Consider the following 57,671-nt stretch of genomic DNA (forward strand, 5'->3'; position numbering starts at 1 on the left):
TGAGTCAGCGAGCCGTTTTCGGCCCGTAAGTTTCCCCGCCTGTTGGCGGTCCATGACGTCTTTCTGACTGGTGCGGCGCCCTGCATTTCGCTGCAATCGGTTCCGCGCCACCCCGTTTGAGGTGCCCGATCAAACTGCGCCCGGAACCCTTAACGCTGCGCTAACGCTCGCACGCGGTTTCCTTCGGATTTTCCTAAACACTGCGTCATGCCCTCCGTTCGACCTTTGGCCGCGACGGGGCGGAAAGCGATGTGCGCTGGCCCGACCGGTCATAGGTTTCAAGCCCTTGGCGCACGCGCCGCATTTCCGCCATGCGGTCGGCCACGGCGCGAATCCCGTCAAGCGCGCCCCCCAGCAGCGCCTGGTTGCGTTGCACCTTGCTCTGCACCGGGGCGAGTTGTTCGGCGTTCAGATCGTCTAGGGAATTCAGGCGATCGATGATTGCCGATTTCTGCTCCATGTACTCCTGCAGATTTTCCAGATCCCCTGTCACCAGGGCCTGGCGCTCGTCCTCGAGCAGGGCGTCGAGCGCCGCGATCAGGTCCGCCGCCGTATCCATTTCATCAATGGCCATTTTCCGCCTCCATCATGGATTGAAAGAATGTCTCGGCCAGACCGATGCCGCCGGCCCGGGCAATGGCGCGGGCCTGTTCGCGGACAAGCAGCGACGAGAACTGGTCTTCACCGACGCCGCCACCGAACGTTTCCGACGTTTCGTGCAGGCCGGCCGATTTCAACATTTCCGCAAGGAATGTCGCTTCCAGTTCGATGGCCGCGTCGCGCATCGCCTGGGTGCCGGCGGTTTCATCCGACATTGCCCTGGGTTTCGCGCCCGCGACGGGCTGCATCTGAATCGGGTCCATCGAAGCTCCTCCAATTCAACCTAATTCAGGGCATATTGCCGTGGTCCGGTTAAAATATTCGAAACCCCTGCATGCGAATGTCATCGGGATCCAGGCAGAATGCGGGGCAAAATGCAGAGCTTTTCTCAGCCAGTCGCGGCGTCGGGCGGCGCGCTTGCGGGCGCAATCGGCGGATCGGGCAAGCCGTCCGCAGACGGGCGGGCCCAGACAAAGATGTCGGCCAGCACCAATGCGCAAACCGGCAGCGCAGCGCAGGCGGCGCCCGTCACCGTCGCAAATGGCGAACCCGCGGAGGGAGCGCCGCTTTTGACCGCCGGCGACAAGACCCGGACGGCAAGTTTCGCCCAGCTTTACTCTGGTGCGGAGGGTAAACCGTTGCCCGGAATGCTCGCCGGAGAATCAGAAACCCCTGAAAGCGATCCGGATGCCGCGACCGCCGAGGGAGAAGATCCTGCCACGTCGCCGGTCGAGAACGAAAGCCAGGTTGCTGACGGTGACTCCGATGCCGCGCGTCCGGATGCGCATCTTGCCAAGGCAAGGGCCGCGCTGGCACGGCAGAGTGAAACAGCGCCGGTTCCGACAGAATCAATCGCGATGCATGTGCCGGGCCATCACGAATCGCAGAAGAACAAAGTGGTCTCGACGCCGACCGAACTCCCCAGGGCGGTTGAAAAGACCGCGCCAGCCCTGGCTGCTCCGGCGCAAGCCGATCCACGCGCCACCGTTGCAGTGTCTGCATCGGGCGCCGTTCCGGAACAGGCCCGTCCGACCGCCGTGGCGGAGACGAAATCGGTGTCGTTCGACGGTGCGACCCTGCCAACTGCTTCAGGCAAGGCCATCACGATGCCATCCGCCGATGTTCCGCTCGCGCAGGCGGCGCCCGAACTTACGGGGGCCTTCAGGTCGATCCGGACTGGCCACGCGACGGCAGAGGCGATGACACGCCCGCAGGGTGAAGACGCAACAACGAACGCAGCAGCGAATGTTTCCGCCAACAAGGTGGCTGTCGACGGCATTCAGAAGGCTGGGGCGGAGCAATTTCAGGCCGGTATGACGGCTGGGGCGATCGTTGCAGGGAAACCGGCAACCGGCACAAGGCAGGCACCGGGGGGCGCGATGGCTGCATTACCTGCGGCGATTGCTGCGAACGCTTCCGAGCTTCAGGCGACAACCGGAAATGTCCCGATGGTGGCGCAGGCGCAGGTCGATACTGTTCCGGGATCGAAAAGATCAGCGGACAAATCTGGACCCGACCGGCCGGCGCCGCTTCGCTCGTCTCTCACTTCTACAGGTGGCGCTCAGGCGATTGCCGCGGCTTCGGTGGCCGTGCCCGCTCTGGCAAGTGTCTCGCTGGCGCAACCTGGCGCCGAGCTCGCGGCGCTTTCCGTCGATGCTCCGGTGGCGGCAGAGGACGCGGTCGCGGGGCTTGTGGGTCAAAGCGGTGGTCCGTCCGTCACGGGTGATGCCGCTGCCATGGCCCAACAGCAGCCGGCTGGTGGAACCTCGGCAGTGCGGCAAATTCTGCCGCATATCGCCGAACTGATGAGCCGGCCCGGTGAACGATCGGTCGAGATCGCCCTGGAACCGGTCGAACTGGGGCGGGTCCGAATGATGGTGTCGATGGCCGAAGGCGGTGTGACGTTGCAGATCACCGCCGAACGTCCCGAAACGCTGGACCTGATGCGCCGCCATATCGAGACCCTGGCCGAGGAATTGCGCCGGATGGGCTACGCCGAGGTCGGGCTGAGCTTCACCACCGGAGACAGCCCGTCTGAAGACAGCCGCCGCGCGATGCCGGAAGGCCATGCCGGGGACACCGGCGATGTTGCGGCCTCCGACTTGCCGGGCGCGGCAGAAACCGCGCGGCCACGGTCACGCACGATACCGGCATCAGGAATGGATATCAGGGTCTAGAACATGGAAACCACACCGATCGGCCCCCAGCCCCACACACGCGCGGTGATCGACACCGGCGACGGCGCGCCCAAGTCAACCGCGCTTGGCGCCGGGACGGCGCTGGCTTCGGATTTCGAGACTTTCCTGAAGATGCTGACCGCGCAGGCCAAGTACCAGGATCCGCTCGAGCCCATCGATTCGACAGAATACGCCTCCCAGTTGGCGCAGTTCTCGATGGTCGAACAACAGGTGAAAACCAATGATGCGCTGTCGGGCCTGATCTCGGCCACGGGGACAGGCAACCTTGCAGCACTGGCCTCGTGGGTCGGGATGGAGGTCCGCGCGGATGTGCCTGTCAGCTTCAATGGCACGCCGGTCACCGTCGTACCTGCTATCGAGGCCGGGGCAGACCGTGCCGAACTGGTCGTGCACGATTCCTTCGGTGTCGAGGTGCAGCGCTCGGCCATCGGCCTGACGGGCGAGCCGGTGGACTGGGCTGGTGCGTCGGGGGACGGCACGCCATTCCCGGCCGGGACCTATACATTCACCGTGGAAAGTTTCGCACAGGACAGCCTGCTGGGCACGAAACCGGCTGAAAGCTATGCGTTGGTTGAAGAAGCGCAGATCGAGGGCGGCACTGTCATGCTGGTTCTGGATGGCGGTGAAAGCGTCGCGGCCAGCGATGTCTCGTCAGTGCGCCGCGCGGGGTAAGGGCCCACGGGCCTGGCCGGAACCTGGGGCTTGGATGGCCGGTCAGGCCGTGATGGAGTTCGAAAATGTTTCGGTGTAGGACCGGCGGGCCACGCCGACATGCGGCCTGGCGACGTGCAACCGGGGCCGGGCAATGACGCTGACACGACCGATCTTTCCCGATCCGACCTTCGGTGCCCCACCGTCGAACGTGATGGAAGACCTGCGCCGGCACGGGATCCGCGCCGCGCCGCGCTCGGTGGAGCCGCTGCACGGGGGGCGCACAAACAGGCTCTGGCGGTTGTCCACGGACTCTGACGTATTGGTTCTGAAACTCTATTCGGCCCCGGACGACAATCCGCTTTTCGAGAACGATCCCGAACGGGAAGGCGCGGCGCTTGTGGCGTTGGCAGGCTCCTTGCTGGCGCCGAGGTTTCATCTGTCGGGCGCCACTGCCGCCGGGAGCTGGCTATTGTACCATCATGTTCCGGGAGGAACATGGGAGTCAGGTGCCCAACCCGTGGCCGAGGCGCTGGGGCGTATCCATGCGTTCGCCGGGATGCAAGGCACCCTGCCGGTGCGCCCGGGCGGGAGCCGGGCTTTGCGGGCGCAGGGTCTTCAGGCGCTGGCTGGAACATGGGGGCAGGACCGGGCCGAACTGGACGCCCTGCAGGAACAGCTTTCGGATGTGGATATCCCGCCTGTCGCCAGCCCCGCGCCGATCCATGGCGATCCGGTGCCGGGGAACGCGATTCCGGGACCGTCGGGCGTTGTTTTCATCGACTGGCAATGCCCCGCGCTGGGCGATCCGGCCGAGGATCTGGCGCTGTTCCTGTCGCCGGCGATGCAGATGCTGTATCGCGGCGCGCCGTTGGATGCAGGGGCAGAACGGGACTTCCTTGAGGCCTATCCGGACAAGGCGGTTGTCGAACGCCATGCGCGTCTCAAGCCGTGGTTCCACTGGCGCATGGCGGCCTATTGCCTGTGGCAGGTCGCGCGCGGGAACCATGACTATGCCGATGGTTTCGTGCTGGAGCGGGATGCGCTCAAGCGTCAGAGGTCGCTCAGCGCGTAGGTTGCGTAGGCGAACGGCATGACCACGCGCCGCGACCCCCCGAAGGGAAAGCGGGCCAGCGGGCGGCGCAGGGGGGCGGGGGTGTCGTTCGCGTGCCCCAGAACCTGGCGGGCCATCAGGTGGCCGGACCAGCTTCCCATTGCCACCCCGTTGCCGTGATAGGCCATCGCCGCGAACATGCCGGGATTGCCGGGGACGGGACCCACGAAGGGCATCAGCCGCCGCGCGAGGCAGACGAACCCCGACCAGCTGTGATCCGACGGCACATGCGCCCATGCCGGGAACATCTTTTCGAAATCGGCGCGGGTCGCGGCGCGGGCGCGGGCCTCGGCCCCCGGGCTGGAGAAGATGCCGCCGCGCATCCCGAACAGGAACCGTCCGTCGGGCATAAGGCGGAAATAATGCAGCAGGCGGCGGGTGTCATAGCTCATCTGCAGGCTGGTCCAGCCCTGTGCCGCGCGTTCTTCTTCGGTCAGCGGGCGGGTCACAAGAACGGTCGATTGCGCCGGCATGTAGCGGTTGGCGAGCCATTTCGGCAGGTCTTCCGAGGAATAGCCGTTGGTGGCAAGAAGCACGGTATCGGCCTCGACCGTCCCGCCCGGTGTGGTTGCGTGCCGGCCCGAGCCCTTTCGTTCCAGACGTTCGACAGGGCTGTGGGCGTATATCGCGGCCCCGGTATCGGCGGCCGCCGCGGCGAGGCCCAGCACGTATTTGCGCGGGTTCAGCGCAAAGCCGGTTCGGACCGTCAGCGCGCCGTGGAAGGGACCACCCATCCCGATGCGGGGCAGGTCTTCGGGGCGGGTCAGCTCGGTATCCCCCCAGCCTTCGGCGGCGATCTGGTCGGCCTCGCGCTTCAGCTTGTCGAAGCCGCGCTTGCGGTGGGCCAGAAGGGTTTCCCCGTCGGAATGGCGGTCGGCGTCGATGCGGTGACGGTCCAGCAGCGCGCCGACATGGTCGATCGCGTCGCGTTCGGTGCGGAAATAGGCGTCGGCCGCGTCTGCACCGAATTCGGCCGACAGCGAGGCATGAGAGCGTCGGGCGCCGCCCAGGCAGCAGAACCCGCCGTTCCGGCCCGAGGCACCCCAGCCGGGATAGCGGGCGTCGACAACGGTGACCGAAACGCCCTGTTCGGCCAAGTGCAGCGCCGCGTTCAGCCCGGTGAAGCCCGCGCCGATCACCAGAACGTCGGTTTTCACATGGCCTTGCAGTGCCGGCCAGTCGGGCAGGGGGATGGTTTCGTCCCACCAGCAGGTGGCGCGCGGTCCGTCGGTATAGGCGTAATCGCCGAAGATTCTTTTCACGTAAGTTCGGCCCTGTCGGCGGCGGCCTCGTCCGCCAGTCGCCGTGCCATGCTGCGCTTTGTCATCAGCGAGGCGATGATCACGCCGATCGCCACGATGCCGATCATGATGGTCGACAGCGCGTTGATCTCGGGGCTGACGCCCAGGCGGACGGAGGAGAAGATCTTGATGGGCAAGGTCGTGGACGAGGGGCCGGAGGTGAAGGAGGCGATCACGAGGTCGTCGAGCGACAGGGTGAAAGCAAGGAGCCATCCCGATACGACGGCCGGCGCGATGATGGGGAGGGTGACGAGACGGAAGGATTCCGCCGCCGTGCACCCAAGATCGCGCGCGGCTTCTTCCAGCGACTGGTCGAACGTGATGAGGCGCGAGGACACGACGACCGACACGTAGCACATGCAGAAGGTGGTATGCGCCAGCACAAGCGTCAGGATCCCGCGGTCCAGCCCGATGGCGATGAACAGAAGCAAGAGCGACAGGCCGGTGATCACTTCCGGCATCACCAGCGGCGCGTAGATCATGCCGGAAAATGCCGTGCGTCCCCAGAACCGCCCCGACCGGATCAGCGCATAGGCGGCCATCGTGCCCAGCACCGTCGCGATGGTGGAGGAGAAGAACGCCACCCGCAGGGTGACCCAGGCGGCATCGAGGAACTGCTGGTTTCCGGCCAGCTCTCCGTACCACTTGGTCGAAAACCCGGCCCAGACGGTGACCAGCTTCGATTCGTTGAAGCTGTAGATCACGAGGATCAGCATCGGGACATAGAGGAAGGCAAAGCCCAAAGTCAGCGACACGACGTTGAAGGCGGACAGGCGTCTCATGCGTCGGCCTCCGCCTGGCGTTGCTGGTTCTTCTGGAAGAAGATGATTGGCACGATCAGGATCAAGAGCAGCACCACCGCCACGGCCGAGGCGACGGGCCAGTCGCGGTTGGAGAAGAACTCCTCCCACAACACCTTGCCGATCATCAGCGTTTTCGATCCGCCCAGAAGCGACGGGATGACGAATTCACCGATGGTGGGGATGAAGACAAGGAAACAGCCTGCCGTCACACCGGGACGGGACAGTGGGAACGTCACCAGCCAGAAGGCCGACGTGCGCGAGCAGCCGAGGTCTTCGGCCGCTTCGATCAGAGAGATGTCGAGCCGTTCGAGCGCGGCGTAGATCGGCAGGATCATGAACGGCAGGTAGGTGTAGACGACGCCGATATAGACGGCCGTGTTCGTGTTGAGGATCGAAAGCGGCTCGGAAATCAGCCCTGTCCACAGCAGCACCTGGTTCAGGTAGCCTTCCTGCCCCAGGATCCCCATCCACGCGTAGACGCGGATCAGGAAACTGGTCCAGAAGGGCAGGATCACCAGCATCAGCAGGGTCGGGCGCCAGTGGTGCGGGGCGCGGGCCATGCCGTAGGCTATTGGATAGCCCACCAGCAGCGTCAGGAACGTGGCGATCAGGGCGATCCGCAGGGACGACAGGTAGGCCTTCCAGTAGAGCGAATCCGTCGTCAGGAAGACGAAGTTCTCGAAATCGAGTTCGGACAGGAAGGCGCGGATGCCCGCCAGCCCCTCCGACAGGTCCAGCTGCGGCATGTAGGGCGGCCGGGCCAGCGCGATGTCGGACAGCGATATCTTGAAGACGATCAGGAATGGCACGAAGAACAGTGCCAGAAGCCAGAGGAAGGGGATCAGGTAGACCAGAGATTTCCTCATGTCAGCCTGCCAACAGGATGCCGCAGCGGTCGGTCCAGTTGACCCAGACCTCATCCTCCCATGTGAAGGCCTGACGTGTCGACCGTTCGGTGTTGAAGCTTTGCGCGCGGATGATCTGACCGTTGGCCAGTTCCACGTGGTAGGTCGAAATGTTGCCGAGGTAGCCGATGTCGATCACCTTGCCATGCAGGACATTGTCGTCGTCGGGGCGGTCCTTGTGGATCTCGACCTTTTCGGGGCGGATGGCGTAGTGGCAGGTCTCGCCCGGCCCGATCTCGACACCCGAATGGGTGACAAGCGGCGGCTGGCCTTCGGCCCAGTCCACCAGGTAGCGCTCGCCGTCCTTGCGGGCGCGGCCCTGCAGGATGGTCACGTCGCCAATAAAGCCGGCCACGTAGACGGAATTGGGGTTCTCGTAGATCTGCGACGGCGTCGCGACCTGTTTCAGGACACCGGCATCCATCACCGCCACGCGGGAGGCGACGGTCATCGCTTCCTCCTGATCGTGGGTCACGATCACGAAGGTGGTGCCGGTCTTTTCCTGGATGTCCATCAGTTCGAACTGCGTTTCCTCGCGCAGTTTCTTGTCGAGCGCGCCCAGCGGCTCGTCCAGCAGCAGAAGCTTCGGCGCCTTCGCAAGGCTGCGCGCCAAGGCGACCCGCTGCCGCTGTCCGCCGGAAATCTGGTGCGGCTTGCGGCGTCCGAACTGTTCCAGCCGCGTCAGGCGGAGCATTTCCGTCACCCTGTCGCCGATCTTGTCCTTGGCCATGCCTTCGCGTTTCAGGCCGAAGGCGATGTTTTCCCAGACGGAAAGGTGCGGGAACAGCGCGTAGGACTGGAACATCATGTTCACCGCGCGCTGGTTCGGCGGGACGGGTGCGATGTCGTGGCCATCAAGCTCGATCTGGCCCTCGGTAGGGGTTTCGAACCCGGCCAGCAGGCGCATAAGCGTGGTCTTGCCGCAGCCCGACGGGCCCAGAAGGGCGAAGAATTCCTTGCGGTAGATGTCCAGCGACACGTCATGGATGGCGGTGAAGGTTCCGAACTTCTTGGTCACGCCGCGAAAGCGGATCAGGGGGGCTTCGTTCGGGTCTTCCCAGGGCGCGAAAACCGCCTGGTGGTCTTTGGTCTCGGCCAAGTCGGTACCTTTCAAAAAGGTCAGGCGGGTCGAAAAGGTAAAGCGGGCCGGGTGCATGTGCGCCCGGCCCCGAAGCGGGTCAGGTGCCCGATTTCACCTTGGTCCACAGGCGGGTGACAACCCGCTGCACTTTCGGATCGTAGGGCGAGGTGGTGTAGAGGTTTTCCAGCGTCGCTTCGTCCGGATAGATCGCCGGATCGCCGATCACGTCTTCGACCAGGAACTCCTGCGAGGCCTTGTTGCCGTTGGCGTAGTAGACGTAGTTCGACGCCGCCGCCATGTTCTCGGGGTCCATGATGAAGTTCAGGAACGCATGGGCGGCATCGGGGTTCGGCGCGTCGACGGGGATGGCCATCTGATCGAACCACATCAGCGCCCCTTCGGAGGGGGCGTTGTAGACGATCTCCACGCCGTTGTCGGCTTCGGCCGCGCGGTCGCGGGCTTGCAGGATGTCACCCGACCAGCCGAACGCCACGCAGATCTCGCCGTTGGCAAGCGCGTTGATGTATTCCGAGTTGTCGAACTTCTTCACGTAGGGGCGCACCGCGGTCAGGACCGGCTCGGTCTTGGCGATCACGTCGGGATCCTGGCTGTCGGGGTCTTCGCCCAGATATTTCAGCGCAGCGGGGATCATTTCCGTCGGCGCGTCCAGGAAGAAGACGCCGCAATCGGCCAGCTTTTCCATGTTCTCTGGGTTGAAGATCAGGTCGAGCGAGCCGATGGGCGCATCCGGCCCCAGCGCTTCTTCGACCTTGCCGACATTTGCGCCGATACCGGTCGTGCCCCACATGTAGTTGATCGAATATTCATTGCCCGGATCGTAGGAATCGGTGCGCTTTTCGACGACATCCCACATGTTGTCGTGGTTGGGCAGTTTCGACATGTCCAGCTTCTGGAAGGCCCCGGCGCTGATCTGGCGCTGCAGGAAGGTGCCCGACGGCACCACCACATCGTAGCCGGATCCGCCGGCCAGCATCTTGGTTTCCAGCACTTCGTTCGAATCGAACACGTCGTAGATCAGGTCGATCCCGGTGTCCTGTTCGAACTTCTCGAGCAGCGATTCGTCAATATAGTCCGACCAGTTGTAAACGCGGACTTCTTGGGCGAGCGCGGCCGACGTACCCAGGGCGAGGATTGCCGTGGCGGTCAGCAGATTGAATTTCATTGGTCGCTCCCATGTTGAATTTGGATTGGCCGTTCTGCCGGTCTTTTGCCGGCTGCCTATTGGATCTGATCAAGTTTTGCCTTCGGTGGCAACAGAACCTATGCTGCGTCTCCACGTTTTGGGCCAAGATGGCGGAGATCGCGGCAGGTGTCGTGGGGTCGACCGTGCGCGAAGTGCTCAAGGTCGAGGCAGTTCGGGAGAAAACGCGGATGGCAGCATTCGAAGCGCGGGTGATTTCGGCCGAAGAGGCAGACGGGACGAAGGTGCCGGCGCATGAACTGGTCTATCGCAGGTTGCGGGCGCAGGTGCTGTTCGGAGAGATCGCGCCCGGTCAGGCGGTAACGATCCAGGGGCTGACCGCGTCCCTTGGCGCCGGCATGACGCCGGTGCGCGAGGCGATCCGCCGGGTGATCGCGGAAGGCGGGCTGAACTTTCAGGGCAACCGCCGCGTCAGCGTACCGGTCCTGAACCGCGCCTGTATCGAGGAGCTTGTCTTCCTGAGGGCGACGATCGAACCGGAACTGACCCGCCGCGCGGCAACACGCCTGGAGGCCGGGGATATCGACTGGCTGGAAGCCGTGGATGCCGAGATGGACGTGGCGATCGAGGCCGGGGACATCGCGACCTACCTGAAGCGCAATCACGCCTTTCACAGTGCCATCTACGAAGCCGCCGATGCGCCGATCATGGCCTCGACCGCCGACCGGCTTTGGCTGCGTTTCGGCCCATCCCTGCGAGTTGTCTGCGGACAATACGATGCCGCGCGCGAGCCCGATCTTCACAAGGACATGCTGGCCGCCTTCCGGTCGGGCGATGCCGCGGCCGCGGCGGCGGCAATGGAACGCGACGTGCGTCAGGGCATGGGGCAGATCCAGTCGGCCCTGATCGAGAACCTGTTCAGCCCCTGAAATTCTGGGCTGCCGACCCGGGCGCGGATTGACTGTGGAAAATTTGATCATATTGTAGGACGGCGCCGAAACGCGGCCATTTGCGCGTTTGTACCGGCTTTCCTGACAGTCGATTGATACGGAGACGCGATATGTCCACGCTTGCGAACACCCATCCCACGGCCGAATTGCAGGCCCGCGATGCGGCCCATCACCTGCATCCCTTCACCGCCGGCGCCGCGCTGGCCAAGAAGGGCGCACGCGTGATCACAAGCGCCGAGGGCGTCTTCCTGACCGACAGCGACGGCGAGCGGATCCTGGACGGAATGGCGGGCTTGTGGTGCGTGAACATCGGCTATGGCCGCGGTGAGCTGGCCGACGTGGCCGCCCGCCAGATGCGCGAACTGCCTTACTACAACACCTTCTTCCAGACGACCCACGTGCCGGCCATCGAACTGGCCGAGAAACTGGCCGAACTGGCGCCGGGCGATCTGAACCACGTGATGTTTGCATCCGGCGGGTCGGAAGCGAACGACACCAACCTGCGGCTGGTCCGGACCTACTGGAAGTTCCTGGGCAAGCCCGAAAAGCAGATCGTGATCGCCCGCAAGAACGCCTACCACGGCTCGACCGTTGCAGCGACGGCGCTGGGCGGCATGGCCGGGATGCACGCGCAGGGCATTCCGTCCTTCGACGGGGTCCACCATATCGGCCAGCCCGACTGGTGGTCCGAAGGCGGTGACATGACGCCCGAGGAATTCGGCCTGATGCGCGCGCGCGAACTGGAACAGGCGATTGCCGAGCTCGGCGAAGACGAGGTCGCGGCCTTCATCGCCGAACCGATCCAGGGTGCGGGCGGCGTGATCGTGCCCCCGGACAGCTACTGGCCCGAAATCCAGCGGATCTGCGATGCCCATGACATCCTGCTGATCGCGGACGAGGTGATCTGCGGCTTTGGGCGCACCGGCAACTGGTTCGGCAGCGAGACCTTCCAGATCCGCCCCGACGTGATGACCATCGCCAAGGGCCTGAGCTCGGGCTACCAGCCCATCGGCGGCTCGATCGTCACCGACGCGGTGGCCGAGGTCATCGGCCGGGACGAGTTCAACCACGGCTACACTTATTCCGGCCACCCGGTCGCCGCGGCCGTCGCGCTGGAGAACCTGCGGATCCTTCAGGACGAAAACGTCGTGGGCCATGTCCAGAACACGGCCGCGCCGCACCTGGCCAAGGCCTGGGCCGGGCTGGCGGACCATCCGCTGGTGGGCGAGGCGAAGCTGGTGGGCCTGATGGGATCCATCGCGCTGACGCCCGACAAGGCCACGCGGGCCAAATTTGCGTCTGATTCCGGTACGGTGGGCCTGATGTGCCGCGAACGGTGTTTCGCCAACAACCTGATCATGCGCCACGTGGGTGACAGGATGGTGATCTCGCCGCCGCTGGTGATCTCACCGCTGGAAATCGACCTGCTGATCGCCCGGGCAAAGACCGCTCTGGACGAGACGCTGAGCGCGATCACGGCCGAAGGTCTGATGGTTCCCGCTACGTAACCTGCTCGAATCCTGACAAATTGTCGCCGCGCCACCCTGGCGCGGCGTTCGTGTTTTGCCCACCCATTGGGCACTAAACGCGGTCTATTGTGCGCCCTGACTGTATTTCCCCTGGTAAACCGGACAAAGGACCGCGTTCTCGGTCTAAGTTTCGGTGGCTGTTGAAACTTGGGTCAACACTGTGCTTGACTGTCTCCAAGCTGCATCCGGTCGAGATGCGGGGGAAACAACGGGGAGTGTGCTGTGCTAGACACTGCAACCGGCGATGCGTTCGTCGAGTTCGATCGCGTTCAGAAAAGCTATGACGGCGAAACACTTGTCGTCAAAGACCTGAACCTCGCCCTGCCGAAAGGCGAATTCCTGACGATGCTGGGGCCGTCGGGATCCGGAAAGACCACCTGCCTGATGATGCTGGCAGGGTTCGAAACGGCCACATACGGCGATATCCGGCTGGGTGGCGTTTCGATCAACAACATCCCCCCGCACAAGCGCGGCATCGGCATGGTCTTCCAGAACTACGCCCTGTTTCCGCACATGACCGTGGCTGAAAACCTCGCCTTCCCGCTGGAAGTCCGCAAGATGGGCAAGTCCGAGCGCGAGCAGAAGGTGAAGCGCGCGCTGGACATGGTGCAGATGGGCGATTTCGGCGGCCGCCGCCCGGCGCAGCTTTCGGGCGGGCAGCAGCAGCGGATCGCGCTGGCGCGCGCGCTGGTGTTCGAGGCCGAACTGGTGCTGATGGATGAACCGCTGGGCGCTCTCGACAAGCAACTGCGCGAACACATGCAGTTCGAAATCAAGCGAATCGCCGACAACCTGGGCATCACCGTGGTCTACGTGACCCATGACCAGACCGAGGCGCTGACGATGTCGGACCGTGTCGCCGTGTTCAACGATGGCAAGATCCAGCAGTTGGCGCCGCCCGATGTCCTGTACGAGGCGCCGGAAAACAGCTTCGTCGCGCAGTTCATCGGCGAGAACAACACGATGGAAGGCGTCGTGACCGAGATCAAGGGCGACAGCTGCCTTGTCCAACTGGACGGTGGCGCGCTGATCGACGCCAAGCCGGTGAACGTCACCAAGGCGGGGGAACGGACACAGGTTTCGATCCGGCCCGAACGGGTCGAATTCAATGCCGAGCGCCTGTCGCCCGATGCGCACCTGCTGGACGCCGAGGTCAAGGAATTCATCTACATGGGCGACATCTTCCGCACGCGGCTGAGCGTGGCGGGAAATGACGACTTCATCATCAAGAGCAGAAACGCCCCCGACCAGGAGCGTTTGAAGCCCGGCCAGAAGATCAAGATCGGCTGGCTGGCCGAGGATTGCCGCGCGCTCGATGCATGACATCGACGCCGGCCGGCGCCGGTAAGGAACGGCGCTGCAACGGGTCCCGCAAAGACGGCGGCCCTAACACCCGAAGAAAAATCAGAGGAGTGTAATATGACATTCAAGAAAATCGGCGCACTGGCTGCGTGTACGGCGCTTGTCGCGCCTGCGGCTTTCGCGCAGGACATGGCAGACGACATGACGCTCGTCAGCTGGGGCGGCGCGTACCAGGATTCGCAGAAGAAAGCCTATGCGGACCCTTACGCGGCCAACAACAGCGACGTGACCATCGTCTGGGACGAAAGCTCGGCAGAAGCGGTCGCAAAGCTGCGCGCGCAGAACGAAGCCGGCAACATCACCTGGGATCTCGTCGACGTCGTGGCGGCTGACGCCATCCGTCTGTGCGACGAAGGCCTGGCGATGGAAATCGACCCGGACGAAGACCTGGCGGAAGCGCCGGATGGGACCTCGGCCGAAGACGATTTCGGCGACCTGTTGGTCAGCGACTGCTTCATCCCGCAGATCGTCTATTCGACCACCTTCGGCTACCGCACCGACATGGTGCCGGAAGGCGTCGAGCCGCCGAGCGACATCTGCGACGTGTTCGACCTGGAAACCTATCCGGGCAAGCGCGCGCTGGAAAAGCGCCCCATCAACAACATGGAATGGGCGCTGCTGTGTGACGGCGTGGCCAAGGACGAAATCTACGACGTTCTGGAAACCCCGGAAGGTCAGGAGCAGGCTCTCGCCAAGCTCGACACGATCAAGGACGACGTGATCTGGTGGTCGGCCGGCGCCGACACGCCCCAGCTGCTGGCGGATGGCGAAGTCTTCCTGGGCTCGACCTACAACGGTCGTCTGTTCTCGGCGATCGAGGAGCAGGACCAGCCGATCGGCATGATGTGGGACGCGCAGGTCTTCGACCTTGACGGCTGGATCATCCCCGCCGGTCTGCCGGAAGATCGCCTGGCACGTGTGAAGGATTTCGTCATGTACGCGACCGACACGCAGCGTCTGGCGGACCAGGCCGCGTACATCTCGTACGGCCCGGCACGCAAGTCGTCGGCGCCGCTCGTCGGCAAGCATGCCGAACTGGGCATCGAGATGGGTCCGCACATGCCGACCGCTCCGGAGAATGCCGAAAACATCTTCGTCTACAACTATGATTTCTGGGCCGATTATCGCGACGATATCGACCAGAAGTTCCAGGCGTGGCTGGCGAAGTAATCCAACGGAGCGAGGCGGGCCACGGCCCGCCTCGCACACCATTCCGGGACAGGGCTTATGCCAAAGGGCTATATTATCGGGCACATCACGGTGAAAGACCCTGAGGCCTACAAGGAATATGTCGAAAAGGACACGCCGATCCTGAAAGGCTTCGGAGCCAGGTTCCTGGTTCGTGGAGGCCCGTCCGAGACGCCCGAAGGGGCGACCCAGGACCGGCACGTCGTCATAGAATTTGACAGCTACGAGGCCGCGACAACGGCCTACAACGACCCGGATTACCAGGCGGTTGCCGAGATCCGGCGCGCTTCGGCAGAGAGCACGATCATTCTCGTCGAAGGACATGAAGAATAACGGCCAAAGAGCCGACACAAGAAGACGGGGACACCATGGCAGACGCAACAGCCGATCAGGCCGAGACGCAATCGGGGCCCATGCTGGCCGCCGACGGCACGCCACTGAAGCGATCTCTGGCACGCTCGCTTCGCATGCAACGGATCAGGGCGCTGATGCTGGTGGCGCCACTGCTGATCTTCGTGCTGCTGACCTTCCTGTCGCCGATCTTCGACATGCTGTTTCGGGCCGTGGAAAACCGTATCGTGGGCGACACGCTGCCCCGCACCGTCGAAGTCCTGAAAGACTGGGATCCGGAGACAAGCGACGTGCCGCCCGAGGCGGCCTTCCAGGCGTTGTATTACGACCTGTTCCTGGCGGCCGAGGCAAAGAAGCACACGCGGCTTGGCACGCGTCTGAACTATGAAGACCCGGGGATTTCGTCGCTGTTCCGGTCGTCGGGCCGCAGCCTGGACGACCTGGGCGAAGATCATATCGAGGCGATCGAGGACACGGCCAAGCAGGACTGGCGCGAAGGCGCGTTCTGGTACGCGCTGCTGGGCGGCGATGCCGGCGAACCTGTTGTCGAAAGCGCCCGGTCGCAGTTCGTGGCGCTGGAAGGCGAAACGCCGCGGGGGCCCGTGGGTGTGGTCTGGTGCGGTCTGCGCAATGTCGTTGGCGCTCCGTGCCCACCGTCGCTGAGCCGCATGCCGCTGAATTTCGGTCTGTCGAACGATGCGATGGCGATGCTGCCGACCACGTCGCTGCAATACGCGGCCTTCGGTGTGTTCACCGTGCTGGAAGACGGTGAAGCGCTTCAGGAAGAAGATCCGTGGGAAGCCGTCTACGTTGCAATGGCGCAGGACCTGGCCGCGCCGGATGCTGCCGCCAAGGTGGCCGCCTATACTGGCCCCGGTGCCGCGGAACTGCAGGCCGCGCAGCAGGCCATCGCCGCGCTGCCGCCGATTTCCTTCCGCGACGGCTTTGCCGAGATCGACGAGGATTGGCTGGATCCGACGGTCTGGCGGTCGATCAAGGCCTATTCACCGAAATACACGCCGGGTTATTTCCTGAATGCCGTCGACCTTGAAATGGGTCCTGACGGTGTCCAGGCGCGGCCCGAAAGCCAGCAGATCTACGTGATGCTGTTCAAGCGGACGCTGATCATGTCGATGGCGATCACGATCTCCTGCATCATGCTGGGCTACCCGGTGGCGTGGCTTCTGTCGAACCTGCCTGACCGCAAGGCCAACATGCTGATGATCCTCGTGCTGCTGCCGTTCTGGACATCGCTTCTGGTGCGGACATCGGCCTGGAAGGTGATGCTGCAGCAGCAGGGGGTGATCAACGACACGCTTGTCTGGCTGGGCATCGTCAGCGACACGAACCGGCTGGTCATGATCAACAACCAGTTCGGGACGATCGTGGCGATGACGCATATCCTGCTGCCGTTCATGATCCTGCCGCTCTATTCCGTGATGAAGGGCATTCCGCCCAGCTACCTGCGGGCGGCGAAATCGCTGGGGGCGAACAACTGGACAGCCTTCTGGCGGGTCTACTTCCCGCAATCGGTGCCGGGCATCGGGGCGGGGTCAATCCTCGTCTTCATCCTCGCCATCGGCTACTACATCACGCCGGAACTGGTTGGTGGGACCACCGGGACATTCATTTCCAACCGGATCGCCTATCACATCTCGTCTTCGCTCAACTGGGGGCTCGCCGCCGCACTGGGGTCCATCCTGCTGGTCGCGGTGCTGGTGCTCTACTGGGCCTATGACCGGATCGTCGGCATCGACAACGTGAAGCTGGGGGGCTGAGGACATGGCTACGATCTACTCAGAGCAGTTCCGCCCGCCGTCCCGCTTCGTCATCATCGTGCTGGCCATCTTCGGCGCCGGCGCCGGCCTTCTGGTCGGCACCGCGCAAGGCAGCGGGATCCTTGGCATCATCGGTGGCGCGATCCTGATCGCCGCCCTTGGCTTCGTCGTCACCCAGCTGGTCGAAGGCACGGACAACTCCGGCGGCGAACGCGCAGTTCGCTGGGCCTTGCCCTTCGTGCTGGCCGTGGGCGGCTTCCTGTTCGGGGGCGCTGCGGGCGCCATCGTCGGTGCGCTGATGGGCTGGTTCTTCGGCTGGATCTCGTTCTGGATCGCGCGGGGGCGGTATCGCCGGGGGCTGGCGCCCTACCTGACGTCGAAACAGGTGCTGTGGTTCTACACCTTCCGGGTCATCTGCTGGTCGATCCTGATCTTCCTGATCACGCCGATCCTTGTGGTCATGCCGCTGTCGTTCAACGCGGAAGATTTCTTTACCTTCACGCCCGAAATGCTGGCGCTGAGCCCCGAGGGTTATTCGCTGAAGCACTACAAGGACTTCTTCTACAACCCGGACTGGCAGCAGGCCCTGCGTAATTCGCTTTCCATCGCGCCGGCGGCGACGATCCTGGCGGTGGGCTTCGGCACCTTGGCGGCCATCGGTCTCAGTCAGCCGCATGTGCCATTCCGCCGGACGATCATGGCGATCCTGATTTCGCCCATGATCGTGCCGCTGATCATCTCGGCCGCCGGGATGTATTTCTTCTATTCCCGGATCGGGTTGCAGGGGACCTATCTGGGCGTCGTGCTGGCCCATGCGGCGCTGGGTATTCCCTTTGTGATCATCACGGTGACCGCCACGCTGGTGGGCTTTGACACCTCCCTGACGCGGGCGGCCGCGAACATGGGAGCCAACCCGGTGACGACGTTCTTCCGGGTGCAGATGCCGCTGATCCTGCCGGGCGTGATCTCGGGTGGGCTTTTCGCCTTCATCACGTCGTTCGACGAGGTCGTGGTGGTGCTGTTCGTGGGCTCGGCCAGCCAGAAGACGCTGCCGTGGCAGATGTTCATCGGCCTGCGCGAACAGATCAGCCCGACGATCCTGGCCGTTGCCACGGTGCTTGTCGCGATCTCGATCTGCCTTCTGACCGTCGTCGAGCTTCTGCGCCGCCGGTCCGAACGGCTGCGCGGCATGTCGCCCAGCTGAGGCTGCGCCACTTCAAACAGACAAGGGCCCGGTGACAGCATCACCGGGCCCTTTTCCTGTCTGCGCGGCAACATGTCTGGGCATGCCTGAAAGCCCCTATGAGTCCTGCGATAACAAAACCGTGGGTTGCCCGTAGGGAAAGCATCATACCCATGATGACCTGCTTGACAGCACGCGGCTTTCCTCAATAGCCTGACGCGCGTCAGGGTTCATGACATATGTCAGGAATCCGGACCGCCGGGGAGGGCGACAGGGGGAGTTTTCGCAACTGATCCGATGCCTTTGCCGGTCGAACCGTAACGTGGACCAATTTATCTGCGTGAGCCGATCCGGAGGACAGCGTTGGCCAAGCCGCCACCGCCGGGGATCGTTCGCGCCCAGGGAGGACTTCATGACCCCATTCACCCGGCTTGCCGCCGGCTCGATCATCGCAGCCGCTGGCGCTTTCACTTCTGTCTCGACCGCCGCGGCGCAGGACTATGACTGGCCGCGCCTTCTGGTGATCGGCACGCCGGGAACGTCGTCCGGCAGCTTCGCCTCGACCAACGGCTGGGCGCCGGTGCTTCAGAAAGACACCGGTGTGACCGTGCGCGTGGTGCCCGAGGACAGCGAAACCCAGCGCTACCGCCGCCTGACCGAACGGGGCGACATCAACGTGTCGTCCGTGTCGTCGGCCGAGATGCGCTACCAGGTTGAAGGGATCGGCGGCTATGCCGGTTCGAACCCTGCACCGATGCGGATCCTGTGGCACCACAACGACACGCCGTGGTCCTTCGTGGTTGCCGGCGATTCCGACATCCAGACCATCGAGGACATCACCAAGGGCGGCGTGCGCGTGACCCAGGGCATCTTTTCGCCCGCGATGACGGCGACAGTGGCCGAATCGCTGCCGCGCTTTGTCGGCATGACGCCGGAAGAGGCGCAGGAAAAGATCACCTACGTGCCCGCGTCCAGCTATGTCGAGAACTGCCGCTCGGTCGTCGAAGGCAAGTCGGACATCGCCTATTGCTCGCCCATCAGCTCGGTCCTGTCCGAGATGGAAGGCGCGCCGGGCGGGATCCGCTGGCTGGACCTGCCCCTGGATAACGAGGAAGGCTGGGAAGCCTACCTGGGCGACCGCCCGATGCTTGTCCCGACCGAGATCACCTTCGGCGTGAAGACGGCGCAAGGTGTCGAAGGCGCGACGTCGAACTTCCTCTATGCCGTGCCGGCCGATGCGGACGAGGATTTCGCCTATAACATGGCGAAGTGGATGCATGAATCCTTCGACGGCTACAAAGGCACGCACCCGCTGGCCACGCGCATGTCGCTGGAGCAGTTCCGCGCCTATCTCGACCGCACGCCGCTGCCGGTCCACCCCGGTACGGTCAAGTACCTGAAAGAGATCGGCGAATGGTCGGAAGAAGACGATGCGAACAACCAGGAAGCCATCGAGAAGATGGATATCTGGGTCGCCGCCCGTCAGGCCGCGCTGGACGAAGCGCGCGAAAAGCGCGTGACGCCCGATTTCCAGAACGAAGAGTACCTGGAGATCTTCAACAAGCACACCGAAGGTCTCGACGGTCTTCGTTCGCGGCTCTGAGCTGAACCAACCTCCCCAAGGGGGCTGGCTGACAGGCTGGCCCCCATTCCGGGACCGGCGCCGCGTTTCCCGCGCGCGCCGGCCCGCCTTTCATACGCGGATGATCGAGTGATGACCCAGATAGACCAATCCGTGCCGGCGGGCGACGTTGCCGCCGCCAAGGCCGCCAAGGACGCCACGCCGTCGTCCGAGATCACCCGCCTGGGTGACCTGTTTTCGCTGTGGAGCATCGTCTTTGTCGTGCTTTGCACGTCGGGGCTGGCGCTGGGCCTTGCCTACGTGTTCGGCATTCCCATCGGCGGCCAGCGGATGCTGGAAGGCGAGTACTACTGGATCTTCATCGGCCTGTTCACCGCGGCCGCCTTCATCGCGTTGCCTGCCAGGCCGGGCCAGCGGAACGTGCCGATCTACGATGTTGCCGCTGCCGTGGTGGTGATGGGGATCTGCTACTATTTCTCGACCCATGCCTGGGACATCCTTCAATCGGGCTGGACGGATATCCGCATGGGTATCGTCATCTGGCTGCTGATGATGGAGATCGCGCGGCGGTCGGGCGGTATTCCCTTCCTGCTGGTGGTGCTGCTTCTGGGCCTCTACCCGCTTGTGGCGTCCTACTTCCCGGGCATCCTGATGGGGATTCCCTACGATTTCAACGTGATGATCGAATCCCACGTCTTCCGCGCGGAAGGCATGATGGGGATCACCACGAAGATCGTCGCGGAAATCGTTCTGGGCTTTCTTGTCTTCGCCGGCGTCCTGATCGCGACCGGCGCGGGCGAGTTCTTCATCGATCTCGCCAATGCGGGTTTCGGCAAGTATCGCGGCGGTCCGGCCAAGGTATCGATCGTGGCGTCGGGGTTCTTCGGGTCGCTGTCGGGGTCGATCTTTTCCAATATCGCGGGCACGGGTTCGATCACCATTCCCACCATGAAGAAGGTGGGCTACCCGCCGCACTACGCGGCGGCGATCGAGGCCTGTGCCTCGACCGGCGGGGTGGTCATGCCGCCGGTCATGGGCGCGATTGCCTTCGTGATGGCGATCACCATCGGCGTGGATTACGCCACTGTCATGCTGGCGGCGATCCTGCCGTCGCTCCTGTTCTATTTCGGCCTGATCCTGCAGGTCGATGCCTATGCGGCCCGCAAGGGTCTGCACGGAATGCCGGATGCCAACCTGCCGTCGGCGCGGAAGGTGTTGCTGAAGGGTTGGCCATTCCTGCTGGTGCTGGCCTTCCTCGTCTGGGGTCTGCTGTACATGCGATGGGAATATTACGCGCCGTGGTACGCCTGCGTGCTGCTGGTGCTGCTGTCCTTCCTGCGGCCCGAAACCCGGATGACGCCGAAACGGCTATTCGCAACCCTGCGGCAGATCGGGATCCTCGTGACGCAGACGGCGGCAATCATCCTGCCCATCGCCTTCGTCGTCAGCGCGCTGACGATCACGGGGGTGACCGGGTCTGTCACGTCGGGGCTGGTGAACCTGGGCGGTGGCAACATCTACATGATCATCTTCTTCGGTGTGCTGGCATGTTTCATCATGGGCATGGCCGGGCTGGCGCTGGTGGCCTACATCTTCCTGGCCGTGACGCTGGCGCCTGCGATCATCAATGTGGGCGGGCTGAACACCGTCGCCGTGCACTTCTTCATCGTCTATTACGCGATGCTTTCGGTCATCACCCCGCCTGTGGGTGCGGCTGCGTTCCTTGCGGCGACGATTGCCGGGGCCAAGCCGATGCAGACCTCGTTCACGGCGATGCGTCTGGGGGTGGTGATCTACTTCGTGCCGCTGTTCTTCCTGTTCCAGCCGGCGCTGGTGCTGCAAGGCGACCTGACACCGCTGATCTACGTGTTGCCGTCGATCATCATCGGGATCGTGCTCTTGTCCGGCGGGCTGGAAGGGTACCTTCTGGGCGTGGGACTCGTGCGACCTTGGCTGCGGGCGCCGCTGGCGGTAGCTGGCTTCGCCTTCAGCTTTCCGGGTCTGACGACGACGCTGGTCGGCGGGGCGGTGTCGGCGTTGCTGATGTTCCTGGTCTGGCGCGATAACAAGGCGGGCGCGGGGGGCGGCTCCGGCCGCATCCCGACGCGTCAAAACCCGTGATATCCGGTTGACGATATCGGCGGAAATACCTAAGCAGCACGTCACCGAAGGGGTATAGCTCAGCTGGTAGAGCGACGGTCTCCAAAACCGTAGGTCGCGGGTTCGAACCCTGCTGCCCCTGCCATCGGCCCCGCCCAGGGCGGCGGGTGTGCCGGGTTCCTTCATCGCGCAGTCAACACCGCAGAGCTTTCAGCCCAGCCATGGTCTGTTCCGGAGACCGTCTCCCGTCGCGTTCCTGACAAACGTAAGCCTTGCATTGCGCGGGCGCAGGCGGGAAAGTCCGCCGGCGAGGGAGGCACCACAATGGCGACGATCAAACCGGCAACACCTGAAAACCGGCCCACGGTGACCGTGGTCCAGCTGGTCCGCGAAGCGGCCCGGAAACACCCCGAGGCCGAGGCAGTGGTCTGCGGCGACACCCGGCTGAACTGGGCCGAGTTCGACGCCCGCGTGAACCGTGTGGCCAACATGCTGCTGGAGCGCGGCCTGAAGCGTGGCGACAACATCGCGATCCTGTCGCCGAACTCGATCCCCTTTGCGGAACTGTTCATGGGCATCCTGCGTGCGGGAGGCTGCGTGACGCCCCTGTCCACGATGGCCTCGCCCGATGCGCTGGAAAAGATGCTGACCGATTGCGGCGCGCCCATCCTGTTCCTGGCAGAGCAATATCGCGATCTGGTGGCGTCGTCCCTGGATGCGCACCCCGTCCGCCGCATCGCCATCGATTTCGCGGCCGAAGGCTTTGAAACCTACGACGACATCACCGCCGCCGCCCCCGACACGGACCCGATGATCCCGGTCGAGATGTCTGACGCGTTCAACATCATCTATTCCTCGGGCACCACCGGCACGCCGAAGGGGATCCTGCATTCCCACTGGATGCGCGCGGTTCAGATGGAACGGGTGTCGATCAACGGCTACGATCAGAACGCCCGGACGCTGCTGTCGACGCCGCTTTATTCCAACACGACGATCGTGGCGTTCCTGCCGACGCTGGTCGGCGGAGCGACCGTGCACCTGATGCCGAAATTCGACGCGCGCGGCCTGCTGCAGATCGTCGAACGCGAGAAGATCACCCACGCGATGCTGGTACCGGTCCAGTACAAGCGGATCATGGACGTGCCGGATTTCGACAGTTTCGACCTGTCGTCGATGCAGCTGAAACTGTCGACGTCCGCGCCGCTGCGGGCCGATGTGAAGGCCGACGTTCTTGCGCGCTTCCCCGGGAACCTCGTTGAATACTACGGCCTGACCGAAGGCGGCGCGACCACCGTGCTCGACACGGGCGCGCATCCCGACAAGCTCCACACCGTGGGCCAGCCCGGCCCAGGCGTCACGATCAAGCTGATCGACGGGGACGGGAACGAGGTGCCTCATGGCCAGATCGGAGAGATCTGCGGCCGCGGCACCGCGATGATGGACGGCTATTACGGGCGCGAGGATCTGACCCGCGATTACCTGTGGACCGATGCGACGGGCGAGATCTACTTTCGCTCCGGCGACATGGGCAGCTTCGACGACGACGGGTTCCTGGTGTTGTCGGACCGCAAGAAGGACATGATCATCTCGGGCGGGTTGAACATCTATGCCAATGACCTGGAGCTGGTGCTGCTGGCCGATCCGGACGTGGCCGACGCCGCGGTGATCGGCGTGCCGTCCGAGGCCTGGGGCGAAACCCCGCTGGGCCTGATCGTCCGGAAAGATAGTGCAACCGCCACGGCGGACGAGATCTGTGCGCGCGCCAACGCGAAGCTGGGCAAAAGCCACCGTCTGTCGGCCGTCGAGATCCGCGACGTCCTGCCCCGCAGTTCCATCGGCAAGATCCTGAAGAAGGACCTGCGCGCGCCCTACTGGGAGAAGACACCGGCCTGACGGTCAGGGGGCACTTTCGAGCGGACGCCGGCCCGGGGGTCGCTGCCGGATGCCTCCGGCGGGAGTATTTGAAGAAGAGAAGAAACAGGGGCGCTCCTGATTTTCTTCTCTTCCCGAAATACTCCGGGGGAGTCCTTCCCGACAGGGGAGGGCGGGGGCAGAGCCCCCGGCGCGGAGCCGACGGTCGCCAACGCCGGACATGGAGAGCGGGGTGGCTCTCTCCTCCTGCACAGATCCCCTGCCCGGGCGCAGGGTGACGCAAGGCCCGGCCGCGCCTAGGTTCCTTGCACCTGCATGGAGGGCACAGCAATGCCGCGCACCGTGAGTTTCGCCGAGATGACCGAAGGGCTGAAGGCCAGCCCGCGGATGCCGGTCGTGTTCCTGGGCCATGGCAGCCCGATGAACGTGATCGACGACAACAGCTATACCGCCGCATGGGCCCAGCTGGGGCAGGCACTGCCGAAGCCGCAGGCGGTGCTGGCGATTTCCGCCCATTGGATGACGCGGGGCACGACGCTTGTGCATGTCTCGGAACGGCCGCGGACGATCCATGATTTCGGCGGCTTCCCGCAGGCTCTGTTCGATCAGCAATACCCGGCGCCTGGTGCGCCAGATACGGCGCGGGCCGTGGCGGCGATGCTGAAGGACCATGCGGATGTGGGCGAGGACGTGGAATGGGGGCTCGATCACGGGGCGTGGGCGGTGCTGGCGAAGATTTTCCCCGAGGCCGACGTGCCCGTGTTTCAATTGTCCATCGATCTGAAGATGTCGTTTCAACAGCATGTCGAGCTGGCGCGCGACCTGAAAGGCCTTCGTGACAAGGGCGTGCTGGTGATGGGCAGCGGCAATCTTGTTCACAACCTTGGTGCGTTGCGGTTCGACGGACAGGCGCAGGATTTCGCGATAGAGTTCGATACCCTGACCGCCGACTGGCTGGTGGATCGCGATGTCGATGCCTTCGTAAACGCGCCGAAGCTGGGCGCGCTGATGCAGCTGGCCCATCCGACGGTGGAACATTACATCCCGGCGCTCTATTCCGCCGCTCTGGCCGACGATGCCGACGACCTGGCGTTCTTTGCAGAAGGGATCGACCTTGGCGCGGCCTCGATGCGGTCGTTCATCTTCGCTTAGGTTTCTGCCGTCAGGCCATGGCCAGCAGGGCCCGGGCCACAAGGTCCGGGTCGTATCGGGTGCCGTCGTGGCTGAGGTCTGCGGCCTCGACCGTGATCCCTCGCCGCCCCAGCGCCGCGGCTTCGGCGGGGTCATGGAGGCTGGAATCGAGCAGGACTGTGTTCAGCAGCGCATCTGTGGGGACACTGCCGGCGTCGGCGTGTAGCGCGGACAGGATCGCGTCGATGCGCTGGGACAGGGTCAGGCCGGGGCATTCCGGGTCGGTGCCAAGGCTGGGCACATAGACCTTGGGCGCTGGCGATGCAGCCACCGCCCGGCCTACGCCGCCGGGCAGAAGGTTGGCGATCACGCTGGTGTAGAGGCTGCCCGGCGGGTAGCAGATCAGGTCGGCCGATCCGATAAGATCGCGGTTCGTTGTGCCGATGCGGACGGTTTCTGCGGGCACTTCACCCCCTGGCCCGGCAAGAAACAGGCGGCGGATGGGTTGGATCAGGGCCGCGACCTCCTTCCCCGTGATCTCGCGCTGGCCGATCACGGTGGAGCCGTCGGCCAGTTCGGCGCCGATCTCCAGATTGATGTCGACGATGGTTCGGACGAAGCCCTGTACGCCGGCCATTTCGGTCATCAGATCGAGCGCCGGTTCCAGCTTGCGCCCATTCTCGAAGTAGCTTCCGGCGAGGATCAGGTTGCCGACGCTTGCGCCGCGGAGGTCGAAACCGGGGTGCATGTGGGCATCGAACCCGGCGAGCAGGCGGTCGATCACGCAGCGTGCAGGCTGCGCAACATCCAGCAAGAGCGGGTGGGTGCCGTCGATCAGCGTGACGTATTCTGCGTGCGCCCCGGCAGGATCGTCCTTTGCCAACCGGTGCACGAACAGGTGATAGGTCTGCGCCTGTCCTTCGACCGCCTCGTCGGCCAGCGCCATCAGGCGCGAGCGCAGGTCGCCCACGGCGGGCATGTCGAAGGCGCGGCGCAGGACCTGGCTGGAACCGCCGCTGTCAAACGGTGTGATCAGGTGGATGGAATTGTGTGTATAGGCCTTCAGGCGCCGTGAAATGCCGTTCAGCGCGGTGCCACCGCTGAAGAACAGAAGGCGCGGGCCGTCTTCGGGGGCAGCCCATTCGTCGCGGGCGGTCATCGTTGTTCCGTCACACTTGGCGGCGATAAGGTTTGACACGTCAGGGACTCCAAGGCACTTGGCCGAACACGATGGCGGACAGGACAGTAAGGGGGCATGGGATTTTGAACAGCTTCCTCGACCCAATTCGACCGGCAGCGCGTGCAGTGATCCTGCGCGACGGATACGTGCTTGCGCAACTCAAGAAACGTGACGGGCAGAGCGCCTATCTGACGCTTCCGGGCGGAAAACAGGACCCCGGTGAAACATTGGAGACCTGCGTTCGGCGGGAATGCGCCGAAGAGATCGGCGCGCAGGTGTCGGTCGGTCCACTTTTGTATGTCTCCGAGCTATACAAACCGAAAGCCTGTGGCACGCAGCACCGGGTCGAGTTCCTGTTCCGGTGCGATGTGCCCCCGGATTACGAACCGCAGCTGGGCCCGCATCCCGACCCGTCGCAGATCGAAACGGTCTGGGTTAGGCCCGAGAGGCCGCCGGCCCGATTCCGGCCCGATTACGGAACCGTTCTTGCCGCGGAAGGCACGTCTGTCTATCTGGGCCTGCTTGAAGAATGACACGACCCGCGATCCCATACCGGTGTCGGCAGTGCCGCCCGGAGGAGGACAGATGAAACACCAGCCCGGCCTGCCGCGGGCGATCGACGAGAACCTGCATTTCCTGTGCGCGGAACTCGACAGCCAGCTTTCCAAGCTCCAGGACTATTTCAAATCTCCGTCCGAGGCGCAGGCGCAGCGCCTGGTCATGCGGGCGGGTTACTCGTGGAACCTGCGGCAGCGGGTGCACGATGCGTCGCTGCAAAAGCTGTCGCGCCGGAAGGTTTCGGAATCCGAACGGTTGATGCTCACAAACATGGAGTTGATCGCCCGCAGCCTGGACCTGATCAGCCGCCATGCCCGCCGCTGCGTCTGGCACGCGGAAGAGGTACGGTGTGCGAAACTGCTTCGGTCGGACGTGTATGGCTCGGCCATCAAGCTGGTGCGCAAGACGGTGGCCAACGTCATGCCCGCCATCGAAGCCCGCGACAGCCGCGAGGCGGTGGCGATCGGGCAGGCGAAGGCGAAAGTCGAAGACAGGTACCGCAAGCTGTTCGGGCTTTACACGGGTGACATGCGCAAGGGCGACAAGGTCGAAGACCTGGCCCACTGCCTGCTGACCGCGAACGAGATGCGACGCATGGGTGACGCGCTGGAATCCATCGGCGAGGCGCTGATTTCCGTCAATATCGGCCAGTCGGTGCAGTTCGAACGCTTTTATACCCTGCGTTCGGTTCTGGCCGAGAACATGAAGGCCGACCCGACGATGGAGCCGCTGGCCGAGACGAAATCGGGCAGCGCGATATCGGCGGTGCAGGCGATGGACGGTGACACCGCTGTGACGGCTGTCTTCAAGGATGGCGACATCAGCAAGGTGCGCGAGGAACGCGCGGGCGTGAAAAGCTGGCACACGATCTACCCCGGCCTCGCGCCCAAGATCCTGAGCTACGCGAAGAACGGCAAGTCTGCCGCGCTGCTGATCGAACACCTGCCGGGGCATACGCTGGAACATATCCTGCTGAACGAAGGCGACGCGCTGCTGGCCGAGGCTCGGGGCGCGTTGTCGAAGACGCTGCGCGATGTCTGGACGCTGACCCGCACGGATGAGCCGGCCGAGATGAAATCAATGAAGCAGCTGGCCGCGCGGATGGGTGACGTGGTGCGCGTGCACCCGGAATTCGACGAAGGCCGGACGCGGATCGGCGGGCTGAAGCTGCCCGCGTTCAATGAGCTGGTGGCCGAGGCCGCCGTGCGCGAGGCCAAGCTGGGCGCGCCGTTTTCGGTCTTCATCCACGGGGACTTCAACCTCGACAACATCATCTACGACCCGGCGGAAAAGCGGATCCATTTCATCGACCTTCACCGCTCGCGCTACATGGACTACGTGCAGGACATGTCGGTCTTCCTGGTCTCGATGTACCGGCTTCAGATCCATGACGTGCCGATTCGCCGCCGGATCGCCGCGATGGCACAGGACTATCACAAGGTGACGGCGAAATTCGCCCGGCGCCAGAAGGACACGACCTTCGAATACCGGCTGGCCCTTGGGCTTGCGCGGTCGTTCGCGTCCTCTACCCGTTTCGTTCTCGACCGCGCCCATGCCCGCCGCATGTTCCAGCGGTCGCGCTTTTTGCTGGACACGGCGCTGGCTTGCCCGGAAGGGAAGGAGCATCGCCTGCGGCTGCCCATAGAGGAACTGTTCCGTGAGTAATCCCCGTATCGGTGTCGTGGGCATCCCCGGCAAATGGTCGACCGAAGCCTTGGCCGATGCGCTGGAAGAGCGCACCGGATTCCGCCACATCGTGGACATGGGTCATGTCGATTACGATCTGGGTGCGGGGACGGTCACCCATCGGGGCTTCGACCTGACGACGCTCGACGGGCTGGTGGTCAAGAAGATCTCGGAAACCTATTCGCCCCATGCGCTCGACCGGCTGGAGCTTCTGCGCGTGGCGGAAGCCAAGGGTGTGAAGGTTTTTTCGAAACCGGATGCGATCCTGCGCCTGATGGACAGGCTGGCCTGCACCGTGTCGCTGGCACTGGCTGGCGCGCCCATGCCGCCGACGCGGGTGACCGAGGATCTGGACACCGCCCGCGCCATTGTCGAGGAGTTTGGCGGCGCGGTGCTGAAGCCGCTGTTCTCCACCAAGGCGCGGGGGATGGAGCTGCTGGATGCCGACGATTCCGATCTGGACGACGCGCTCAGCGGGTTCGCGGCCAAGAACCCGGTGATGTACATCCAGAAGAAGCTGGACCTGTCGGGGCAGGATCTGGGCATGGTGTTCCTGGGCGGCGAATACCTGTGCACTTATGCGCGCGTCTCGACCAGCGGGGCGTGGAACACGACGATCAACAGCGGCGGGAAATACGCCGAGTTCCGGCCGGACAATGATCTGATTGCGCTGGCGAAAAACGCTCAGGCGCCGTTCGGGCTGGATTTCACCACGGTGGACGTGGCGCTGACGCCATCGGGCCCGGTGGTGTTCGAAGTTTCTGCCTTCGGAGGTTTCCGGGGCGTGAAGGAAGGCTGTGGTCTGGATGCGGCATCGCTGCTGGCCGACCACGTATTGAAAAGGGTTGCGGCATGAAGATCGCGAAACTCCTCGGTCGGCTCGACCTTTCGGTGCTGGATGATGTTGAGCCGCTGCACCTTCAGGTGGGCCCCGTCCATGTGACCCTGCGGTGTCAGGAGCCGGTGCGCACCGAGATGCTGAAGGCGCTCGCCCCGGCGATTGTCGATCACGCGGCGGAAGAGACGATCCGCATCGATGTCCTCGACGGGCAGATGGTAGCAGACCTGCCGAAGCTGAAAGACTGGGCGCGCGGACCGGACAGGATCTTGGGCAAGGATGCCTATGTCGATCTGAAGGACGGGCGGCTGGTGCGGAAGGTCCGCACCGGGATGGCGTTCCTGCAGGGCGACGGGTTCGGCGTGGCCTTCGGACCGGCCAGCGCCAATGCCAACCAGATCGCCAATTTCGTGAACGCGCAGATCCTGAGCGCGGCACACCGTGCCGGCTGGCAGATCGCCCATGCGGCGGCCGTGACCGACGGCTTCCGCGGGCTCGCCGTGTCCGGCCTGTCGGGCGGCGGCAAGTCGACGACGATCCTGCGCCTGATGGATATCGACGGGCTGTCCTACGTGACCAATGATCGCCTGCTTCTGCGCTCGGCCACGGACTGCGCGCGGGGGCTGGGCGTGCCGAAGATGCCGCGGATCAATCCGGGCACGATCCTTGGCAATCCGCGGCTGCACGGCCTCCTGTCCCCGGACCGCCGGGACGAATTGCAGGCGATGGAAATGGCCGATCTTTGGCCTCTCGAAGAAAAGCATGATCTGGATATCGATGCCGTCTACGGGCCGGGCCGGGTAAGCCTGTCGGCCGACATCACCCATTACTGGGTCCTGAACTGGAGCCACGAGTCCGAGGCGCCCACCAAGGTACGCTCCGTCTCTCTCTATGACCGCCCCGATCTGCTCGACGCGATCATGAAAAGCCCCGGGGTCTTTCACCAGAAAGCCGATGGCACGTTCCTGTCGGACGATGAAGAGCCGGATCCCTCGGGCTATGTCCAGGCGCTGCGCAACGTGGAGATCTACGAGATCTCGGGCCGGATCGATTTCGATGCGCTGGCCGATGCGGGGCGGGCGCTGTTCTCCTCTGTCGAAGCCGAATGACCGCACGCGCGGCCTTCATCCGGCACGGGGCCTACCGCCAGCGGGACGGCGCGCCAAGCGCGTGGCAGTTGTATCCGCTGACCGAGGCGGGCCAGGGAGATGCCGCGCGCGGGGCCGATGAAATCGTGGACCTTCTGGCAGAGCTGGGCACGAGGCTGAACCCGGTCCTCCACTGCTCCCCCCTGCTGCGCGCATGGCAGACGGCCGAGATCATGGCCGAACGTCTTGCCGCCGCCGGCCACATGGTGACCGGTCTCCACGAAACCGTCGCTCTCACCGAACGCTCCGTCGGTGCCGCGGCAAACCTGACGGGGGCGGAGATCGAAGCGATCCTTGCCGAAGATCCCCGCCATGACGTGCCGGCGCCCGGCTGGAAGGCCGAAAGCACCTACCGTCTGCCGTTCCCGGGGGCCGAATCTCTGCTGGGCGCCGGCGCGCGCGTCGCGACCCATGTCGAAGCGACGGCAGAACCCGATTGGCTCACGCTCTATATCGGGCATGGCGCGGCATTCCGGCATGCGGCGCACGTGATGGGGGCGCTGTCGCTGGACCAGGTCCGAACTCTCAGTATGTTTCATGGTCGGCCTGTGGTACTGGGGCGCGAATCCCCGAATCGGTGGCGCAAGATCGCCGGAAAGTGGAAAGAACGGAACATTCTTCGGACCGATTGAGGCCGCGAACCGTTCACGTCGAGTAGTCAGTGAAGAAGCGAGAACCCGACATGCGCGATTCGACAGACCCGACCGACGCCTTGGCCGCCTGCGCCTTCCTTCCCACGGCCGGTGACGACCTGCCGGATCTCGCCGGCCTGCCGCGCGATGTCATGCCGTGGAGCTTCGATGAAGACCATTCCGGCTGCAGCGACGGATCGGTAACGGCCAGCCTTGGTCGCACGTCCGAACAGGGATCGTGGCACTTCCCTGAAAAGCCGGTGATCTTTCTGTCCGACCCGCACGCCGATGCCGATGGCTTCCTGCGGTCCCTGGTGGCCGCCGGCGCAATCCGCCGCGAGGCCGAAGCGCCCCGCCGGTTCACGCTGACCCCGTTCGGCGCGGCGGCCCAGATTGTCGTGGGCGGCGATTGCCTCGAAAAGGGGCCCAGCAACCTGGATATGCTCGACGCACTGAAGGCGCTGATCGATACGGGTGCCGACGTCCAGCTTCTGGCCGGCAATCACGATCTGCGGTTCCTCGTGGGGCTTCTGTCGCTCGACCACGGCTTGTGCGGGCGGGACGCCGAAGCATCGGCGCTGACGGAACACCTGTTCATCCGGCTCGGCCGCAAGGCCATGCCGCTGCTGGTCGAGGTCTATGACCGCTACGTCGCGCCGAATGGCATCCCCGATGATGTTCCGGAGGAGGCCGCGGCGAAGGCGCTTTTGTACCCCGCCGACAACTGGGCCGAAAGGTTCGACCGTGCCGCCAAGCCGTACATGAAGGGCAAGGCCCGCGCGCGGGAGATTTCGCGCGCCGAAAAGAAGCGCCGGACCTTCGCGGAAGCCGCCGACGAGGCCGGGCTGACCATGCGCATGATGCTGGCCGCCGCCCGCGCCTGCCGGGCGCTGTTCCTGCCGGGTGGAGAGATGGCGTGGTTCTACGACCGCATGCAGGCGGTGACGCGGATGGGCTCGATCTTGTTCGTGCATGCCGGGCTGGATGACGCGGCATGCCGGATGCTGGCGCTGGACGGCCCCGACGCGGTGAACGCCGCCTTCAAGGAAGAAGCGCGTCGCGATCCGTTCGTTTTCTACTTCGGTGTGCTCGTGAACATGATGCGCACCAAATATCGCCCCAGCGACCGGACCCTGACCGAAGCCGGAGTGGAGGATCTGTGGGGCGCTGGCATCAAGATGATCGTGCAGGGCCACGTCAATAACCACCGTGGCCAGAGGCTGCTGGCGAAATCGGGGATGCTGCATCTTGAAGGCGACGTTTCGCTCGACAGTGCCACCCGCAAGCTGGAAGGCCTGAAAGGTCACGGCGTGGGCGCGACGCTGATCTATCCGTCGGGCGATGTGTTGGGCCTGTGTTCGGACTATCCGACGATCAAGCACTTCAACCCCGCACGGTACGAGGGCCGCGCGTGAAACAGGCAGACGGCAAGTTCCGGCACCAGTCCGTGCAGGATCGCAAGTCGATCAAGGCGCTGCTCGAGGCCGTGACCAAGGGCGTGGGTAAGGGCGAATTGACCTTCTCGGACGACGACGGCAGCTTCACGCTGGAACCCGACGGTCTGATGACGGTTCGCATCCGGGGCGAGAAAAGCGACGGCGCCTGCCGGTTCGACATCTCGGTCACGTGGAGCGAACGCCCGGACGAAGACGACAAATCGAAACCCGTGAAGATTTCCTGACCTTCGGGACAGGCGGGCATATCGAAATCAAGGGGATGACAAGCTTGGTAAAGATCGCCGCGGCCACCTTTCCGCTCGGCTGGCTCGACAGCTGGGCGCAATACGAGGACAAGATCGCATCCTGGGTCGGCGACGCGGCCGGTAACGGTGCCGATCTTCTGATCTTCCCGGAATACGGCTCGATGGAACTGGCCTCGCTCGCCGGTGCCGCGGCGGCAGAAGATCTGGAAGCGTCTATCACCGCAGTGGTCGAGCGTGCCGATGACATGAACGCGCTGTTCGCCCGGCTGGGCGCCGAACATGACGTGCACGTGCTGGCGCCGTCGGTCCCGGTCCTCACCGATGGCCGCCCCGTCAACCGCGCGCATTTCTACGCGCCCGACGGGAAATGTGGCACGCAGGACAAGCAGATCATGACCCGGTTCGAACGCGAGGAATGGGACATCGCGCCGGGCCGCAATGGCGTGACGCTGTTCGATACCGCGCTTGGCAGGATTGGCATACTGATCTGTTATGACAGCGAATTTCCCCTTCTGGGCCGCGCCCTGAAAGATGCCGACCTGATCCTTGTGCCGTCGGCCACCGAACGGATGACGGGATATTCCCGCGTCCGCATCGGATCGATGGCCCGGGCGATGGAAAACCAGTGCGTGGTCGCCATGTCATCGGTCGTGGGCGACGTGCCCTGGCTGCCGGCGGTCGAGGCCGGGGTGGGCTGCGGCGGCATCTTCGGCCCGCCCGACACGGGTTTCCCGCCCACCGGCGTGATCGCGGAAGGGGAACTGAACGCCCCCGGCTGGGTCTACGCCGACGTGGATCTGGCGGCCGTGGAACATGTTCGTGCCGACGGCGTTACCCTTCATCGCTCGCATTGGGACGAACAGGACGCTGCGGCGACTACGGTGACTTCCGTCACCTTGCGTTAAGATAGGCCTTGAAAACCGGGCCATTCACGCTCATTTAAGCGCATGCTCCGCACCAAGGCGGGGCCTCACATATGGAGAGACCATGGCCAAGGAAGATACGCTCGAATTTCCCGGTGTCGTGAAGGAACTCCTGCCGAATGCGACGTTTCGGGTCGAGCTTGAGAACGGCCATGAGATCATCGCACATACGGCAGGAAAGATGCGCAAGAACCGGATCCGTGTTCTGGCCGGCGACAAGGTCCAGGTGGAAATGACCCCCTACGACCTGACTAAGGGCCGCATCAACTACCGGTTCAAGTAAAGCCCCGTGGCTTTCATCCTGGGCTCTGGCAGCCCACGCCGTCTGGACCTTCTGGCCCAGATCGGCGTGGTTCCGGATGCCGTACGCCCGCCCGAAATCGATGAAACACCGGCGCGGGACGAACTTCCGCGCCCGTACTGCCAGCGGATGGCGCGCGAAAAGGTGGCGGCGGTCGATGCCGCGCCTGACGATGTCGTGCTGTGCGCCGACACTACCGTCGCCCTGGGCCGCCGCATCCTTGGCAAGCCCGTGGACCGGGCTGAAGCCGCCGCCTTCCTGAAAGCCATGTCCGGACGTCGTCATCGCGTGATCACCGCCGTTGCCGTGCGTCGTGGCGAAAAACTGTGGGAGCGCGATGTGGTCAGCACCGTCCGCATGAAGGCGCTGTCCGACGCAGACGTGACGGGCTACCTCGACACCGGCGACTGGCAGGGCAAGGCCGGGGGCTATGGCATCCAGGGGCCTGCGGGTGCGCTGATTCCGTGGATCTCGGGGTCCTTCACCGGGATCGTGGGGCTGCCATTGGCCGAAACCGCGGGTATCCTGCAGGCGGCCGGACTGAAAGTATGGGCATCATGAAGGGCCGTCAGATCTTCCTTGACCACATGGGCGACCGCGAAGCCGCGGCGCTGATGGTCGATGGCCGGCTGGAAGACCTGCTGATCGCGGGCACTGCGCCGGCACCTGGCACGATCTACCGCGCCCGCGCCGACCGTCCCGTGAAGGGGCAGGGCGGGATGTTCCTGTCCACCCCGGATGGCCCGGCCTTCCTGCGGCAGGTCAAGGGACTGGCGCCGGGCGACATGCTGCTGGTGCAGGTCACCTCCTATGCCGAGGAGGGCAAAGCCTTCCCCGTCACCACCCGCGTGATCTTCAAAAGCCGCTACGCCATGGTCACCCCGGGGGCGCCGGGCCTGAACATCTCGCGGTCGATCCGCGACGAAGAGGTCCGCGACCGCCTGCTGGAATGCGCGCACGAGGCCATCGCCGAAGGTCCGGGCACCTTGCCCGACGATCTGGGCCTTGTCCTGCGCTCGGCCACGGCCGAAGCGGACGAGACCGAGATCGCCGAAGACATTCTTGCCATGCTGAGCCTCGCCCAGCAGGTGATGTCCGACCCGGGGACAGAGCCCGAGCGCCTGGTCGATGGCGACGGCCCCCACATGCTCGCGTGGCGCGACTGGTCGGAGCCGGCCGAAATCATCGCCGATGACGGCTGCTTCGAAAGCCACGATGTGGCCGACGCGATCGACCATGCCCGCGGCGATCGCGAAACCCTTGAAGGCGGCGCGTGGATCTCCGTCGAACCCACCCGCGCGCTGGTGGCGGTTGACGTGAACACGGGCCGCGATACGTCGATGGCGGCGGGGATCAAGGCGAACCTCGCCTGCGCCCGTGCCCTGCCGCGCGCCTTGCGGGTGCGCGGTCTTGGCGGCCAGATCGTCGTCGATTTCGCGCCCATGCCCAAGAAGGACCGCATCCGCGTCGAATCCGCCCTGCGGTCGGCCTTCCGCGCCGACCCCGAGGAGACATCGCTGGTCGGCTGGACCGGGATGGGCAATTTCGAACTGCAACGAAAGCGCGGGCGCGTCCCGCTGTCGGAGGTGCAACCATGAAGAAATGCCCCATTTGCAACGAAGCAACCGTTGCAGACTACCGCCCCTTCTGCTCGCGCCGCTGCGCCGATGTCGACCTGGGCAAATGGATGACCGGCAGCTACGCCATCCCGTCTGCGGAACCGCTTGAGCCTGAAGAGTTCGAACGTGCCGTCGAGGACGCGCACCGTGCGGACGACCGGGAAGACGACGGCCCGAATGGCCGGTTGCACTGACGTCGGGGGCGTGGTGAAAAAGCCTCTGGACACTCCTATTTCCAGCGCTTAGACAGCCTCCACCCCGAAGGTCAGACCTTCCCCGTGCCCGGGTAGCTCAGGGGTAGAGCAGTGGATTGAAAATCCTCGTGTCGGTGGTTCGATTCCGCCCCCGGGCACCACTTTCCAAAAATCGTGATGTGCGTACATGTAGCCCTGCGTCCAACCTCAAGGTGAAGCTTTGTGGCCGTCTTGCAAAGGCGCGGTTACGCAGCGCTTAAACCTCGGGTGGCCGACGCGCTGGCGTTTTGGGCTGTCGAGCCTATCGCCCCGGCGGCGGGTTCTGGGGGTGGATGTCCTCGGCAATCAGCTGGACGGTTTCGGTGGCGAGGTTGGGAAAGTTACCTTCCCAGTTGTCGATGTAGACCCGCTTGTGGGTCACGGCCACGGCGATGGTGATGCGGCCAGCCTCCGAGCGTTCGTCGGGCAATGTGGCCACGGCAGCGGCGTATCCGCCGAACTGCGGGGTCTGGAAGACCCAGTCTCCTCGCAACTTGGCGCCCAGACCGTAACTGAAGGCCTCGGTCAGTTCATGGCACCCGGGACAGCCCGGCAGCGGCGTGCCAAAGCCTATCAGCACCGGATCGATCATCTGGGCGCGGGAGCCGGGCGTCAGGAAGCCATCGGTGCCGACGATCGTATCGAAGCTGCGCGCCACGTCCGAGATCGTCGACACCTGGATCGCGCCCGAGGGCATGGTCCAGGACGGGTTCCAGTACGTCGAATCCTCCCAGATGCCGCGTTCGGCGGTAAAGGCATGGATCGCGGGCGGCGGGATCTCGGCCGTGTCGAAACCGTAGGTGCCGGTCAAGTCGAGCGGTCCGAGGACGTACTCCTCCATCAGTTCGGCCACCGGATGGCCTGTCGCGGCTTCCAGCACCTGGCCCGCGATGACGTAGCCGCTGTGCGAGTAATCCCAGTTGGTGCCGGGGGCGAACATCCGCGGTGTCGACAGGCTGACAGCAATCAGATCTTCGGGGGTCCAAGTCTTGAACGGATCTTCAAGGAACGGATCGACGAACGCCGCTTCGTTGGCCACGTGATCCGGGTAGCCCGCCGTCATGTTGAGCAGCATCCGGATCGTCGCCGTGTCGCTGCCCGGCAGGTCCGGCATCCATTTCGCAATGGGTTCGTCGAGGTCGACAATGCCTTCTTCCGCAAGGCGCAGTGCCAGGGCCGCGACATAGGCCAGCGCTACGGCACCGTTCCTGAACCGGCCTTCGGTGGTTGCGGGAACGCCTGTCATGGCATCGCCCATGGCTTCGGTCAGAACCACCTCGCCGTCGATGCGCACTTCCAGCAGCAGCGCGTTCAGGCTGTGCCGCTCGAACTGGGCGCGGGCGACACTGCGGATTTCCTCGGCCGTGTCGGCGCGGGCGGCCGCCGTCGCGCCAAGCATCGAGGCCAGGACCATGCCGCAGGTGGCCGCGCGTTTTGCCTGCGGCAGTTTCAGGCTGAATTCGAACCCCATCTGTCTTCTCCCTGAACTGTGTACGGCCCGGTTTTCCCGTTCCCCCAATTTCTTCCTGCCGTCCCTTGGCAAGTCAATTGAAAATGCGTGGAGGCAATCCTGCAGGGAAATAACTTGCGGGGATTGAATTTAGCACCGTAAGGAAGCGTGTGCGGGTTTGGTCGACTTCGGGCAAGCCGGGTGCGGGACAGCGATGGACGGGAGCATGGTCATGACATGTAAAGAATTTGGGTCGAAAGCCGGGCAGATGTCCCTTAGCGTGCTGGCGGTATCGGGGCTGACACTCGCGACCGCCGGAATGGCAGCGGCCCAGGCCTGCGTGCCCGATCCAGCCGCTGCGACGGCCTACCCGGTGACAGAGGCCATGACGACCGAACGCCTGCCCGACGACATGGCGCAAAAGCTCGATGCCGCGGTGAAGGGCGCAATGGAGATCGCCGCCGCGCACGGTTTCATCGCGGGTGTCCTGACACCCGAAGGCTACTGGACCGGGGCATGGGGTATCGCCGATCCGGACACCGGTGCGCCGATGGAAGTGGGCATGCATACCCGCATTGGTTCGGTTACCAAGACGTTCACCGGCACCGCGCTGATGCAGTTGGTCGAAGAAGGGAAGGTGTCGCTGGACGACACGATCGACCAGTACATCGACGGTGTGCCCAACGGGGACCGCGTTACCCTGCGCGAGCTTGCGAACATGACCAGCGGGGTCATGAGCTATACCCAGGCTGACGAATTTCTCGACCTCTTCTTCGAGGACCCGAGCCTGACATACACGCCCGAGGAATTGCTGGCCTTCGCCTTCCCCGGCTCGCCGATCTTCGAACCGGGTATGCAATACAATTATTCCAATACCAACACCGTTCTTCTTGGCCTCGTGATCGAAAAGGTCACGGGCCAGAGCATCGAGGACGTCTTCGAGGAACGGATCTTCGCACCGCTGGGGCTGGACAACACCTTGTGGCCCGGCACCAGTACCGAGATACCCGAACCCTATCCGCAGGGCTTCACTCTGCAAGGCAATGCCGCCACGCCCGAGGCACCTTCGAACGCGACGCACTGGAACGCATCGTGGGGCTGGACCGCGGGAGAGCTGATTTCGAACCTCGGTGATCTCATGACCTATGGTCGGGCGCTGGGAACGGGGCAGGGCTTGTTGGGCGCCGAAACGCAAGAGGTCAGGCTGACCTCCTTCCCCGAACCCGCGGGCTATGGCCTTGGGATGGGCTGCGTTGACGGTTGGGTTGGCCACACCGGAGAGCTGCCGGGCTATAACACGACGGTGTTCTACGACACGACCTCGGACACCACGGTCATTGTGCAGGCCAACAGCGACATTCCGTCCGGTGATTGTGGTGACGCCGACGTGCTCCCCGGCAACCCGACGGATGTCAGCTGTTCCTCACCCGCCAGCCGCGTTTTCGGAGCGATTGCCGAAACGCTGGGCCATCCGTTTGTGATGCCGTCGCCGAAGCAGTAGACCGTCATGCCCATGTCAGCTTTTCGCGCACGAAATTTGCATCGCCTGATCGGGCTTGCCGTGTTGGCGTCCTGTGCTGCGGCGCCGGCCCTGGCGCAGACCATTCGTAATGTCGACCGGGCCGTCGCCGGGCAGACCACGATCCTGCAACGTTATGCCCCGCCGCCGCAGGTGGGATCGGTGGCCATCGGTGTCGAGGATGAGCGTGAACAGATCGACATGGCAAAGGCCGAGCGCGTCCGGTTCCGCCTGAACTCCCTGACAGTCGACGGGGTGATCACCCTGTCGCCGGGTGCGCTTGCCCCGCTCTGGCAGGCACGGATCGGGTCCGAGATCAGCCTGGCGCAACTCTATCGCATCGCCGATGCGGTGGACGCGGCCTATCTCAGGGCCGGTTACTTTTCAAAGACCGTCGTGCCGGTGCAGGACTTTTCCGATGGTCGGGTCCGGTTGCAAGTCTTCGAAGGCTATGTCGACCGGATCGAGATCGACAGCGCCATTCCCGACATCGACAACCGGCTGGCGCCCTATATCGAGCGGATCTTGGCGATGCACCCGATCCGGGTGAAGGATGCCGAACGCGAATTGCTGCTGATGAGCGATCTTGGCGGTCTGGAGATCGAGGGCACGTTCGTCCGTCCCGAAGGTGCATCCGGTGGCGGACTTCTGCGGCTGGCTGTCGCGCAAGCCCGCACTGGCGGGATGATCGGGCTCGATAACCTCGGCTCCGACACGGTGGGGCCGCTGCAACTGGCGACCGAGGCCAATTTCAACGACGCGCTTGGGCTGTTCGAAAGCACCAGCATGACCGGCGTGACCACGCCGCAGGACCTGAGCCAGCTGGGTCTCTTGCAGTTCGCGCAAAGCTATCCCATCGGCAGCAACGGGCTGACCGCGGGCTACAACCTTGTCTACCTGCGCCAGCAGCCCGGCGGCGACGATGCCGATCTGGACATCGACGTGACCTCGGCCATGGCGTCGGCGTACCTGTCCTATCCGTTCATTCGGACGCTGGACCGCAATCTGTGGGGCGAGATCGAGCTGACGGCCCGCAACGACGATGTCGATGTTCTGGGCAATGCGATTTCGCGCAGCAAGACCCGCTGGGCGACGGCGTCGCTGCAATACGACCAGGAGTTGGAGAAGGGGAGTTACGGTGTCGAAGGTGGTCTGAACTTCGGCATGGCCTCGGACATCGACATGGGCGACGTGCCGGGGGATTTCCGGTTCCTGACCGCGGGACTGACCTTCGATCACGCGTTGGGCGAGGAGACTATGTTCTCGCTGAAGGCAGATACCCAGTATTCGGGCCGGGCCCTGCCCGGGGCGGTACAGTTCGCGCTTGGCGGCGATCCGTATGGCTGGGCCTTCGACAACGGCACGCTGTCGGGTGACAGCGGGGCGGCGATCACGGTGGGGCTGACCCGCGAATTTTCCACCGGCCTCGCGGCACTGCCCGCGATCACGCCCGGCATCTTCGCCGATTACGGCACCGTCTGGTACGATGCGCCGGGCAATGGGCCGGGCAGCGAAAGCCTTGCTTCCTACGGCGTGGGTGTCAGGGGCGTTCTGGGCAAACGGCTGAGGTTCGAGCTGATCGGCGCGTTCCCGTGGCAATGGTCCGACAGCGTCGAGGATCCGGGCAACAAGTTCCTGTTCCGGCTCGCCGTTCCGATCTGATCAAGGGCGTCTCAGCCGGTAATCCCCTGGATCACAAGGAAGACACCCGCCGACAGGGCCGCTGCGGCGGGCACGGTGATGACCCACGCGGCGACGATGGTCATGAAATGCGACCGGCGCACCAGTTTGCGGCGGCGGCGTTCCTCGGGCGGCAGAGCGGGCAGGCCGGGGATCGCGCGCTTGGCCTTGCGCATGCGACGCTCGGCGTACCATTCGCGGAAGAACCCCACACCGAACACCCCGCCCACGGCGATATGCGTGGAACTGACCGGCAGGCCCAGCGAGCTTGCCATGATCACTGTCACCGCCGCCGACAGCGCCACGCAGAATGCGCGCATCGGGTTCAGCTTGGTGATCTGGTTGCCGACCATGCGGATCAGCTTGGGCCCGAACAGGAACAGCCCGAACGAGATCCCGAGCGCGCCGATGACCATGACCCAGAGCGGGATCGACACCGCGTGCAGGTAATCCCCCGTCGATGACGCCTGCACGATGGCGGCCAGCGGCCCCACGGCGTTGGCGACATCGTTGGCCCCGTGCGCAAAGCTGAGCAAAGCGGCCGACACGATCAGCGGGATGCCGAACAGCACTTTCAGCGACTTGTTCCGGTTCTCGAGCCCGACCGACTGCCGGCGGACGACCGGGATCATGATGAGCCATGCAAGGATCGCGACAGCCGCGCCGATCAACAGCGCCGCGCCCATGTCGATGACAACGATCTTCGTCAGCCCCTTGACCGCAAGGTAGGATGAAAAGGCGCCGGACATGAAGCCGACAAGGACAGGCACCCAGCGTCTGGCGGCTGCGATCTTGTCGTCCTGGTAGATGATGTTCGACTTGATGAACCACAGGAACCCGGCGGCGACGAGGCCGCCCAGAAGGGGCGAGATCACCCAGCTTGCGGCGATGGCGCTCATCTGGCCCCAGCTGACCGCGCCGAAGCCTGCCGCCGCGATGCCGGCGCCCATGACGCCGCCGACGACGGAATGGGTGGTCGATACCGGCGCGCCGACCCATGTCGCAAGGTTCACCCACAGCGCAGAGGCAAGGAGCGCCGCCATCATCGCCGAAATGAAAACCTGCGTGCTGGCCATGTTTTGCGGCGCGATGATGCCCTTCGCGATGGTCGATACCACGTCGCCGCCCGCCAGCAGTGCGCCCGCGCTTTCGAAGACCGCGGCGATGACGATCGCCAGCCCCATCGACAGCGCGTTGGCGCCGACGGCCGGGCCCATGTTGTTGGCCACGTCGTTGGCGCCGATGTTCAGCGCCATGTAGGCGCCGAAGGCGGCGGCCACGACAACGATGAAGGTGTTGTTGGTCACCCCGAAGATCAGCGCCGCCAGCAGGCCCGCGAACACGATGAACAGCAGCGCTATGCCGAAGCCCATCATCGGCCGGCTGACATAAAGCGTTGCCTGCTCCAGCGTCGTCATACGGCCCAGGTCGCGGTCCAGCGTTTCCAGGTGGCTCGGATCCAGGTTGTCGTGTGACATGCATCGCTCCCGTTCGGTGCAAAAGACCGGGTTCGGGACCCTGCCCGACCGTAAAGCGGCGTTACTTGCCGGATCCGGCCCCGAAATCAAGCAGGATCTGCTTCAAACCCGGCTCATCTACCAGCTCCGCGGCCTCGGCCGGGTCGATCCACTGGCGCCGTCTTTGATCGCGTTCCGGGTATTCGTCCTCGAGCATCCGGACCTCGACCGGGAACACCAGTGTCTCCACGGCCACGGGCAGGCCGGAGCGCTTGATCTTGTCGTAGACGTAAGACCCGAACGGCGTCTCCGCGACGCGGGCCGGCCGGACACCGGCTTCTTCCCACGCTTCGACGACGGCCGCCTCGCTCGCGTTCTTGCCGCGCATCAGCCAGCCTTTCGGGATGATCCATCTCCCCGTCCCGCGGCTGGTGATCAGGAGAACCTGCGCCTTCCCGTCAACCATCCGATGGCAAAGCGCCGCGATCTGCAACTGCATGGGGCGCTGCAACATCGGCATGAGAAGGTCCATCGCGGCCTTCTGGGCGCGCCTGATCCGCGACCGTATCCGACCCTTTCGGTTGATCTTGCCTGATGTCACGCGGTGATGCTCCGCATTTGTTCGTTACCCCCGAACCGCGGACCATAGTGGATCCCCATACCCTGCGTAAGCCCCGACCGACAGCCTTTCAGATCGCAACCGCGCTTGCGCCGGCACCCCTGGCCGTGACATGGACTTGCCCATTCACGGCAGGCGAAAAACGATGACCTTCCCTTCGAAAACCGAGATGAGATCCGGCCTGTCCGAAATTGCGCCGGGGCTGGCGATCTGCCTGATCGTCGCTGCGGCGGCGCGGTTCCTGTCAGAGCATTACGGCGCGCCGCAGATGCTGTTTGCGCTGCTTCTGGGCATGGCGCTGCATTTCCTGACCGAGGAAGGGCCAAGTGCTGCCGGTGTCGATTTCGCCGCGCGGGTGATGCTGCGGATCGGCGTGGCGCTTCTGGGCGTGCGGATCACCTTCGTTCAGGTGACGGCGCTGGGCTGGCCCGCAGTGATCTGGATGACGCTGGGGATCGCGGCGACCATCGGCGTGGGCGTGGCCATCGCACGGGCGTCGAACCGCGGCACCGCGTTCGGAGTCCTGTCGGGCGGGGCGGTCGCCATCTGCGGTGCGTCCGCCGCCATGGCCATCGCCGCCCTCCTGCCCCGCGGCAAGGAGCAGGAGCGGGACACGATCCTTGTCGTCGTCTCGGTCACCGCCCTGTCGACGGTGGCGATGATCGTCTACCCGATGATCGTGGGTGTCTTCGGGCTGGACCCGCGACAGAGCGGCATCTTCCTTGGCGGCACGATCCACGACGTGGCGCAGGTGGTGGGCGCGGGCTATTCCATGTCGGACCAGACCGGCGACACTGCGACGATCGCCAAGCTGTTCCGCGTGGCCATGCTGATGCCGGTGGTGCTGATCATCGGCCTGATGACCCGCGGCAGCGGCACCGGACGGGGCGCACCGATCCCGCTGTTCGTTCTGGGCTTCGCGGGCCTTGTCGTCGTGAACTCCTTCGGTGTGATCCCGGCGGTGGCCATCGACTGGATCACGACGGTTTCGGGCTGGTGCCTTGTCACCGCCATCGCCGCCCTGGGCATCAAGACATCGCTGAAAGCCCTGTTCGAGGTCGGGTCGATCCCGCTTCTGGCATTGGTGGGAGAGACGGTGTTCCTCGCGCTCTGGGTCGGGCTTGGGATCTGGTTCGGCATCTGACCGAAGGCCAGAGGCGGCAAAAGCCTGCACGATATTTCTGCAGCGAAGCGGCGCCGCCTTGTGGGCGGGGGCTGCCGCCATATGTGTGATCCATCACATGCCTGAAAGGCGAAACAGATGATTGCGATGGGTCTTGTCCTGCTGGGGCTGGCCGGCCTCGTAGTGGGCGGAGAGATGCTTGTCCGGGGCTCGGTCTCGGTGGCGAAGGCTTTCGGCATCCCGCCCATGGTGATCGGCCTGACACTGGTGGGCTTCGGTACCTCGTCGCCCGAACTGGTGACAAGCCTGCAGGCCGCGCTCTCTGGCGCGCCGGATCTTGCCATCGGCAACGTCGTGGGCAGCAATATCGGCAACGTGCTCCTGATCCTGGGCCTGACCGCGCTGCTGGCGCCCATTGCGGTGCATCCGGCCGCCTTCCGCCGTGACGGTGGCGTCATGGTGCTGGCAACGGTGTTGTGCCTGGGCGCGGTGTTGATCGGAGAGATCGGCCGTGCCGTGGGCCTTGGCTTTCTTCTGGTGCTGGCGGCCTACCTCGCCTTCACGCTGATCACCGAACGCCGTGCCGCGCGCACGGCCGCCGCCGCCGTCTACGAGGCCGAGGCCGAAGCCGTCCCCGGCCCCGACCAAAGGATGGGCGTGGCCCTGCTGCTGACGGTCGCGGGGCTGGCCATCACGATCCTTGGCGCGCGGGGGCTCGTGTCGGGCGCGGTGTCGCTGGCGCAGGCGGTGGGGCTGTCCGAGACGGTGATCGGCCTGACCATCGTCGCCATCGGCACCTCGATGCCCGAACTCGTCACCTCGATCATCGCGATCCGGAAGAACCAGGCCGAGGTCGCCCTGGGCAACGTGCTGGGGAGCAACATCTTCAACGTGCTGTGCATCCTTGGCATCACGGCGCTGGTCCAGCCGATGGTCATCCCGGCAGAGATCGTGGCGCTCGACATCTGGGTGATGTGCGCCTCCGCCCTGATGCTGGTCGTGTTCGCGTGGACGGGCTGGCGCATCGGGCGCCGCGAGGGGGGCATCATGCTGGCCTGCTATGCCGCCTACCTTGCGTGGCTGCTGATCTGACGGCCAACCTTCTGAAAAGGCCGCAAAAAGGCAAAAGGCCCGCCGCTGGAAGCGACGGGCCTTTGAGCACTGTGGCTGGGGTGGTAGGATTCGAACCTACGGTACACGGTACCAAAAACCGCTGCCTTACCACTTGGCTACACCCCAACAGTGCGCGGCTAATTACGCCGCTTTGCTGGGTCTTTCAAGGGCGATATCCAAAAACTTTGGCCGGTTCCGGTACGGAACCCCACGGCCCTGATTCCGGACAGTTTTGCGCGGCTCAATCGCGGGTCTCGTCCGGCAGAACGCCCCACAGATCCTGTTTGGAGGCCCAGCCGCTGTAGCCTCCGGCCGAGACCTCGCACCAGTCGGTGGAACACGAGCCCAGCCGCGCGATCACGCCGCGTTCGAAGCGCGCGACCTGGCGGCTTTCAACGTCGGGGCGGGCATAGACGATCATCATGTCGTCGCTGGCCAGCACCGTGCGCACGCCCGAAAGCAGGGCATAGTGCATCCATCCGCCCGCGCCCTCTTGATCCTGCACGCGGCGCCAGTGGCCGTGTTCGGCGGTGATCTTCAGCGGCATGTCGCGGCGCTTGAAGATCCAGTCGATGCGGTGGGTCGTCGACGGGCCGCGGCGGACGTTGCCGGTGCTGGCCTTCATCGAAACGAAGCGCGGGATGGGCATGTTGGTCACGGGGCCGACCGTCTGTCCGGCCCGGGCGTTGGGGGCGTGCAGAATGCCGCCCGCCAGAACTGCAAACACTGCCGCGATGAAAGCGCGGCGCGAGGTCACACCAGATTTTCTCACAGTACGCCTGCCTGTCTTGTTACCTGTCTGCTCGCGGGCGGGGGGCTGCCGGTCTGTGTGGCCCGGATGTCCGGGCGGCCGGTTGTCTTCTTGTGTCCCGTCCCGTCCTGTACCACGATGCCACGGAACGGGTGGTCGAGAGAAGAGAGGGAGGTCTCGCGTGGCAAAGGAAAGACTGAGTGTTGTCGTGACGCGACGCTTGCCGGAACCGGTGCAGAAGCGCCTGGGCGAGCTGTTCGATGTGACCCTGCGCGAAGACGATACCCCGATGACGAAGACCGAACTGGCCGCGGCCATGCGTTCGGCCGACGTTCTTGTGCCGACGGTGACCGACACGATCGACGCGGGGCTTTTGGCGCAGGCAGGCGACCGGCTGCGGCTGATCGCGAATTATGGCGCCGGGGTGGATCATATCGACGTGTCCACAGCGCGGCAGCGGGGCATCCTCGTGTCGAACACGCCGGGCGTACTGACGGACGATACCGCCGACATGACGATGGCGCTGATCCTCGCCGTCACGCGCCGTATCCCGGAGGGCCTTGCCCTGATGCAGAAGGGCGACTGGGCAGGCTGGGCGCCCACGGCGCTTCTTGGTGGACGGATCGCCGGGCGGCGCCTTGGCATCCTTGGCATGGGCCGGATCGGCCAGGCGGTGGCGCGGCGGGCGCAGGCCTTCGGTATGCAGATCCACTATCACAATCGCCGCCGCCTTCACCCCGAGATCGAGGCCGAGTTCGGCGCCACCTACTGGGAAAGCCTTGACCAGATGGCCGCGCGGATGGACGTGATTTCCGTGAACTGCCCGTCGACGCCATCGACCTATCACCTGCTGAACGCGCGCCGACTGAAGCTGCTGAAGCCCGAGGCCGTGATCGTGAACACGTCGCGCGGGGAAGTGATCGACGAAAACGCGCTGGTGCGGATGCTACGGTCGGGCGATATCGCGGGGGCGGGGCTCGACGTCTATGAACACGGGATTGCCGCGAACCCGCGGATGCGCGATCTCGACAACGTGGTGCTGCTGCCGCACATGGGCTCGGCCACCATCGAAGGCCGGATCGAGATGGGCGAGAAGGTGATCATCAACATCAAGACCTACGAGGACGGCCACCGCCCGCCCGATCAGGTCGTCCCGTCGATGCTGTAGACCCATGCGCGCCTTCCTGGCGATCGAACCCGGCGAAGAGACGCTGGAGGCGCTGGAATTCCTGCAACAGGACATTCCGGTGGGCCGGCTGGTGGCGCCGGGGGCGATGCACCTGACGCTGGCCTTCCTTGACGACCAGCCCGAAGACCGGCTGGAGGACCTGCATTTCAAGCTGGAGACCCTGACGCCCCCGTCCTTCGACGTGATCTTCGACGGACTGGGCACCTTTGGCGGCGACCGGCCAAGGGTCGTCTTCGCAGTCGTCGAACAGGTGCCCGCGTTGATGCAACTGCGCAGAACGGTGGTACAGGCTGCGCGGCGGGTGGGCATGAATCTTCCCCGCGAAACCTACCGGCCGCATGTCACCCTGGCCCGCCTCCGCCACGACCTGTCGGACGAGGCGCATATGCGGCTGCAGGATTTCCTTGCCGCCGAGTTGCTGACCGCCATCCCGCCCTTCCGCGCGCATTCCATGACGCTGATGCAATCGCAACTGCATCCCGACGGCGCGCGCCATGAACCGCTGACGCAATACCCGCTGCGCTGAGCGTCCTTGCTCCGCCGTGGCACCGCGCTAGGGTTCAGGGCCACTGGACACCGAAAGGACTACGCAATGCAGATTCTGCACCTCTCCCGGATCGCGGCACTTGTCGGGTTCGGATTGGCCGCATCTGGAGCCTACGCCCAGCAAGCCGCCGACGCCGTTGCGCCGGAGGCGGCAACGGACCAAGACGTGCCGGCCTTCGAAGATCTGTCTGGTCCGATAACCGCCTCGCTTGCGGCCAAGGCGGCCGGGGAGCCTGTGCAGGGACAGGAATGGATGGTCTCTGCCGCCAATCCGCTGGCCGTCGAGGCCGGGGCCGGGATTCTGTCCCGTGGTGGCACGGCCGCGGATGCGCTGGTGGCCGTCCAGACGGTGCTGGGGCTGGTCGAACCGCAAAGCTCGGGCCTTGGCGGCGGCGCGTTCCTTCTCTGGTACGACGCCGAAACCGGCAAGCTGACAACGCTCGACGGTCGCGAAACCGCGCCATCGGCGGCAACACCCCTGCTGTTTCAGACCGAAGGCGAACCGATGGGCTTTTTCGAGGCCGTTGTCGGTGGCCGGTCGGTCGGTGTGCCCGGCACGCCCGCGCTGTTGCAGGACGTGCACGACCGGTGGGGCAAGCTCGACTGGGCGCCGCTCTTCGATCCGGCAATTACCCTGGCGCGCGACGGTTTCAAGGTTTCGCCGCGCTTGTCGGGCCTTGTCGTGGTTGGCAAGGCCCGGCTGCGAACGCATCCCGAGACGGCCGAATACTTCCTGCCGGGCGGCTTCCCGCTTCTCCCCGGTCGGCTGCTGCAGAACCCGGCCTATGCCGACGTGCTTGAAACCTTGGCCGCCGAGGGCGCCCAGGCTTTCTACAAAGGTCAGATCGCCCGCGACATCGTGGCGGCCGTACAATCCGTCGACAATCCGGGCCTCCTGACGGTCGAAGACATGGCCGTTTACCGCGTGAAGGAACGCGCGCCGGTCTGTGCCGCGTATCGCGTCTACGAGGTCTGCGGCATGGGCCCGCCGTCCTCTGGCGCGCTGACGGTGGGTCAGATCCTTGGCATGCTGTCGCATTTCGATCTGGCGGCGCTGGGGCCCGACAGCGCGGAGGCATGGCGTCTGATCGGCGATGCCTCGCGCCTCGCTTTCGCCGACCGGGGCCGCTACATCGCCGACAGCGATTTCGTTCCGGTCCCGTCGAAGGGCCTGCTGGACCCGGCCTACCTTGCCGAACGTGCGCGGCTTCTGGAAAGCGGCACGGCGCTGGACACGGTCGAGCCGGGCAAGCCTTCGTGGGATCACGCCGGGCTTTGGGGCGACGGGGCGTCTCCGGAGCAGCCCTCGACCAGCCATATCTCCATCGTCGACGCATACGGCAATGTCGCTTCGATGACGACGACCATCGAAAACGCCTTCGGCTCGCGCGTCATGGTCCGGGGGTTCCTGCTGAACAACGAACTCACCGATTTCTCGTTCAGCGCGGTGGATGATGGCCGGCCCGTGGCCAACCGGGTAGAGCCGGGCAAGCGGCCCCGGTCCTCCATGGCGCCGACCATCGTGATGCAGGACGGCGCCCCGGTGCTGGCCGTGGGATCGCCCGGGGGCAGCCGGATCATCGGCTATGTCGCGCAGGCCATCATCGCATGGGCCGACTGGGGCATGAACGTGCAAAAGGCCGTGTCGATGCCCCACGGCGTGAACCGCTTCGGGACGTTCGACCTTGAAGGCGGCACGCCGGTGGCCGACCTCGCCGGGCCTCTGGGCGAGATGGGGTTCGAGGTTGAAACCAGGCTCCTGAACTCGGGCCTCCACGCGATCCAGGTCGGCGACGGGCTGGAAGGCGGGGCCGATCCCCGGCGCGAGGGGATTGCGCTCGGCCGCTAGGTCCGGTTCTGTGCGCGAAACGCAAACCGGGAGAGTCGGAGATGGTCCAGGCGCACGCATTGCCACGCAATGAAGAGGGGATCGCCGCAGCGACGGGCATCCTGAAGCAGCGTTTCGGCGACCGCTTCCAGACCGGCGCCTCGATCCGCGAGCAGCATGCCCACACCACGACCTACATCGCCAACCAGGCGCCGGACGGTGTGGCCTACCCGGAAACGACCGAAGAAGTATCGGAAATCGTCAAGATCTGCGCCGCTCACAAGGTGCCGGTCATTGGCTTCGGCACCGGGTCGTCGCTGGAAGGGCACGTGAACGCGCCGGCGGGCGGGATCTCGGTGGATTTCCTGAAGATGGACAAGGTGCTGGCGGTCCATGACGCCGATCTCGACGTCGTCGTCCAGCCCGGCATCACGCGCGAGGGGCTCAACACGCATCTGCGCGACAAGGGCCTGTTCTTCCCCATCGACCCGGGCGCCAATGCCTCGATCGGGGGCATGGCCTCGACCCGGGCTTCGGGCACCAACGCGGTGCGCTACGGGACGATGAAGGACAACATCCTTGCGCTGGAAGCGGTGATGCCGTCGGGCGAGATCATCCGCACGGCCACGCGCGCGCGCAAGTCCTCGGCCGGCTACGACCTGACGCGCCTGCTGATCGGCGCCGAAGGCACGCTGGGCCTGATCACGGAAATCACGCTGAAACTGCACGGCATACCGGAGGCGATCTCCTCGGCACGCTGTTCGTTCCCCACCGTCGATGCCGCCTGCGAAGCGGTGATCGCGACGATCCAGTACGGCATCCCGGTGGCCCGGATCGAACTGCTGGACGCGCTGAGCGTCAAGGCGGCCAACGCCTATTCCGGCCTGGGGCTGCCCGAAGCGCCGCTGCTGCTGCTGGAATTCCACGGCTCCGAGGCTGGGGTGGCCGAACAGACGGACGCCTTCCGCGACATCGCCGAGGAATTCGGCGGCAGCGATTATGCCGCCACCGCCTCGCCCGAGGAACGGACCAAGGTCTGGAAGGCGCGGCACGACATGTACTATGCCTCGCTGCAACTCAGGCCCGGCTGCAAGGGCCTGTCGACGGATGTCTGCGTGCCGATATCGAACCTTGCCGACTGCGTGAACCAGACGGCGGCGAAGGCGGCCGAGATGGGGCTGATGGCGCCCATCGTGGGGCATGTGGGCGACGGCAATTTTCACACTCTGGTCCTGATGGACATGGAGAATCCGGAGGAAATCGCCAAGGCCGATACATTCGTCGGCTGGCTGAACGATCTTGCGCTCTCGATGGACGGCACCTGCACGGGCGAGCACGGGATCGGGCAGGGCAAACGGCCGTTCCTCGTCAAGGAACTGGGCGGTGCCGTGGGCGTGATGGGCGCGATCAAGCGCGCGCTCGACCCGGACGGAATCATGAACCCGGGCAAGATCGTTCCGGACTGAGCCATGTCGCGGCCGGAGCCGGGGGCTCTGCCCCCGCCGGTCCTTTCAGGCCCGTCTCTTCCGAGGTATTTCAAGACCAAAGAAGACGCGGCGCCTGCCTTATTCACTTTCAAAATACTCCCGCCGGAGGCACCCCGCCGTTAACCGCGCCAGACCGGCCCGGACGTCATGTTACTGGGGCGAAAGCGCGTTCTGGACGGGCGCGGACAGGGGCCGAGGTCGGTTTTGATCCGCGTTGCGTCGGCGCGATCCTGTGCAGGAATGCGGCGCGCATTTAAGAAGGTTCAGGCTCGGCAGTTGTGAAGGTGCGGTCATGAAAACCCAAGTGAAAGCTCTGGTCGTCGGCGGCGGTGCCGTGGGCACGTCCGTCGCCTATCATCTCGCCCGGGCGGGCTGGGACGATGTGATGCTGCTGGAGCGTGACGAGCTGACCTCCGGCTCTACCTGGCATGCCGCGGGGCTGCTGCCGCTCTTCAACATGTCTTTCGCCACGACCCATATCCACAAGTACTCGGTCGATTTCTACAAGGCGCTGGAGGCCGAGACGGGGTTGAACGCGGGCTTCTCGGTCGTGGGGAACCTGCGGATGGCGCAGACCAAGGCGCGCATGGACGAATACATGCTCTATGCCTCGACCGCCGAGACCTGTGATGTTCCCTACGAATGGATGACGCCGGCGCAGATCAAGGACCGCTGGCCGCTGGTGCGGACCGAAGATCTGGAAGGCGCGATCTTTCATCCGACCGACGGCTACATCAACCCGGCCGATGTCACGATGGCCATGGCCAAGGGCGCGCGGCAGCGGGGCGTCACGATCGAGCGGAAATGGCAGGTCGATGGCTATGAATGGACCGGCCAGAGCTGGAAAGTGACTGTCACCAAGATGGTCGAACGCGGCGGGAACCTTGTGCCCTCGGACGAGCAGAGGGTGATCGAGGCCGAACATGTCGTCACCGCCACCGGCAACCACGCGCAGCGGACGGCGAAGCTTCTGGGCATCAAGATCCCCGCGATCCCGGTTGAGCACCAGTATATTGTGACCGAACCCGACCCGGCGCTGGTCGAATACCGCAAGACCCATGGTGAACATCCCGTCCTGCGCGATGCCGACGCCAAATGGTACGTGCGCGAGGAACGCGGCGGCTGGATCCTTGGCCCTTACGAGGAAAACGCCCCGGCGCGGTTCCTCTACGATGTGCCGGAGAGCTTCCGCGCCGATCTCTTCCCGCTGGATCTTGAGCGGATCGAGGAAGAGTACATGTCGATGATCCACCGGATCCCGTCGTCGGAGAACGCCGGGCTGAAGGACGACTACAACGGCCCGATCTGCTACACGCCCGACGGCAATCCGCTGGTCGGCCCCGCGCCGGGCCTGCGCAACATGTGGCTGGCCGAGGGCTTCTCCTTCGGGATCACGGCGGCGGGCGGCACCGGCTATTACCTCGCGCAGATGATGGTGGAGGGGGAGGCCGAGATCGACATGGCCTCGCTCGACCCCAAGCGCTACGGGCCGTGGATGACGACGGAATTCGCCGCGCGGAAGAACGAGGAGAGCTATTCCCACGTCTTCATTCTGCACCACCCGGACGAGGAGCGGGAGGCCGCCCGGCCGCTGCGCACCTCGCCCGCCTATGATCGCCAGAATGCGCTTGGGGCGCAGTTCGGTTTCGTGAACGGGTGGGAGCGGCCCAACTACTATGGCCCCGTCGATGCGCCCGAAGGTTTCGACCACGACGCCCGCAGTTTCCGCCGTGGCGGCTGGTGGCAATATGCGATGGAGGAGGCGAAGGCGGTCCGCGAGGGCGTCGGCCTGATCGACGCGACGGCCTTCACCAAGCACGCCGTGTCGGGTAACGGGGCGACGGAATTCCTCGACTGGTTCACCTGCAACAAGCTGCCCAAAGTCGGCCGGATCAACCTGACCTATGCGCTGACCGATGCCGGCACGACGCGGACGGAATACACGATCGTGCGCAAATCCGAGAACGGGTACTACCTTGTTTCGGCCGGGGCGTGGACGTCCTATGACGCGGATTACCTGCGGAAATCGGCGGAAGATTTCATGGAGCGGACGGGTAAGCTGGTGATCATCCAGGATGTCACGACGCAATGGGGCGTCTTCGCGATTGCCGGTCCGAAATCGCGCGATGTGCTGAAAAAGCTGGTGCGCGATGCCGACCCGGAGACGGTCCTGTCGAACAAGCGGTTCCCGTGGCTGTCGGCGCGCGAGATCGAGCTGGGCATGGTGCCTACCACCGCGATCCGGGTGGCCTATACGGGCGAGCTGGGCTGGGAGCTGCATCATCCGATGGAGATGCAGAACCACCTGTGGGACCGGCTGATGGAAGCGGGCGCCGAATTCGGGCTGAAGCCGGTCGGTGCACGGGCGCAGAACTGGCTGCGGCAGGAAAAGAGCTACCGTGCCTTCGGGAACGAACTGGGCCGCGACGCGACTCCGCTGGAGGCCGACCTCCCGCGGTTCGTGGACCTGACGAAGGACTTCCGTGGCAAGGCGGCGATGGAGGCCAAGGGCATTCGGTCGAAATGCGTGACGCTGCTGATCGACGGGCCGGAGGATGCCGATCCGTGGGGGCGCGAGGCGCTGTATCATGGCGAAACGCGGGTCGGGCGGCTGACCTCGGGCGGGTATTCGGTGCATTTCGGCAAGTCCATCGGGATGGGCTATGTCTCGCCCGAGCTGGCGGTGCCGGGCACGAAGCTGGACGTGAAGATGTTCGATCAGCGGTGGCCGGCGGAGATCGTGGAAGATAGCCCCTATGATCCGTCGAATGCCGTGATCCGTGTAGACGGCTAGGATCGAAACGTGACGACTGTCGGAAGGCCCCTGTGCAGGGACCTTCACGTGCATCGGCCCGTCTACGAGGTTCCTTCGCTCTCTCTTCCCGGCTAGGCTGCGGGTACGAGTTCCAACTTTTGCGAGTACCCCATGAGCGAGCCCCGCCGACCCGGCATCCTGATCATCCTTGCTTTCGCGGCGGTGGCGTTTCTCGCCATGGTCTCGTACCGCGCCAATCCGCTGAACGAGGGCGCGAAGAGCTACGCCACCGCTGTCGCGGCGACAAGCGCCGGGGTCTATGTCACCCTTCGCTCGATCAACGCCTTCCTGTCGACGGCGCAGGAAATCGAGGTTTCGGGCGGGGCGGTCTTCGTGTCCGGCTCGGCCCAGCCTTTGAAGGTGCTGGAGCCCATCGACGACACGATCGAGCGGATCTCGGCCATGGTGTTCGGACTGATGGTGGCGACCGGGGTCGTGGCGGTGGGCATCGGTCCGATTTCCGCGGTGGGCTTTGGCATGATCGTGCTGTCGCTCGGGATAGACCTGATCCGGCGCGTCATCGGCAAGGTGTCGGACGTGACCGCGCTGGAACGCCAACTACTGCGCTATGGCCTGCTTTTCGGGCTGGGCGTGCCGCTGGCCTTCGTATTGACGTCGCAGATGGCGGACTGGATGACGGCGGATGTCTGGGCGGAATATGACGCCGTCGTGCAGGACATCACGGCCGAGGTGGATCTGGCCGAGGCAGGCGAGAGCGCCAGCGTTGTGTCGAACCTGCGGTCCGCCATTAACGGGGTCGAGCGCTACCAGACGCTGGCGGCCAATCTCCTGGATCGGGCGGATGATCTTCTGAACGCCTACGTGATGATCCTGTCGGTTTTCATCTTCAAGCTTCTGCTGCTGCCGGCCCTGATCCTGGGCGGGCTGATCGCCTTTTCGCGGCGGTTCTGACGCGGCTCAGCCTGCCGGGCGTTCGAAGACGAAGGCGAGGTTGTTGGCCGGCATCTCGGCCGTTTCGACAAGGATCAGGCCGTCTTTGGTGGCCCAGTCGATGATCCGTTTGTCGTCCTTGTAGCCGACCTCCGGGTCATGTTCGCGCAGGCGGGTGTCGAAGCTGACATCGCCCTCGCTGATCAATACTCCGCCGCGTTTGAACGGGCCGTAGGCGATGAAGCAGCCTGCGGGGGCAAGGCAGGCAGCGGCTTCTGCGATGAGGGTGCGGGCCTCGGTCTCGCTGATCAGGTGGAGGAGGTTGCAGACGAGGATCAGGTCGCGCGGACCGTGGGTTGCGGCCCAGCCGTGGGAGGTTGCGTCGAGCTGTAGCGCGGGCGCGATGGTGTTCGTGCCCGACTGCGCGGCGTAGGCGTCGATGCTGGCAAGGCGGGTCGGGTCGACATCGGTAGGCTGCCAGTGAAGGCCGGGCAGGCGGGCTGCGAAGGTCGCGGCGTGCTGGCCAGTGCCTGCGGCGATTTCAAGCGCGCGACCCGTTTCAGGGGCGACGCGGGCGAGAAGGTCGGCTATCGGGCCCGCGTTGCGTTCGGCCGAGGGCGCGAAGAGACGGCCATCGTCGGTGGTTTCAGCGGTGCTGGCCAGGAAATTCGGGAAGTCGCGTTTGTGCATGGGCTCACCGGGGGTTTGATCGCGCGCAGTGTGCCATGGGCGGGCGGCAGTTCCCAGCATGTTGCGGCGGTTACCGGGCGGAGCGGCCGGGCTGCGCCCGTCCGCACGACAGGCTCCGCGCCGGCCCTTCCGGCCGTCACGGGATCAGGGGGGCGTGGCCCCCCGTCGCCCGTTCCGGGCATCTCCCCCCTTGAACGCAGAAGGCCCCGCCGGGGCGGGGCCTTCGCTTAGCGTTTCAATCCGATCAGTTGGGGATCGAGCCTTCGATGCCTTCGACATAGAAGTTCATGCCCAGCAGCGTGCCGTCGTCTGCGGTTTCGCCATCTTCCAGCCAGACCGAGCCGTCCTGCTTGTTGATCGGGCCGGTGAAGGGGTGCGTCTCACCCGCGGCGATGGAATCCTTGAGGGCCAGCGCCTTTTCCTTCACCTCGGCCGGAACGGCGTCGGAAATCTCGCCGATGCCGACCATGCCTTCGTTGATCCCGTGCCAGACATCGCTGGATTCCCAGGTACCGTCCATCACGGCCTTGGTGCGTTCAATGTAGTAGGGCGCCCAGTTGTCGATGATCGAGGAGACCCGCGGGCGCGGGGCATATTCGCTCATGTCCGAGGCCTGGCCGAAGGTGATGACGTTGCCAGCGGCTTGTGCCGCGGCTTGCGGAGCGGTCGAATCGGTGTGCTGCAGGATCACGTCGGCGCCCTGTTCGATCAGGACCTTGGCGGCGTCGGCTTCCTTCGCCGGATCGAACCACGTGTAGGCCCAGACGATCTTGAATTCGACATCCGGGTTCACGGCCCGTGCCGCCAGGAAGGCCGCGTTGATGCCGCGGATCACTTCGGGGATCGGGTAGGAGCCGATGTAGCCCACGATGTTCGATTCCGTCATCTCGCCCGCGATGGTGCCCTGCACCGCGCGGCCTTCGTAAAAGCGGGCCGAATAGGTCGAGACGTTGTCCGCGCGCTTGTAGCCGGTGGCGTGTTCGAACTTCACGTCCGGGAACTTCTTGGCCACGTTGATGGTGGGATCCATGAAGCCGAAGGAGGTGGTGAAGATAAGGTCGGCACCGCCAAGGGCCATCTGGGTCAGCACGCGTTCGGCATCCGGGCCTTCGGCCACGCTTTCGACATAGGTGGTTTCGACCGCATCGCCGAATTCCTCCTCGATGGCCAGGCGGCCGACGTTATGTTCGTAGGTCCAGCCGCCGTCGCCGACCGGGCCGACATAGATGAAGCCGACCTTGGTCTTGTCCTGGGCCGCGGCCCCGCCTGCGGCAAGGCCGAAGGCCACGATGGCGGATGTGAGAAGCGATCGTCTGTTCATGGTGGGATCCCCGTTTTATTGTGGTTTGATGATGTCAGGTTACGATGGGCGCCTCAACTCGAGGCATGGAAAATGCGGCCAAGGGCGGCAGGGGCGCGGGCCTTGTCGCGGGACAGAAGCACCAGCACGACGATGGTGATGATGTAGGGCGACATGGCAAGGTATTCGACGGGAATGGCCACGCCCGCGGCCTGCAGGTTCAACTGCAGCACCGTGATCCCGCCGAAAAGATAGGCACCGATCAGCACGCGCCACGGTCTCCACGAGGCGAAGACGACCAGCGCCAGTGCGATCCAGCCCACACCGGCGGTCATGCCTTCCGTCCATTGCGGGACGCGGACAAGGCTGATGTAGGCCCCGCCCAGGCCTGCGCAGGCGCCGCCGAAGACGATTGCCAGCGAGCGGATCAGGACGACCTTGTAGCCAAGCGCATGGGCTGCATCATGGTTTTCGCCCACGGCCCGCAGGATCAGACCCGCGCGGGTGGACCGCAGGAACAGCCAGACCAGCGCCACCAGAACGATGCTGAAATAGAGTACCACGTCATGGGTAAACAGGATCTCTCCCACGAACGGGATCTGCGACAGGCCGGGGATGTGCAGATCCGGCGTGGGGGGTGGTTTCACGCCGACATAACCCTGCCCCAGCAGGGCCGAAAGCCCGAGGCCGAAGAGCGTCAGCGCAAGGCCCGAAGCGACCTGGTTGGCCAACGCCAGCTGCGTGAGGATCACGAAGAGGAGCGACAGGACCGCCCCGCCCACGCTTGCGGCCAGAAACCCCAGCCAGGGGGAGCCGGTTTCGACGGCCGTGGCAAAGCCGCAAATGGCACCGAAGATCATCATGCCTTCGACGCCAAGGTTCAGGACCCCGGCCTTTTCGGCGATGAGTTCCCCCGTGGCGGCCAAAAGGATCGGCGTCGCCGCGACCATGAGAGAGGCCAGCAGCAGGATCGGATTGATGGCGGATAGATCCATGTCAGGCGGTCCCCCGGACGGCGAAGCGGATGCGGAAGTTGGTCAGAAGATCCAGCGCCAGCAGGAAGAACAGCAGCATTCCCTGGAAGACCTGGATCGCCGCCGATGGCAGGCCGAGGTTCCCCTGGGCGATCTCTCCGCCGATGTAGGTCAGCGCCATCAGCGCGCCGGCCAGCAGGATGCCCACCGGGTGCAGCCGGCCCAGGAACGCCACGATGATCGCCGTGAAGCCGTAGCCCGCGTTGAAGTCGATGGATACCTGTCCCGACGGTCCCGAAACCTCGAACATGCCCGCAAGCCCCGCCAGCGCGCCCGAGACGCCAAGGCAGAACAGGATCAGCCGCGCGGGTTCGACGCCCGCAAAGCGTGCGGCGCGGGGGGCCTCGCCCGTCAGGCGGATCTGGAAGCCCAGCATGTGACGGCTGAGCAGGACATAGGCGAAGATCACCGCGATCAGGGCCGCGACGACGCCGTAATGGATGCCGGAATTGGTGATAACTTCGGAATTGAAGGCGCTAGGGTATTGTTGAAGGTTGCGGCTGCCGGGAAAGCCCATG

Annotated in this window: 52 protein-coding genes and 3 tRNA genes (1 of these 55 cut by a window edge); 38 read left to right on the plus strand and 17 right to left on the minus strand. The window is 64.6% G+C overall.

What is annotated here, in order from left to right; genetic code table 11:
- Positions 1-205 precede the first annotated feature (205 nt).
- Both flgN and D4754_RS03275 read right to left on the minus strand, forming a co-directional pair.
- Positions 206-574, minus strand: coding sequence for a flagellar export chaperone FlgN (flgN, locus tag D4754_RS03270; protein WP_121061449.1), 369 nt, complete (start codon positions 572-574; stop codon positions 206-208).
- Positions 564-848, minus strand: coding sequence for a rod-binding protein (locus tag D4754_RS03275; RefSeq protein WP_420837193.1), 285 nt, complete (start codon positions 846-848; stop codon positions 564-566). The genes flgN and D4754_RS03275 overlap by 11 nt, the downstream gene beginning before the upstream one ends.
- Positions 849-974: 126 nt before the next feature.
- Here D4754_RS03275 and D4754_RS03280 point away from each other — a divergent pair, with 126 nt between their 5' ends.
- From D4754_RS03280 to D4754_RS03290, 3 genes are all read left to right on the plus strand, one after another.
- Positions 975-2,777 carry a flagellar hook-length control protein FliK gene (locus tag D4754_RS03280; protein ID WP_163025755.1) on the plus strand — a complete coding sequence of 601 codons (1,803 nt, stop codon included), beginning with the start codon at positions 975-977 and terminating at the stop codon, positions 2,775-2,777.
- Between the two features lie 3 nt (positions 2,778-2,780).
- Positions 2,781-3,470 (plus strand): flagellar hook capping FlgD N-terminal domain-containing protein, encoded by a 690-nt coding sequence (locus D4754_RS03285; RefSeq protein WP_121061452.1) that lies wholly within the window; start codon positions 2,781-2,783, stop codon positions 3,468-3,470.
- Between the two features lie 133 nt (positions 3,471-3,603).
- Entirely contained in the window at positions 3,604-4,524 is a 921-nt protein-coding gene (locus D4754_RS03290) for a phosphotransferase family protein (protein WP_121061453.1), read from the plus strand.
- Here D4754_RS03290 and D4754_RS03295 read toward each other — a convergent pair.
- The 5 genes from D4754_RS03295 to D4754_RS03315 form a co-directional block, all read right to left on the minus strand.
- Positions 4,503-5,825, minus strand: a complete 1,323-nt coding sequence (locus tag D4754_RS03295) for an NAD(P)/FAD-dependent oxidoreductase (protein WP_121061454.1) — start codon at positions 5,823-5,825, stop codon at positions 4,503-4,505. The two genes, D4754_RS03290 and D4754_RS03295, sit on opposite strands and share 22 nt — an antisense overlap.
- On the minus strand, positions 5,822-6,646 hold the full coding sequence (locus tag D4754_RS03300; protein WP_121061455.1) for an ABC transporter permease: 825 nt from the start codon (positions 6,644-6,646) through the stop codon (positions 5,822-5,824). Before D4754_RS03300 ends, D4754_RS03295 begins: the two co-directional genes overlap by 4 nt.
- A complete protein-coding gene (locus tag D4754_RS03305; protein ID WP_121061456.1) occupies positions 6,643-7,533 on the minus strand; it encodes an ABC transporter permease subunit in 891 nt (296 codons plus the stop codon). The genes D4754_RS03300 and D4754_RS03305 overlap by 4 nt, the downstream gene beginning before the upstream one ends.
- A 1-nt stretch (position 7,534) precedes the next feature.
- Positions 7,535-8,671: an ABC transporter ATP-binding protein gene (locus D4754_RS03310; protein ID WP_240453726.1), complete on the minus strand. Its 1,137-nt coding sequence runs from the start codon at positions 8,669-8,671 to the stop codon at positions 7,535-7,537.
- A 79-nt stretch (positions 8,672-8,750) separates the two neighbouring features.
- A complete protein-coding gene (locus tag D4754_RS03315; protein ID WP_121061458.1) occupies positions 8,751-9,836 on the minus strand; it encodes a polyamine ABC transporter substrate-binding protein in 1,086 nt (361 codons plus the stop codon).
- A gap of 209 nt (positions 9,837-10,045) precedes the next feature.
- Between D4754_RS03315 and D4754_RS03320 the strand changes: the two genes are divergently transcribed.
- The 12 genes from D4754_RS03320 (at position 10,046) to ygiD (ending at position 24,862) form a co-directional block, all read left to right on the plus strand.
- Positions 10,046-10,744, plus strand: a complete 699-nt coding sequence (locus D4754_RS03320; RefSeq protein WP_121061600.1) for a GntR family transcriptional regulator — start codon at positions 10,046-10,048, stop codon at positions 10,742-10,744.
- Between the two features lie 131 nt (positions 10,745-10,875).
- Positions 10,876-12,273 (plus strand): aspartate aminotransferase family protein, encoded by a 1,398-nt coding sequence (locus D4754_RS03325; RefSeq protein ID WP_121061459.1) that lies wholly within the window; start codon positions 10,876-10,878, stop codon positions 12,271-12,273.
- 243 nt (positions 12,274-12,516) lie between these two features.
- Positions 12,517-13,617: an ABC transporter ATP-binding protein gene (locus D4754_RS03330; protein ID WP_121061460.1), complete on the plus strand. Its 1,101-nt coding sequence runs from the start codon at positions 12,517-12,519 to the stop codon at positions 13,615-13,617.
- A 96-nt stretch (positions 13,618-13,713) separates the two neighbouring features.
- Positions 13,714-14,826, plus strand: a complete 1,113-nt coding sequence (locus tag D4754_RS03335) for an extracellular solute-binding protein (protein ID WP_121061461.1) — start codon at positions 13,714-13,716, stop codon at positions 14,824-14,826.
- Between the two features lie 57 nt (positions 14,827-14,883).
- On the plus strand, positions 14,884-15,177 hold the full coding sequence (locus D4754_RS03340; RefSeq protein ID WP_121061462.1) for a DUF1330 domain-containing protein: 294 nt from the start codon (positions 14,884-14,886) through the stop codon (positions 15,175-15,177).
- A gap of 35 nt (positions 15,178-15,212) precedes the next feature.
- Positions 15,213-16,973 carry an ABC transporter permease gene (locus D4754_RS03345; RefSeq protein ID WP_121061463.1) on the plus strand — a complete coding sequence of 587 codons (1,761 nt, stop codon included), beginning with the start codon at positions 15,213-15,215 and terminating at the stop codon, positions 16,971-16,973.
- 4 nt (positions 16,974-16,977) lie between these two features.
- Positions 16,978-18,177 carry an ABC transporter permease gene (locus D4754_RS03350; protein ID WP_121061464.1) on the plus strand — a complete coding sequence of 400 codons (1,200 nt, stop codon included), beginning with the start codon at positions 16,978-16,980 and terminating at the stop codon, positions 18,175-18,177.
- Positions 18,178-18,568: 391 nt separating this feature from the next.
- Positions 18,569-19,759: a TAXI family TRAP transporter solute-binding subunit gene (locus D4754_RS03355; RefSeq protein ID WP_121061465.1), complete on the plus strand. Its 1,191-nt coding sequence runs from the start codon at positions 18,569-18,571 to the stop codon at positions 19,757-19,759.
- Positions 19,760-19,870: 111 nt separating this feature from the next.
- Positions 19,871-21,859: a TRAP transporter permease gene (locus D4754_RS03360; protein ID WP_121061466.1), complete on the plus strand. Its 1,989-nt coding sequence runs from the start codon at positions 19,871-19,873 to the stop codon at positions 21,857-21,859.
- 48 nt (positions 21,860-21,907) lie between these two features.
- A tRNA-Trp gene (locus tag D4754_RS03365) sits at positions 21,908-21,983 on the plus strand.
- A 179-nt stretch (positions 21,984-22,162) separates the two neighbouring features.
- The gene (locus tag D4754_RS03370; RefSeq protein WP_121061467.1) at positions 22,163-23,731 is read left to right on the plus strand and encodes a class I adenylate-forming enzyme family protein; all 1,569 of its coding nucleotides are present in this window, start codon (positions 22,163-22,165) and stop codon (positions 23,729-23,731) included.
- A 309-nt stretch (positions 23,732-24,040) separates the two neighbouring features.
- Positions 24,041-24,862 carry a 4,5-DOPA-extradiol-dioxygenase gene (ygiD, locus tag D4754_RS03375; RefSeq protein WP_121061468.1) on the plus strand — a complete coding sequence of 274 codons (822 nt, stop codon included), beginning with the start codon at positions 24,041-24,043 and terminating at the stop codon, positions 24,860-24,862.
- 10 nt (positions 24,863-24,872) lie between these two features.
- Here the strand turns inward: ygiD and D4754_RS03380 are convergent, their stop codons facing one another.
- The gene (locus tag D4754_RS03380; protein ID WP_121061469.1) at positions 24,873-26,000 is read right to left on the minus strand and encodes a GAK system CofD-like protein; all 1,128 of its coding nucleotides are present in this window, start codon (positions 25,998-26,000) and stop codon (positions 24,873-24,875) included.
- Between the two features lie 71 nt (positions 26,001-26,071).
- Here D4754_RS03380 and D4754_RS03385 point away from each other — a divergent pair, with 71 nt between their 5' ends.
- The 13 genes from D4754_RS03385 to D4754_RS03445 all read left to right on the plus strand — a co-directional run bounded on the left by D4754_RS03385 (position 26,072) and on the right by D4754_RS03445 (position 35,783).
- Positions 26,072-26,554 (plus strand): NUDIX domain-containing protein, encoded by a 483-nt coding sequence (locus tag D4754_RS03385; RefSeq protein ID WP_121061470.1) that lies wholly within the window; start codon positions 26,072-26,074, stop codon positions 26,552-26,554.
- Positions 26,555-26,606: 52 nt separating this feature from the next.
- Complete coding sequence (locus D4754_RS03390) at positions 26,607-28,244, plus strand: aminoglycoside phosphotransferase family protein (protein ID WP_121061471.1); 1,638 nt, start codon at positions 26,607-26,609, stop codon at positions 28,242-28,244.
- Complete coding sequence (locus D4754_RS03395; protein WP_121061472.1) at positions 28,237-29,121, plus strand: GAK system ATP-grasp enzyme; 885 nt, start codon at positions 28,237-28,239, stop codon at positions 29,119-29,121. Before D4754_RS03390 ends, D4754_RS03395 begins: the two co-directional genes overlap by 8 nt.
- On the plus strand, positions 29,118-30,212 hold the full coding sequence (locus D4754_RS03400) for an HprK-related kinase B (RefSeq protein WP_121061473.1): 1,095 nt from the start codon (positions 29,118-29,120) through the stop codon (positions 30,210-30,212). The genes D4754_RS03395 and D4754_RS03400 overlap by 4 nt, the downstream gene beginning before the upstream one ends.
- Positions 30,209-30,883 (plus strand): histidine phosphatase family protein, encoded by a 675-nt coding sequence (locus D4754_RS03405; RefSeq protein WP_121061474.1) that lies wholly within the window; start codon positions 30,209-30,211, stop codon positions 30,881-30,883. The genes D4754_RS03400 and D4754_RS03405 overlap by 4 nt, the downstream gene beginning before the upstream one ends.
- A 50-nt stretch (positions 30,884-30,933) precedes the next feature.
- Positions 30,934-32,298 carry a metallophosphoesterase gene (locus D4754_RS03410; RefSeq protein ID WP_240453727.1) on the plus strand — a complete coding sequence of 455 codons (1,365 nt, stop codon included), beginning with the start codon at positions 30,934-30,936 and terminating at the stop codon, positions 32,296-32,298.
- Positions 32,295-32,564 carry an amphi-Trp domain-containing protein gene (locus D4754_RS03415; RefSeq protein ID WP_121061475.1) on the plus strand — a complete coding sequence of 90 codons (270 nt, stop codon included), beginning with the start codon at positions 32,295-32,297 and terminating at the stop codon, positions 32,562-32,564. Before D4754_RS03410 ends, D4754_RS03415 begins: the two co-directional genes overlap by 4 nt.
- Positions 32,565-32,599: 35 nt before the next feature.
- Complete coding sequence (locus tag D4754_RS03420; RefSeq protein WP_121061476.1) at positions 32,600-33,490, plus strand: carbon-nitrogen hydrolase family protein; 891 nt, start codon at positions 32,600-32,602, stop codon at positions 33,488-33,490.
- 82 nt (positions 33,491-33,572) lie between these two features.
- A complete protein-coding gene (gene infA, locus D4754_RS03425; protein WP_005978431.1) occupies positions 33,573-33,791 on the plus strand; it encodes a translation initiation factor IF-1 in 219 nt (72 codons plus the stop codon).
- A 6-nt stretch (positions 33,792-33,797) separates the two neighbouring features.
- Positions 33,798-34,370, plus strand: coding sequence for a Maf family protein (locus D4754_RS03430; RefSeq protein WP_121061477.1), 573 nt, complete (start codon positions 33,798-33,800; stop codon positions 34,368-34,370).
- Positions 34,367-35,407, plus strand: a complete 1,041-nt coding sequence (locus D4754_RS03435) for a ribonuclease E/G (RefSeq protein ID WP_121061602.1) — start codon at positions 34,367-34,369, stop codon at positions 35,405-35,407. The genes D4754_RS03430 and D4754_RS03435 overlap by 4 nt, the downstream gene beginning before the upstream one ends.
- A complete protein-coding gene (locus D4754_RS03440; RefSeq protein ID WP_121061478.1) occupies positions 35,404-35,622 on the plus strand; it encodes a DNA gyrase inhibitor YacG in 219 nt (72 codons plus the stop codon). The genes D4754_RS03435 and D4754_RS03440 overlap by 4 nt, the downstream gene beginning before the upstream one ends.
- Positions 35,623-35,708: 86 nt before the next feature.
- Positions 35,709-35,783, plus strand: a tRNA-Phe gene (locus D4754_RS03445).
- 140 nt (positions 35,784-35,923) lie between these two features.
- Here the strand turns inward: D4754_RS03445 and D4754_RS03450 are convergent.
- On the minus strand, positions 35,924-37,132 hold the full coding sequence (locus D4754_RS03450) for a serine hydrolase domain-containing protein (RefSeq protein WP_121061479.1): 1,209 nt from the start codon (positions 37,130-37,132) through the stop codon (positions 35,924-35,926).
- A gap of 211 nt (positions 37,133-37,343) precedes the next feature.
- On the opposite strand from D4754_RS03450, the gene D4754_RS03455 reads away from it, so the two are divergent.
- The gene (locus D4754_RS03455; RefSeq protein ID WP_240453728.1) at positions 37,344-38,612 is read left to right on the plus strand and encodes a serine hydrolase domain-containing protein; all 1,269 of its coding nucleotides are present in this window, start codon (positions 37,344-37,346) and stop codon (positions 38,610-38,612) included.
- A gap of 36 nt (positions 38,613-38,648) precedes the next feature.
- Positions 38,649-40,292 (plus strand): ShlB/FhaC/HecB family hemolysin secretion/activation protein, encoded by a 1,644-nt coding sequence (locus D4754_RS03460; RefSeq protein WP_163025757.1) that lies wholly within the window; start codon positions 38,649-38,651, stop codon positions 40,290-40,292.
- Positions 40,293-40,303: 11 nt separating this feature from the next.
- Here the strand turns inward: D4754_RS03460 and D4754_RS03465 are convergent, their stop codons facing one another.
- Positions 40,304-41,788: an inorganic phosphate transporter gene (locus D4754_RS03465; protein ID WP_121061481.1), complete on the minus strand. Its 1,485-nt coding sequence runs from the start codon at positions 41,786-41,788 to the stop codon at positions 40,304-40,306.
- A 61-nt stretch (positions 41,789-41,849) separates the two neighbouring features.
- Positions 41,850-42,299, minus strand: coding sequence for an NUDIX hydrolase (locus D4754_RS03470; protein ID WP_121061482.1), 450 nt, complete (start codon positions 42,297-42,299; stop codon positions 41,850-41,852).
- A 232-nt stretch (positions 42,300-42,531) separates the two neighbouring features.
- Here D4754_RS03470 and D4754_RS03475 point away from each other — a divergent pair, with 232 nt between their 5' ends.
- Together D4754_RS03475 and D4754_RS03480 are read left to right on the plus strand one after the other, a co-directional pair.
- On the plus strand, positions 42,532-43,530 hold the full coding sequence (locus tag D4754_RS03475) for a YeiH family protein (RefSeq protein ID WP_121061483.1): 999 nt from the start codon (positions 42,532-42,534) through the stop codon (positions 43,528-43,530).
- Between the two features lie 117 nt (positions 43,531-43,647).
- Positions 43,648-44,601 (plus strand): calcium/sodium antiporter, encoded by a 954-nt coding sequence (locus D4754_RS03480; RefSeq protein ID WP_121061484.1) that lies wholly within the window; start codon positions 43,648-43,650, stop codon positions 44,599-44,601.
- A 72-nt stretch (positions 44,602-44,673) separates the two neighbouring features.
- Here the strand turns inward: D4754_RS03480 and D4754_RS03485 are convergent.
- Positions 44,674-44,748 (minus strand) — tRNA-Gln (locus tag D4754_RS03485).
- A gap of 115 nt (positions 44,749-44,863) precedes the next feature.
- Entirely contained in the window at positions 44,864-45,379 is a 516-nt protein-coding gene (locus D4754_RS03490; protein WP_420837186.1) for an SH3 domain-containing protein, read from the minus strand.
- A gap of 175 nt (positions 45,380-45,554) precedes the next feature.
- Here D4754_RS03490 and D4754_RS03495 point away from each other — a divergent pair, with 175 nt between their 5' ends.
- The 6 genes from D4754_RS03495 (at position 45,555) to D4754_RS03520 (ending at position 54,150) form a co-directional block, all read left to right on the plus strand.
- Positions 45,555-46,541: a 2-hydroxyacid dehydrogenase gene (locus tag D4754_RS03495; RefSeq protein ID WP_121061485.1), complete on the plus strand. Its 987-nt coding sequence runs from the start codon at positions 45,555-45,557 to the stop codon at positions 46,539-46,541.
- A 4-nt stretch (positions 46,542-46,545) separates the two neighbouring features.
- Positions 46,546-47,088, plus strand: coding sequence for an RNA 2',3'-cyclic phosphodiesterase (thpR, locus tag D4754_RS03500; protein WP_121061486.1), 543 nt, complete (start codon positions 46,546-46,548; stop codon positions 47,086-47,088).
- 66 nt (positions 47,089-47,154) lie between these two features.
- On the plus strand, positions 47,155-48,957 hold the full coding sequence (ggt, locus tag D4754_RS03505; RefSeq protein WP_121061487.1) for a gamma-glutamyltransferase: 1,803 nt from the start codon (positions 47,155-47,157) through the stop codon (positions 48,955-48,957).
- Between the two features lie 41 nt (positions 48,958-48,998).
- A complete protein-coding gene (locus D4754_RS03510; protein WP_121061488.1) occupies positions 48,999-50,402 on the plus strand; it encodes an FAD-binding oxidoreductase in 1,404 nt (467 codons plus the stop codon).
- A 313-nt stretch (positions 50,403-50,715) separates the two neighbouring features.
- On the plus strand, positions 50,716-53,217 hold the full coding sequence (locus D4754_RS03515; RefSeq protein ID WP_121061489.1) for a GcvT family protein: 2,502 nt from the start codon (positions 50,716-50,718) through the stop codon (positions 53,215-53,217).
- Between the two features lie 132 nt (positions 53,218-53,349).
- Positions 53,350-54,150, plus strand: a complete 801-nt coding sequence (locus D4754_RS03520) for a hypothetical protein (RefSeq protein ID WP_121061490.1) — start codon at positions 53,350-53,352, stop codon at positions 54,148-54,150.
- 6 nt (positions 54,151-54,156) lie between these two features.
- On the opposite strand, the gene D4754_RS03525 is transcribed toward D4754_RS03520, so the two are convergent.
- From D4754_RS03525 to D4754_RS03540, 4 genes are all read right to left on the minus strand, one after another.
- A complete protein-coding gene (locus D4754_RS03525) occupies positions 54,157-54,819 on the minus strand; it encodes a DUF938 domain-containing protein (protein ID WP_121061491.1) in 663 nt (220 codons plus the stop codon).
- A gap of 244 nt (positions 54,820-55,063) precedes the next feature.
- Positions 55,064-56,140: a BMP family ABC transporter substrate-binding protein gene (locus D4754_RS03530; protein WP_121061492.1), complete on the minus strand. Its 1,077-nt coding sequence runs from the start codon at positions 56,138-56,140 to the stop codon at positions 55,064-55,066.
- 53 nt (positions 56,141-56,193) lie between these two features.
- Positions 56,194-57,114, minus strand: a complete 921-nt coding sequence (locus D4754_RS03535) for an ABC transporter permease (RefSeq protein ID WP_121061493.1) — start codon at positions 57,112-57,114, stop codon at positions 56,194-56,196.
- A gap of 1 nt (position 57,115) precedes the next feature.
- A protein-coding gene (locus D4754_RS03540; protein WP_121061494.1) for an ABC transporter permease crosses the window boundary here: on the minus strand, positions 57,116-57,671 show its 3' portion. Its footprint extends 527 nt past the window's final position; only the last 556 of its 1,083 coding nucleotides appear in the window; its start codon lies off the right edge, out of view; its stop codon occupies positions 57,116-57,118.

The organism is Chachezhania antarctica, assembly GCF_003646465.1.
In the GTDB taxonomy this organism is placed as follows: Bacteria; Pseudomonadota; Alphaproteobacteria; order Rhodobacterales; family Rhodobacteraceae; genus Chachezhania; species Chachezhania antarctica.

Excerpts from the sequence above, each read along its gene's own strand:
- D4754_RS03480 (WP_121061484.1), top strand. The coding sequence starts at position 43,648 with ATGATTGCGATGGGTCTTGTCCTGCTGGGGCTGGCCGGCCTCGTAGTG.
- D4754_RS03410 (WP_240453727.1), top strand. The coding sequence starts at position 30,934 with ATGCGCGATTCGACAGACCCGACCGACGCCTTGGCCGCCTGCGCCTTC.
- D4754_RS03435 (WP_121061602.1), top strand. The coding sequence starts at position 34,367 with ATGAAGGGCCGTCAGATCTTCCTTGACCACATGGGCGACCGCGAAGCC.
- D4754_RS03350 (WP_121061464.1), top strand. The coding sequence starts at position 16,978 with ATGGCTACGATCTACTCAGAGCAGTTCCGCCCGCCGTCCCGCTTCGTC.
- D4754_RS03520 (WP_121061490.1), top strand. The coding sequence starts at position 53,350 with ATGAGCGAGCCCCGCCGACCCGGCATCCTGATCATCCTTGCTTTCGCG.
- D4754_RS03280 (WP_163025755.1), top strand. The coding sequence starts at position 975 with ATGCAGAGCTTTTCTCAGCCAGTCGCGGCGTCGGGCGGCGCGCTTGCG.
- D4754_RS03470 (WP_121061482.1), bottom strand. The coding sequence starts at position 42,299 with ATGGACCTTCTCATGCCGATGTTGCAGCGCCCCATGCAGTTGCAGATC.
- infA (WP_005978431.1), top strand. The coding sequence starts at position 33,573 with ATGGCCAAGGAAGATACGCTCGAATTTCCCGGTGTCGTGAAGGAACTC.
- D4754_RS03515 (WP_121061489.1), top strand. The coding sequence starts at position 50,716 with ATGAAAACCCAAGTGAAAGCTCTGGTCGTCGGCGGCGGTGCCGTGGGC.
- D4754_RS03290 (WP_121061453.1), top strand. The coding sequence starts at position 3,604 with ATGACGCTGACACGACCGATCTTTCCCGATCCGACCTTCGGTGCCCCA.
- D4754_RS03315 (WP_121061458.1), bottom strand. The coding sequence starts at position 9,836 with ATGAAATTCAATCTGCTGACCGCCACGGCAATCCTCGCCCTGGGTACG.
- D4754_RS03300 (WP_121061455.1), bottom strand. The coding sequence starts at position 6,646 with ATGAGACGCCTGTCCGCCTTCAACGTCGTGTCGCTGACTTTGGGCTTT.
- D4754_RS03305 (WP_121061456.1), bottom strand. The coding sequence starts at position 7,533 with ATGAGGAAATCTCTGGTCTACCTGATCCCCTTCCTCTGGCTTCTGGCA.
- D4754_RS03405 (WP_121061474.1), top strand. The coding sequence starts at position 30,209 with ATGACCGCACGCGCGGCCTTCATCCGGCACGGGGCCTACCGCCAGCGG.
- D4754_RS03400 (WP_121061473.1), top strand. The coding sequence starts at position 29,118 with ATGAAGATCGCGAAACTCCTCGGTCGGCTCGACCTTTCGGTGCTGGAT.
- D4754_RS03385 (WP_121061470.1), top strand. The coding sequence starts at position 26,072 with ATGGCGGACAGGACAGTAAGGGGGCATGGGATTTTGAACAGCTTCCTC.
- D4754_RS03285 (WP_121061452.1), top strand. The coding sequence starts at position 2,781 with ATGGAAACCACACCGATCGGCCCCCAGCCCCACACACGCGCGGTGATC.
- ggt (WP_121061487.1), top strand. The coding sequence starts at position 47,155 with ATGCAGATTCTGCACCTCTCCCGGATCGCGGCACTTGTCGGGTTCGGA.
- D4754_RS03380 (WP_121061469.1), bottom strand. The coding sequence starts at position 26,000 with ATGACCGCCCGCGACGAATGGGCTGCCCCCGAAGACGGCCCGCGCCTT.
- D4754_RS03440 (WP_121061478.1), top strand. The coding sequence starts at position 35,404 with ATGAAGAAATGCCCCATTTGCAACGAAGCAACCGTTGCAGACTACCGC.
- D4754_RS03465 (WP_121061481.1), bottom strand. The coding sequence starts at position 41,788 with ATGTCACACGACAACCTGGATCCGAGCCACCTGGAAACGCTGGACCGC.
- D4754_RS03275 (WP_420837193.1), bottom strand. The coding sequence starts at position 848 with ATGCAGCCCGTCGCGGGCGCGAAACCCAGGGCAATGTCGGATGAAACC.
- D4754_RS03345 (WP_121061463.1), top strand. The coding sequence starts at position 15,213 with ATGGCAGACGCAACAGCCGATCAGGCCGAGACGCAATCGGGGCCCATG.
- D4754_RS03335 (WP_121061461.1), top strand. The coding sequence starts at position 13,714 with ATGACATTCAAGAAAATCGGCGCACTGGCTGCGTGTACGGCGCTTGTC.
- D4754_RS03355 (WP_121061465.1), top strand. The coding sequence starts at position 18,569 with ATGACCCCATTCACCCGGCTTGCCGCCGGCTCGATCATCGCAGCCGCT.
- D4754_RS03390 (WP_121061471.1), top strand. The coding sequence starts at position 26,607 with ATGAAACACCAGCCCGGCCTGCCGCGGGCGATCGACGAGAACCTGCAT.
- D4754_RS03450 (WP_121061479.1), bottom strand. The coding sequence starts at position 37,132 with ATGGGGTTCGAATTCAGCCTGAAACTGCCGCAGGCAAAACGCGCGGCC.
- D4754_RS03370 (WP_121061467.1), top strand. The coding sequence starts at position 22,163 with ATGGCGACGATCAAACCGGCAACACCTGAAAACCGGCCCACGGTGACC.
- thpR (WP_121061486.1), top strand. The coding sequence starts at position 46,546 with ATGCGCGCCTTCCTGGCGATCGAACCCGGCGAAGAGACGCTGGAGGCG.
- D4754_RS03455 (WP_240453728.1), top strand. The coding sequence starts at position 37,344 with ATGACATGTAAAGAATTTGGGTCGAAAGCCGGGCAGATGTCCCTTAGC.
- D4754_RS03535 (WP_121061493.1), bottom strand. The coding sequence starts at position 57,114 with ATGGATCTATCCGCCATCAATCCGATCCTGCTGCTGGCCTCTCTCATG.
- D4754_RS03360 (WP_121061466.1), top strand. The coding sequence starts at position 19,871 with ATGACCCAGATAGACCAATCCGTGCCGGCGGGCGACGTTGCCGCCGCC.
- flgN (WP_121061449.1), bottom strand. The coding sequence starts at position 574 with ATGGCCATTGATGAAATGGATACGGCGGCGGACCTGATCGCGGCGCTC.
- D4754_RS03325 (WP_121061459.1), top strand. The coding sequence starts at position 10,876 with ATGTCCACGCTTGCGAACACCCATCCCACGGCCGAATTGCAGGCCCGC.
- D4754_RS03420 (WP_121061476.1), top strand. The coding sequence starts at position 32,600 with ATGACAAGCTTGGTAAAGATCGCCGCGGCCACCTTTCCGCTCGGCTGG.
- ygiD (WP_121061468.1), top strand. The coding sequence starts at position 24,041 with ATGCCGCGCACCGTGAGTTTCGCCGAGATGACCGAAGGGCTGAAGGCC.
- D4754_RS03475 (WP_121061483.1), top strand. The coding sequence starts at position 42,532 with ATGACCTTCCCTTCGAAAACCGAGATGAGATCCGGCCTGTCCGAAATT.
- D4754_RS03510 (WP_121061488.1), top strand. The coding sequence starts at position 48,999 with ATGGTCCAGGCGCACGCATTGCCACGCAATGAAGAGGGGATCGCCGCA.
- D4754_RS03530 (WP_121061492.1), bottom strand. The coding sequence starts at position 56,140 with ATGAACAGACGATCGCTTCTCACATCCGCCATCGTGGCCTTCGGCCTT.
- D4754_RS03340 (WP_121061462.1), top strand. The coding sequence starts at position 14,884 with ATGCCAAAGGGCTATATTATCGGGCACATCACGGTGAAAGACCCTGAG.
- D4754_RS03320 (WP_121061600.1), top strand. The coding sequence starts at position 10,046 with ATGGCAGCATTCGAAGCGCGGGTGATTTCGGCCGAAGAGGCAGACGGG.
- D4754_RS03525 (WP_121061491.1), bottom strand. The coding sequence starts at position 54,819 with ATGCACAAACGCGACTTCCCGAATTTCCTGGCCAGCACCGCTGAAACC.